Source organism: Deinococcus aquaticus (assembly GCF_028622095.1).
Classification (GTDB): Bacteria; Deinococcota; Deinococci; order Deinococcales; family Deinococcaceae; genus Deinococcus; species Deinococcus aquaticus.
The window spans coordinates 115,343-172,863 of record NZ_CP115166.1 but is presented as its reverse complement, the minus strand read 5'-3'; the positions used below and the strand labels follow the sequence as shown (position 1 = coordinate 172,863).

General features: G+C 70.5%; 45 protein-coding genes, 2 pseudogenes and 1 riboswitch (2 of these 48 running past the window's edge). Of the genes and pseudogenes, 14 read left to right on the top strand and 33 right to left on the bottom strand.

Going from position 1 to position 57,521, the window contains the following annotated elements:
• The 5 genes from M8445_RS15705 to M8445_RS15685 form a co-directional block, all read left to right on the top strand.
• On the top strand, positions 1 to 179 hold the final stretch of the coding sequence (locus M8445_RS15705) for an efflux RND transporter periplasmic adaptor subunit (RefSeq protein ID WP_273991230.1). 1,168 nt of this gene lie to the left of the window's left edge; the window shows 179 of its 1,347 coding nt (coding positions 1,169-1,347); the start codon falls outside the window, past its left edge; the stop codon is at positions 177 to 179.
• Complete coding sequence (locus M8445_RS15700) at positions 176 to 3,598, top strand: efflux RND transporter permease subunit (RefSeq protein ID WP_273991229.1); 3,423 nt, start codon at positions 176 to 178, stop codon at positions 3,596 to 3,598. Before M8445_RS15705 ends, M8445_RS15700 begins: the two co-directional genes overlap by 4 nt.
• Positions 3,599 to 3,852: 254 nt before the next feature.
• Positions 3,853 to 6,561, top strand: a complete 2,709-nt coding sequence (locus tag M8445_RS15695; RefSeq protein WP_273991228.1) for a diguanylate cyclase domain-containing protein — start codon at positions 3,853 to 3,855, stop codon at positions 6,559 to 6,561.
• Positions 6,562 to 6,563: 2 nt separating this feature from the next.
• Positions 6,564 to 7,610 carry a transposase gene (locus M8445_RS15690; protein WP_273988203.1) on the top strand — a complete coding sequence of 349 codons (1,047 nt, stop codon included), beginning with the start codon at positions 6,564 to 6,566 and terminating at the stop codon, positions 7,608 to 7,610.
• 32 nt (positions 7,611 to 7,642) lie between these two features.
• A complete protein-coding gene (locus M8445_RS15685) occupies positions 7,643 to 8,002 on the top strand; it encodes an EAL domain-containing protein (RefSeq protein WP_273991227.1) in 360 nt (119 codons plus the stop codon).
• Positions 8,003 to 8,023: 21 nt separating this feature from the next.
• Here M8445_RS15685 and M8445_RS15680 read toward each other — a convergent pair whose 3' ends face one another.
• The 3 genes from M8445_RS15680 to M8445_RS15670 all read right to left on the bottom strand — a co-directional run bounded on the left by M8445_RS15680 (position 8,024) and on the right by M8445_RS15670 (position 10,434).
• Positions 8,024 to 8,878: a tryptophan 2,3-dioxygenase gene (locus M8445_RS15680; RefSeq protein WP_273991226.1), complete on the bottom strand. Its 855-nt coding sequence runs from the start codon at positions 8,876 to 8,878 to the stop codon at positions 8,024 to 8,026.
• Complete coding sequence (kynU, locus tag M8445_RS15675; protein WP_273991225.1) at positions 8,875 to 10,191, bottom strand: kynureninase; 1,317 nt, start codon at positions 10,189 to 10,191, stop codon at positions 8,875 to 8,877. Before kynU ends, M8445_RS15680 begins: the two co-directional genes overlap by 4 nt.
• A gap of 96 nt (positions 10,192 to 10,287) precedes the next feature.
• The gene (locus M8445_RS15670; protein ID WP_273991224.1) at positions 10,288 to 10,434 is read right to left on the bottom strand and encodes a hypothetical protein; all 147 of its coding nucleotides are present in this window, start codon (positions 10,432 to 10,434) and stop codon (positions 10,288 to 10,290) included.
• A 51-nt stretch (positions 10,435 to 10,485) separates the two neighbouring features.
• Here M8445_RS15670 and trxA point away from each other — a divergent pair, with 51 nt between their 5' ends.
• A complete protein-coding gene (trxA, locus tag M8445_RS15665) occupies positions 10,486 to 10,914 on the top strand; it encodes a thioredoxin (protein WP_273991223.1) in 429 nt (142 codons plus the stop codon).
• Positions 10,915 to 10,942: 28 nt separating this feature from the next.
• On the opposite strand, the gene M8445_RS15660 is transcribed toward trxA, so the two are convergent.
• The 3 genes from M8445_RS15660 to M8445_RS15650 all read right to left on the bottom strand — a co-directional run bounded on the left by M8445_RS15660 (position 10,943) and on the right by M8445_RS15650 (position 13,181).
• Complete coding sequence (locus tag M8445_RS15660) at positions 10,943 to 12,055, bottom strand: RNA-guided endonuclease InsQ/TnpB family protein (protein ID WP_273991222.1); 1,113 nt, start codon at positions 12,053 to 12,055, stop codon at positions 10,943 to 10,945.
• A gap of 283 nt (positions 12,056 to 12,338) precedes the next feature.
• Positions 12,339 to 12,644: a metal-sensitive transcriptional regulator gene (locus tag M8445_RS15655; RefSeq protein ID WP_273991221.1), complete on the bottom strand. Its 306-nt coding sequence runs from the start codon at positions 12,642 to 12,644 to the stop codon at positions 12,339 to 12,341.
• A gap of 213 nt (positions 12,645 to 12,857) precedes the next feature.
• Positions 12,858 to 13,181 carry a GNAT family N-acetyltransferase gene (locus M8445_RS15650; RefSeq protein WP_273991220.1) on the bottom strand — a complete coding sequence of 108 codons (324 nt, stop codon included), beginning with the start codon at positions 13,179 to 13,181 and terminating at the stop codon, positions 12,858 to 12,860.
• 126 nt (positions 13,182 to 13,307) lie between these two features.
• Between M8445_RS15650 and M8445_RS15645 the strand changes: the two genes are divergently transcribed.
• The 5 genes from M8445_RS15645 (at position 13,308) to M8445_RS15625 (ending at position 19,393) form a co-directional block, all read left to right on the top strand.
• Entirely contained in the window at positions 13,308 to 14,075 is a 768-nt protein-coding gene (locus M8445_RS15645) for a type 1 glutamine amidotransferase domain-containing protein (RefSeq protein WP_273991219.1), read from the top strand.
• Positions 14,072 to 14,374 (top strand): putative quinol monooxygenase, encoded by a 303-nt coding sequence (locus M8445_RS15640; protein ID WP_273991218.1) that lies wholly within the window; start codon positions 14,072 to 14,074, stop codon positions 14,372 to 14,374. The genes M8445_RS15645 and M8445_RS15640 overlap by 4 nt, the downstream gene beginning before the upstream one ends.
• Positions 14,375 to 14,706: 332 nt before the next feature.
• Positions 14,707 to 16,014 carry a hemolysin family protein gene (locus tag M8445_RS15635; RefSeq protein WP_273991217.1) on the top strand — a complete coding sequence of 436 codons (1,308 nt, stop codon included), beginning with the start codon at positions 14,707 to 14,709 and terminating at the stop codon, positions 16,012 to 16,014.
• The gene (locus M8445_RS15630; protein ID WP_273991216.1) at positions 16,011 to 17,333 is read left to right on the top strand and encodes a hemolysin family protein; all 1,323 of its coding nucleotides are present in this window, start codon (positions 16,011 to 16,013) and stop codon (positions 17,331 to 17,333) included. Before M8445_RS15635 ends, M8445_RS15630 begins: the two co-directional genes overlap by 4 nt.
• Before the next feature lie 95 nt (positions 17,334 to 17,428).
• Complete coding sequence (locus M8445_RS15625; protein WP_189064554.1) at positions 17,429 to 19,393, top strand: APC family permease; 1,965 nt, start codon at positions 17,429 to 17,431, stop codon at positions 19,391 to 19,393.
• A 178-nt stretch (positions 19,394 to 19,571) separates the two neighbouring features.
• Here M8445_RS15625 and cobU read toward each other — a convergent pair whose 3' ends face one another.
• From cobU to M8445_RS15505, 24 genes and pseudogenes are all read right to left on the bottom strand, one after another.
• Positions 19,572 to 20,111, bottom strand: a complete 540-nt coding sequence (gene cobU, locus M8445_RS15620; protein WP_273991215.1) for a bifunctional adenosylcobinamide kinase/adenosylcobinamide-phosphate guanylyltransferase — start codon at positions 20,109 to 20,111, stop codon at positions 19,572 to 19,574.
• Positions 20,108 to 21,523 (bottom strand): cobyric acid synthase, encoded by a 1,416-nt coding sequence (locus M8445_RS15615; protein WP_273991214.1) that lies wholly within the window; start codon positions 21,521 to 21,523, stop codon positions 20,108 to 20,110. The genes cobU and M8445_RS15615 overlap by 4 nt, the downstream gene beginning before the upstream one ends.
• The gene (locus tag M8445_RS15610; protein WP_273991213.1) at positions 21,516 to 22,577 is read right to left on the bottom strand and encodes an aminotransferase class I/II-fold pyridoxal phosphate-dependent enzyme; all 1,062 of its coding nucleotides are present in this window, start codon (positions 22,575 to 22,577) and stop codon (positions 21,516 to 21,518) included. The genes M8445_RS15615 and M8445_RS15610 overlap by 8 nt, the downstream gene beginning before the upstream one ends.
• Positions 22,574 to 23,491 (bottom strand): CobD/CbiB family cobalamin biosynthesis protein, encoded by a 918-nt coding sequence (locus tag M8445_RS15605; protein ID WP_273991212.1) that lies wholly within the window; start codon positions 23,489 to 23,491, stop codon positions 22,574 to 22,576. The genes M8445_RS15610 and M8445_RS15605 overlap by 4 nt, the downstream gene beginning before the upstream one ends.
• The gene (locus M8445_RS15600) at positions 23,488 to 24,837 is read right to left on the bottom strand and encodes a cobyrinic acid a,c-diamide synthase CobB (protein ID WP_273991272.1); all 1,350 of its coding nucleotides are present in this window, start codon (positions 24,835 to 24,837) and stop codon (positions 23,488 to 23,490) included. The genes M8445_RS15605 and M8445_RS15600 overlap by 4 nt, the downstream gene beginning before the upstream one ends.
• A 44-nt stretch (positions 24,838 to 24,881) precedes the next feature.
• Entirely contained in the window at positions 24,882 to 26,750 is a 1,869-nt protein-coding gene (locus M8445_RS15595) for a VWA domain-containing protein (RefSeq protein ID WP_273991211.1), read from the bottom strand.
• A 49-nt stretch (positions 26,751 to 26,799) separates the two neighbouring features.
• Entirely contained in the window at positions 26,800 to 27,195 is a 396-nt protein-coding gene (locus M8445_RS15590; RefSeq protein ID WP_273991210.1) for a type II toxin-antitoxin system VapC family toxin, read from the bottom strand.
• Positions 27,192 to 27,434 (bottom strand): type II toxin-antitoxin system Phd/YefM family antitoxin, encoded by a 243-nt coding sequence (locus M8445_RS15585; RefSeq protein ID WP_078305285.1) that lies wholly within the window; start codon positions 27,432 to 27,434, stop codon positions 27,192 to 27,194. The genes M8445_RS15590 and M8445_RS15585 overlap by 4 nt, the downstream gene beginning before the upstream one ends.
• Before the next feature lie 43 nt (positions 27,435 to 27,477).
• Positions 27,478 to 29,043 (bottom strand): annotated as a pseudogene (locus M8445_RS15580) (cobaltochelatase subunit CobN); the annotation flags it as partial.
• A 253-nt stretch (positions 29,044 to 29,296) separates the two neighbouring features.
• Positions 29,297 to 30,208: a formate/nitrite transporter family protein gene (locus M8445_RS15575; protein ID WP_273991209.1), complete on the bottom strand. Its 912-nt coding sequence runs from the start codon at positions 30,206 to 30,208 to the stop codon at positions 29,297 to 29,299.
• A gap of 114 nt (positions 30,209 to 30,322) precedes the next feature.
• A pseudogene (locus tag M8445_RS15570) lies at positions 30,323 to 33,148 on the bottom strand (cobaltochelatase subunit CobN); the annotation flags it as partial.
• Complete coding sequence (bluB, locus tag M8445_RS15565; RefSeq protein WP_273991208.1) at positions 33,145 to 33,804, bottom strand: 5,6-dimethylbenzimidazole synthase; 660 nt, start codon at positions 33,802 to 33,804, stop codon at positions 33,145 to 33,147. The pseudogene M8445_RS15570 and the gene bluB, both read right to left, overlap by 4 nt.
• Positions 33,801 to 34,823: a HoxN/HupN/NixA family nickel/cobalt transporter gene (locus M8445_RS15560; protein WP_273991207.1), complete on the bottom strand. Its 1,023-nt coding sequence runs from the start codon at positions 34,821 to 34,823 to the stop codon at positions 33,801 to 33,803. Before M8445_RS15560 ends, bluB begins: the two co-directional genes overlap by 4 nt.
• Positions 34,823 to 35,944, bottom strand: a complete 1,122-nt coding sequence (locus tag M8445_RS15555) for a CobW family GTP-binding protein (protein WP_273991206.1) — start codon at positions 35,942 to 35,944, stop codon at positions 34,823 to 34,825. Before M8445_RS15555 ends, M8445_RS15560 begins: the two co-directional genes overlap by 1 nt.
• On the bottom strand, positions 35,941 to 37,644 hold the full coding sequence (gene cobJ, locus M8445_RS15550; RefSeq protein ID WP_273991205.1) for a precorrin-3B C(17)-methyltransferase: 1,704 nt from the start codon (positions 37,642 to 37,644) through the stop codon (positions 35,941 to 35,943). Before cobJ ends, M8445_RS15555 begins: the two co-directional genes overlap by 4 nt.
• On the bottom strand, positions 37,641 to 38,483 hold the full coding sequence (locus tag M8445_RS15545; protein WP_273991271.1) for a cobalamin biosynthesis protein: 843 nt from the start codon (positions 38,481 to 38,483) through the stop codon (positions 37,641 to 37,643). Before M8445_RS15545 ends, cobJ begins: the two co-directional genes overlap by 4 nt.
• Positions 38,484 to 38,497: 14 nt before the next feature.
• Positions 38,498 to 39,277: a precorrin-4 C(11)-methyltransferase gene (cobM, locus tag M8445_RS15540; protein WP_273991204.1), complete on the bottom strand. Its 780-nt coding sequence runs from the start codon at positions 39,275 to 39,277 to the stop codon at positions 38,498 to 38,500.
• The gene (gene cobI / locus M8445_RS15535; RefSeq protein ID WP_273991203.1) at positions 39,274 to 40,050 is read right to left on the bottom strand and encodes a precorrin-2 C(20)-methyltransferase; all 777 of its coding nucleotides are present in this window, start codon (positions 40,048 to 40,050) and stop codon (positions 39,274 to 39,276) included. The genes cobM and cobI overlap by 4 nt, the downstream gene beginning before the upstream one ends.
• The gene (gene cbiD, locus M8445_RS15530) at positions 40,047 to 41,270 is read right to left on the bottom strand and encodes a cobalt-precorrin-5B (C(1))-methyltransferase CbiD (RefSeq protein WP_420704111.1); all 1,224 of its coding nucleotides are present in this window, start codon (positions 41,268 to 41,270) and stop codon (positions 40,047 to 40,049) included. Before cbiD ends, cobI begins: the two co-directional genes overlap by 4 nt.
• A gap of 2 nt (positions 41,271 to 41,272) precedes the next feature.
• Positions 41,273 to 42,841 (bottom strand): precorrin-8X methylmutase, encoded by a 1,569-nt coding sequence (locus tag M8445_RS15525; protein ID WP_273991201.1) that lies wholly within the window; start codon positions 42,839 to 42,841, stop codon positions 41,273 to 41,275.
• Positions 42,838 to 43,521: a cobalt-precorrin-7 (C(5))-methyltransferase gene (locus tag M8445_RS15520; protein WP_273991200.1), complete on the bottom strand. Its 684-nt coding sequence runs from the start codon at positions 43,519 to 43,521 to the stop codon at positions 42,838 to 42,840. The genes M8445_RS15525 and M8445_RS15520 overlap by 4 nt, the downstream gene beginning before the upstream one ends.
• A gap of 58 nt (positions 43,522 to 43,579) precedes the next feature.
• The gene (cobO, locus tag M8445_RS15515; RefSeq protein WP_273991270.1) at positions 43,580 to 44,155 is read right to left on the bottom strand and encodes a cob(I)yrinic acid a,c-diamide adenosyltransferase; all 576 of its coding nucleotides are present in this window, start codon (positions 44,153 to 44,155) and stop codon (positions 43,580 to 43,582) included.
• 71 nt (positions 44,156 to 44,226) lie between these two features.
• Positions 44,227 to 45,069 (bottom strand): ABC transporter substrate-binding protein, encoded by an 843-nt coding sequence (locus M8445_RS15510; RefSeq protein WP_380091881.1) that lies wholly within the window; start codon positions 45,067 to 45,069, stop codon positions 44,227 to 44,229.
• 239 nt (positions 45,070 to 45,308) lie between these two features.
• Positions 45,309 to 45,439, bottom strand: a riboswitch (cobalamin riboswitch).
• A 70-nt stretch (positions 45,440 to 45,509) separates the two neighbouring features.
• Positions 45,510 to 46,940, bottom strand: coding sequence for a replication initiator protein A (locus tag M8445_RS15505; protein ID WP_273991198.1), 1,431 nt, complete (start codon positions 46,938 to 46,940; stop codon positions 45,510 to 45,512).
• A 799-nt stretch (positions 46,941 to 47,739) separates the two neighbouring features.
• On the opposite strand from M8445_RS15505, the gene M8445_RS15500 reads away from it, so the two are divergent.
• Together M8445_RS15500 and M8445_RS15495 are read left to right on the top strand one after the other, a co-directional pair.
• A complete protein-coding gene (locus M8445_RS15500) occupies positions 47,740 to 48,516 on the top strand; it encodes a ParA family protein (RefSeq protein ID WP_273991197.1) in 777 nt (258 codons plus the stop codon).
• Positions 48,513 to 49,400 (top strand): ParB/RepB/Spo0J family partition protein, encoded by an 888-nt coding sequence (locus M8445_RS15495; protein ID WP_273991196.1) that lies wholly within the window; start codon positions 48,513 to 48,515, stop codon positions 49,398 to 49,400. The genes M8445_RS15500 and M8445_RS15495 overlap by 4 nt, the downstream gene beginning before the upstream one ends.
• 66 nt (positions 49,401 to 49,466) lie before the next feature.
• Here the strand turns inward: M8445_RS15495 and M8445_RS15490 are convergent, their stop codons facing one another.
• Together M8445_RS15490 and M8445_RS15485 are read right to left on the bottom strand one after the other, a co-directional pair.
• Entirely contained in the window at positions 49,467 to 52,904 is a 3,438-nt protein-coding gene (locus M8445_RS15490) for a bifunctional diguanylate cyclase/phosphodiesterase (protein ID WP_273991195.1), read from the bottom strand.
• A gap of 290 nt (positions 52,905 to 53,194) precedes the next feature.
• Entirely contained in the window at positions 53,195 to 53,896 is a 702-nt protein-coding gene (locus M8445_RS15485; RefSeq protein WP_273991194.1) for an HAD family hydrolase, read from the bottom strand.
• Positions 53,897 to 54,165: 269 nt separating this feature from the next.
• On the opposite strand from M8445_RS15485, the gene M8445_RS15480 reads away from it, so the two are divergent.
• Entirely contained in the window at positions 54,166 to 57,363 is a 3,198-nt protein-coding gene (locus M8445_RS15480) for a diguanylate cyclase domain-containing protein (RefSeq protein ID WP_273991193.1), read from the top strand.
• Positions 57,364 to 57,466: 103 nt separating this feature from the next.
• Here the strand turns inward: M8445_RS15480 and M8445_RS15475 are convergent, their stop codons facing one another.
• Positions 57,467 to 57,521: the end of a putative bifunctional diguanylate cyclase/phosphodiesterase gene (locus M8445_RS15475; RefSeq protein ID WP_273991192.1), read on the bottom strand. It continues 2,372 nt past the right edge of the window; only the last 55 of its 2,427 coding nucleotides appear in the window; its start codon lies beyond the right edge, outside the window — the gene reads right to left on this strand; the stop codon is at positions 57,467 to 57,469.

Genomic DNA, 57,521 nt, shown 5'->3' with positions numbered 1-57,521 from the left:
TCGTGGCCGAAAGTGGCGGCCAGGTGGCGCTGCGCGGCGTGCAGGCCGGGCAGGAGGTCATCACGCCCGTGCCGGCCAGCCTGCAGGACGGCGCGAAGGTGAAGGTCAAGCGCGTGGCAGCTGACGCGGCCAGTACCGGGGCGACCGGGGCGGACGCGGAAGGCGGCACGCAGCCATGAGCACCCACGACTCCGACGACTTCCGGGATATTCCCGGCGCGACCCTGCCAGACGGCACGCCGGAACCCACCATTCACCCACTGATCCGCTTCAGCGTCAAGAATTACGTGTTCTCCATCGGCATCTTCGTGATGCTGGTGCTGGCCGGTCTGGTCACGACCTTCCGGCTGGGCGTGGAACTCCTGCCGAACTTCGAGGTGCCGATCCTGGCGGTCAGTACCGGGTACCCCGGCGCGAACCCCGATCAGGTGGACCGCGAGGTCAGCCGCAAGATTGAGGACGCCATCAGCACCCTGGCGGGTGTGACGGACATCAACACCACGTCGGTCAGTAATCAGTCGGCGGTCGTGATCACGTTCAGTGACGACACCGATATCGACGGGGCCGCGAACTCGGTGTCGCAGGCGGTCGCCGCGATCCGCGGGAGCCTGCCGGACGGCAGTAACGCCCCGGTCGTGCAGAAGTTCGACCCGAACGCCACGCCGATCCTGACGCTGGCGCTGCTGGGCGGCAGTAACCCGCCGGCGCAGGTCACCACCTACGCCGAGGACGTGCTCGTGCCTCGCCTGGAGCGCGTGGAGGGCGTCGCGGACGTCAGTGTGAGCGGCGGACCGGAACGCAAGGTGCAGGTGCTGCTGGACCCCGCCAAACTGCAGGCGTACAACCTGTCGCCCGCGCGGGTCACGCAGGCCATCGGCGCCAGCGCCCTGGACCTGCCGGCCGGCACGGTCGAGCGGGGCGGCGTGCAGACGCAGTTCTCGACCCGCAACACCCCGAAGAGCGCCGCCGACGTGGGCCGCATCACGGTGGACGCCCAGACGGGCCTGCAGGTGTCCGACGTGGCCAGCGTGCGCGACGGCGCCGTGACGGCCACCAGTCTGGCGCGCGTGAACGGTCAGCCGGCCGTGCTGCTCAGCGTCCGCAAGGGCAGCGGCACGAACTCGGTGGCCGTCGCGGACAACGTGCGCGCCGCCATGGAAGCGCAGCCGCTCCCGGCCGGGTACAGCCTGACGCTGGCGAGCGACACGACCACCGAGACGCGCGCGACCGTCAGTGACACCTTCAAGGAGTTCCTGATCGCCATTGCCGCCGTGGGCGTCATCTGCCTGCTGTTCCTGGGCCGCCTGAACACCGTGCTGGCCGTGATCCTGGCGATTCCCATCTCGATCAGTGCCGCGCCGCTGGTGTTCGGCCTGATGGGCTTCACGTTCAACATCATCTCGCTGCTGGCGATCATCGTGGCGATCGGGATCGTGGTGGACGACTCGATCGTGGTGGGCGAGAACGTGCAGCGCTACCGCGACCTGGGGTACTCGCAGCTGCGCAGCGTGCTGCTGGGCGGCAGTGAGGTCTTCAGCGCCGTGACCGCCGCGAGTTTCTCGCTACTGGCCGTGCTGATTCCGCTGAGCCTGATGCCGGGCATCCTGGGGCAGTTCTTCAGTCAGTTCGGGCTGGGCATCGCGGCGGCCATCGTGCTGTCGTGGCTGGAAAGCCTGCTGTTCCTGACGGTCCGCATGGCGTACACCCGCGACCCGGACCCCGTGACGTGGGCGCAGGTGCCGGCCGTACTGGGCCGCTTCCCGGCGCTGCTGATGGATTCGCTGCGGGGCGTGCGCACCTTCGGCGGGCTGCTGTGGCTGGCCGTGACCGGCGCGGCTGTGGCGTTCGCACTGTCCAGAACGGCGCTGGGCATGCCGGGCGCGGTGATCGTGGCGGCCGTGTTCGCGCCGCTGTTCCTGGCGGTCGCCCGGTACGTGCTGACCAGCCTCCTTGCGCTGCTTGAGGCGCTGACCGGCACCCTGCACGGCTTCACGAACCGCGCCGTGGACCGCGTGGCCCGCTCGTATGCGCGCGGCCTGGACCGCACCCTGAACCGCCCGTGGATCGTCATGCTGGTCGCGCTGGTGTTCCTGTTCACGGCCCCGCTGGCCCTCAGGGGCGTGGGCTTCGCGTTCACGCCCAAGACGGACAGCGGCGTGATGACCGTCACGCTGAGCCTGCCGACCGGCACGGACCTGACCACCACCAACCGCCTGACCCGGCAGATTGAGGACCGCCTGCTGGCCAGCCCTAACGTGCGCCTGCTGGAAACCAGTGTCGGTGCGGGCAGCGCCACGGGCGGCAACAACGCCAGCGAGAGCGCCCTGACCGTCACGCTGATCGAACGGGCCGAGCGGCCGGCCATTGAGGAACTCGTCACGCAGTTCAACCGGGAACTCGCGCCGGTCGCGGCGAGCGTCCCCGGCACGGAACTGACGGTCGGCACGCAGCAGAACGGCCCCGGCGGCACGGCCGACATGAGCCTCGCCCTGACGGCCCCCAACCAGACCCTGCTGGTCGAGAAGAACCGTGAGCTGGTGCGCCTGCTCGCGCAGGACCCGAACCTGCTGTCCGTGGACAGCAGCCTGAGCGCCGTGCGGCAGGAACGCACCTTCATTCCCGATACCACCCGCCTGTCCGGCACGGGCCTGAGCGCCAGCGACGTGGCGCAGGCCCTGCGCACCTACAACGACGGCAGCACCGCTGGCAGCGTCCGTGACGGTGACCGCAGCGTCGATATCGTGGTGCGTCTGGACCCGGCCCGCATTCAGGATGAGCAGAGCCTGCTGTCGCAGACGGTGTACTCCAGCGGCCTGAACGCCAACCTGCCGCTCTCGCAGCTGGGTGACTTCGAGGTCTCGCAGGCCCCGGCAACCCTCAGCCGCCTGAACAAGGCGTACACGGCCGGCATCGACATCAACCTGAAACCCGGCGGCCCGAACGCCTTCGCGTACCAGCGGGAAATCGTGGCGAACGCCGAGAAGGCCGGCATCCTGACGGACGGCGTGACGCTGGGGAACGCCAGTTCCTTCGGCAGCGCCGGACTGACCGGCGACCTGGTGTTCTACGGCCCGGTCCTGATGGTCGTGGCGATCCTGCTGACGTACCTGGTGCTGGGCAGTCAGTTCAACTCGTTCCGGTACCCCATCTACCTGCAGCTTCCGATTCCGCTGGCCATCGTGGGCGCGCTGTGGAGCCTGAACTTCTTCGGCGCGGACCTGGACGTGATCACGGTGCTGGGCATGGTGATCCTGCTGGGCCTGAGCACCAAGAACTCGATCCTGTACCTGGAGTTCGTGACGGAACGCGCCCGCAGCCTGCCGCTGCGTGAGGCGCTGGTCGAGGCGGCCGAACTGCGCTTCCGTCCGATCCTGATGACCACCCTGACCGTCCTGGTGATCAGCATTCCGCTGGTGCTGGGCCAGGGTGACGGCGCGGAATTCCGCCGGGGCCTGGGAATCGTGATTCTGGGCGGCGTGGTGACCAGCACCCTGCTGACCTTCTTCGTGGTGCCCAGCGTGTTCTGGCAGTTCGAGCGCCGCCACCAGAAACCCATCGCGCCCGCCGCGCCGGAAGGGACGCTGGCCGCCGGGGACTGAACACTCCCGACTGAACCCTGCCGGATCGACACAGCCCGATCAATACAGCCGGATCAATACAGCGCCCCCCACCAGACAGGTGCAGGGGGCGCCGTTGTTGATCCGGACAGCTGATCGGGGGGCCTGATCCGGGAGCCTCGCCGCAGGCTGCTCGCAGGTGGGCGTGCAGAGCGGCCGGCCTGTCCCGGCATCACGCGCGTAAAGGGTGCGGTGAAGTGACGCGCGTGTGAGGTTTCATGGTGAATGATGGGAACATGACGGAGCACCCGCGCCCCACCTCCCTGCCTGCCGCGCACAGCCCCGCGCCGCGCGCGCTGCGGGTTCTGATTGTCGAGGACAGCGAGGAGGACGCCTGGACGTACCAGCATCTGCTGCGGCGCGCGGCCCCGCAGGTGCAGTGCACGGTCGTGAGCGTGGGGGCCGACGCGGTGGACTTCCTGCAGCGTGAAACGCCGGACTGCGTGCTGCTGGATTTCAACCTGCCGGACATGACGGGCCTGGAGGTGCTGGAAGAGGCGCGGCCTGCCTGCGCGGTCGTGATGCTGACCGGCGTGGGCGACGAGCAGGTGGCGGTGCAGGCCATGAACGCCGGCGCGCAGGACTATGTGGTGAAATCCACCCTGAGCGGGCCGGGGCTGCTGCGAGACCTGGAACGCGCCGTCGAGAAGTACCGCCTGCAACGCGAACTGACCGTGTCGCGCGAGCGGATGCAGGCGGCGCTGGGCAGCGTGGACGACAGCCTGCTGAGCCTGGATCACGACCTGAATCTGCTGTACCTGAACCCGGCCGCGCAGCGCCTGCTGAATCTGCCAGCAGGGACCCTGAGCGGCGCGGAACTGGCCGGGCACGCCGCGTGGATGTTCGCCGGCCCATTCCTGAAGGTGATGCGCGGCGCGCTGGATTCGGGTGAGCGGCAGGGCGCGGAACTGAAAGCGCCGCAGGGGCAGTGGCTGGACGCGCGGGTGTACCCCAGTCCCGGCGGCCTGACCGTGACGCTGCGGGACGTGACGCAGCGCCGCAGCGAGGAGGAGCGGCTGCGGCTGCTTGAAAGCGTGACCGTGAACGCCCGCGAGGCGGTGGTGATCTCGGAAGCCGAACCGGTGACCGGGGAGGGGCCGCGCGTGGTGTACGTGAACGAGGCCTTCACGCGCATGACCGGGTACACGCCGGAGGAGATCATCGGGCGCACGCCACGCATCCTTCAGGGACCGGACTCCGACCGAGTGACCCTGGACCGCATCCGCGCGAACCTGCTGTCCTGGACACCGGTAGACGAGATCATCCGGAACTACCACAAGGACGGCACGCCCATCTGGGTGCACCTGAGCATCGTGCCGGTCGCCAACGCCCGTGGCTGGTTCACGCACTGGGTCAGCGTGCAGCGCGACGTGACCGGGGAGGTGCAGCGCGAACGCCGGGACCGCATGCGGCGCGAACTGCTGGAAATGGCCGCCGCGGGCCGTCCCGTCGAGGACCTGCTGAATGGCCTGTGCCGCCTGATCCGCCTGGATCTGGGCGACCTGATCGTCGCCGGCTGGCTGCGTGAGGACCACCTGCTCACCCTGCGGGCCAGCGTGAATTCCGACACGGACGCCCTGAGAACCTCAGCTCAGGAAGGAGTCGCGCAGGTGGACCTGCGCCGCGACGAGGGCGTGTGCGCGACTGTGGTCCGCACCGGGCAACCCGTGATCGTGAACGACATCCGCCGCGAGAACGTGGTCTTGCACCGGGGCGCGCGCGAAACGCTGCTGGCCCGCGGCCTGCACGCCATGTGGGGCCTGCCGGTCCTGTCCAGCCGCGCAGACGAGGCGCCACTGGGTGTGTTCACGGTGTTCAGCGACACGCCGCGCACGCCCACACCGGCGGAACTGGCGGCCCTGCAGGACCTGACCGGACTGGCCTCGCTGCTGCTGGAACGCGCACTGGCGCAGACCGAGATGCAGCGGCTGGCCATGTACGACGGCCTGACGGGCCTGCCGAACCGGGCGCTGTACCTGGAGTACCTGACCCAGGCCCTGAGCCGCAGCGGCCACACCGGCGAGCGGCTGGCAGTGGGCCTGCTGGACCTCGACCGCTTCAAGGTCATCAACGACACGCTGGGGCACAGCGCCGGGGACGAACTGCTGGCGCAGGTGGCGCAGCGCCTGCGCAGCACCTTCCGCCCGTCCGACGTGGTCGCCCGCATGGGCGGGGACGAGTTCACGCTGATCCTCCCGTTCGGCAGTGACCAGAGCGTGTTCCGTAGCGGCATTCAGAAACTGCTCAAGACCTGTTTCCAGACGCCGTTCCGGGTCAAGGGTCAGGAACTGTTCGTCGCGGCGAGCCTGGGGCTGGCCTTCGCGCCTGAACACGGCGCCGACGGCGAGACGCTGCTGAGCGCCGCTGACCTCGCCATGTACCGCGCCAAACGCACCGGCGGCGGCGTGGCCGTGTTCGACCCGGCCGCCGGCGCGCTGCAACCCGGCAAGGTCAGCCTGGAAACCGACCTGTACCGCGCGCTGGAACGCAACGAACTCGAGCTGCACTACCAGCCGCTGTTCCGCGCCGGATCGCGCGAACTGGTCGGCGCCGAAGCCCTGTGCCGCTGGCGGCACCCGCGCCTGGGCATGATCTCGCCGGGCGAGTTCATTCCGCTGGCCGAGAACACCGGGCTGATCCTGCCGATCGGCGCGTGGGTGCTGAACGAGGCGTGCCGTCAACTCGCGCAGTGGCGCGCGCAGCACCCGCACCTGCAGGTGGGCGTGAACCTCAGCCCCCGGCAATTCTGGAATCCGCAACTGGTGGAATCCGTTCAGGACGCCCTGAACACCCACGGCCTGCCGGGTTCCTCACTGGTGCTGGAAATCACGGAAAGCGTCCTGATGAACAAGAGTTTCCACAGGCGAGGGAATAGCGACCAGCACGAAGGCCCAGGAGGCAGGGGCTTGAAATTCCCCGGTCTCATGGGCCTTTATGCGAAGTGACTATGCCTCGCATCCCCAGCCTACCGCACAGCATCATCACCGCTCAGCTGAACCGGGTCACCAGCCTCAGTGGCCTCATCCCCTACAGCACCCTGTGTAAAAGTGCCATCTCCAAAGAGATGGCGCGGGACTCCTTCGCCTCCACGGAGGACTTCAAGCGTCGAGCCAGGAACGCGCCGGAGGGCGCGTTCCTGGCCATTGATTTCGTCATGGTGCCCCACGCCGGACGGACGATGGAAGGCGTGAACTACCACTACAGCGGTCAGGCCCAGACCCGTCTGGGCCATCAGTTCACCTCCGCGGCCCTGGTCAGGTTCGGTGAAGATCCAGTTCCGTTGCTGGAGCGCTTCAAGGTTTCCCAGGCCCTGCATACAGAGCGCTATCCTTACCGTACAGCGACTCAGGAAATGATCCACGTCGTCCAGGATTGCCTCGCGGCGGGCGTCCCCATGGCGGGTCTCCTCCTGGATGGGGAGTTCGGGCGGGACGCGGCTGTGACCTTCAGTCGCGAGCATCAGATTCCGGTATTGATCCGTGCCAAAGCCAATATGACCGTGCAGTTCGAGGGTGAGGGACTCACCCTCGGTGCGCTGAGTCGGCAGTTCCCTCCAGAACGCTGCCACCTGTACGCGGAGTTCGGGTGGCGTGTCCGTCGATTGTCGGTCACCCGTGAGGTCGGTGGGTTCGATGTCCTGATCGTGTGGCGCAAGGTGCACGGGGAGTGGACACGGTTTTTCCTGTTCAGCACGTTTGGTGGTGACGTCACGGTTCGCTCACTGCTGCGGGCCTGGAAGGCCCGCTGGGGAATTGAGGTGATTCACCGGTTCTTCAAGCAGAACCTGGGACTGGGACGCTGTCATTGCCGGACGATCCAGGCGCAGGAGAACTGGGTGTGGTGCGTGGTGGAGGCCTTTCACGCGGTGTTACGGGTGCGTAGGGAAGTACCGGGAATGACGTGGCGGGCCGCACAACGGCAGGCAGCTCAGAATGCCGAAAAGTACGTCCTGACCGGGATGGAGCAGGACGGCCCCCTGCTTGACGCCGCGTGACACGACATCAGCAGGGAAGTGGAAACTCTTGGATGAACGTCCCGGACGCCGAGGCGACCCTGCACCGCCTGCGCGCCCTGGGCATCCGCCTGTCCCTGGACGACTTCGGCACCGGGTACAGCAGCCTCAGTTACCTCAACCGCTTTCCCCTGACCGCCCTGAAAATCGACCGGTCGTTCCTGCAAGGCGTGACCGGCGACCCGCACGGCACCTCCGAGAAGATCATCGAGGCCGTCATGCTGCTCTCGCACGCCCTGAACCTGCAGGTCACCACCGAGGGCATCGAAACGCCCGAGCAGGCCGCGTTCATCGAATCGGTCGGCGGGGACATCCTGCAGGGCTTCCTGCTGGGCCGGCCCGTCCCGGCCGATCAGCTCCGGCTGCCGGACTGACCGGGGCGGTCGGACCTTCCACTACAGGCGGGTGCGGACCTCCCACAGTTCCGGGAACAGCACGGTCTCCAGGGCGCGGCGCAGGTACCCGGCGCCGCTGGTCCCGCCGGACCCGCGTTTGAAGCCGATGGTGCGTTCCACGGTGGTCAGGTGATTGAAACGCCAGCGGCGGAAGTTGTCCTCGACGTCCAGCAGCTTCTCGGCCAGTTCGTACAGGTCCCAGTAGGTGTCGGGCTGGCGGTACACCGTGATCCAGGCGTTCAGCACGTCCTCGTTCAGGGTGGGCGGCAGGGTGAGGTCGCGGCCCAGGACCTCGGCCGGGACGCTCAGGCCCCGCGCGGCCAGCAGGCGCAGCGTCAGGTCGTACACGCTGGGGCCTTCCAGCGCCGCGCGCAGCGGGCCGTGCAGGTCCGGGCGGTGCTCGTGTGGGCGCAGCAGGACCGCGTGCCGGTTCCCGAGCAGGAATTCCACCATGCGGTACGAGGAACTCTGAAAGCCGGACGCCTGCCCGAACGCGTCCCGGAAGGACAGGTAATCGGCGGGGGTCATGGTCTTCAGGACCTCCCACGCGTTCGTGAGCTGCTCCTGCGCGCGCACCACGCGGGTCAGGCCCTTCAGGGGCGCGTCGGTGATGCCGCGTGAGAGCTGCTCCATCGCGGCGCGCAACTCGCGGATGATCAGGTCCAGCCAGACCTCCGAAACGTGATGCACGGCGATGAACAGGTGCTCGTCGTGGGCGTCCGTGACGGGCCGGTGCGCGCTTTTCAGGGTGTCGAGTTGCAGGTAATCACCGTAACTGAGGCTGCGGGTGAAATCCGTGTACGCCTGCTCGGGCGCGTCCCGGTCCGGCGCTCCGGGCCGGTCAGTCGCACTCACGCGCGGGCCTCCAGCGCGGCCTGCACGCCCGCCACGGCACGCGCCACGTCCGCGTGCGAGTGGTACAGCGGCGTGAACCCGAAGCGCAGGATGTCCGGCGTGCGGTAATCGCCGATCACGCCGCCCCCGATCAGGTCCGCCATGACCTCACGCGCCTGCGGGTGCCGGTAACTGACCTGCGAGCCGCGCCGCGCGTGCTCCTGCGGCGTGACCAGCGTCAGCGGGAACCGGGCGCACAGCGGCTCCATCAGCCGGATAAAGGTGTCGGTCAGCGACAGGCTCTTGGCGCGCAGCGCATGCAGGTCCACGCCCGCGAACACGTCCAGGGCGCTGTCCAGGGCGCTGAGGCTCAGGACCATCGGCGTGCCCGGCACGAAGCGGCGCGCGCCGGGCGCGGGCGTGAACGCACGGTCCATCTCGAACGGATCGGCGTGCCCCATCCACCCGCTGATCGCCACGGGGGCCGCGTTCACGGCGCCCAGGTGCCGCTCGGAGGCGAACAGGAAGGACGGCGCGCCGGGGCCTCCGTTCAGGAACTTGTACCCGCAGCCCACCGCGAAATCCGCGCCCGCGCCGCGCAGGTCCACCGGGAACGCCCCGGCCGAGTGCGCCAGGTCCCACACGGTCAGGACGCCCGCCGCGCGCGCCTGCGCCGTGATGGCCGCCATGTCCAGGCGGCGGCCCGTGCGGTAATCCACCTCGGTCAGCAGCAGGGCGGCCACGTCCGCCGTCAGGTGCTCGGACAGCGCGTCGGGGTTCACGCGCCGCAGTTCGTACTCCCCGCCCAGCAGGTCCAGCAGGCCCTGCGCGATGTACAGGTCGGTGGGGAAGTTCTCGGCGTCCGTCAGGATCACGCGGCGGCCCGCCGTGGCCAGTTTCAGCGCGGCGGCCAGCACCTTGAAGGTGTTCACACCCGTGGTGTCCGTCACCGCCACCTCGTGAGGGAGCGCACCGATCAGCGGGGCAATCTTCGCGGCCACCCGGTCCGGCAGATTCATCCAGTCGCGCCCCTCTCCGGCCCCGGCCCCCCACGAGCGGATCAGGGCGTCACCCCACTCCTGCGCCGCGACCTGCTGCAACCGCTCCGGCACGGCGCACGGGAGCGCCCCCAGGCTGTTGCCGTCCAGGTACACCACGCCGCCCGGCAGCGTGAACTCCTCACGCTTACGGGCCAGCGGGTCGCGGGCATCCAGGTCCAGCAGGTCGGCGGGAATGGCGGCCCCGGTCAGCGCCGCATTGATCCGCGCGTGCAGGGAGGAAGCTTGAGGTTGGGCGGTCTGGGCATCAGTGTTCGTCGCATCAATATTCGTCATGGCAACTCCTGGAAGGAACCGGGCGGCCGTACCGTCAGCGCCGCACGCAGGGCGCGGGCGACAGGACCAGCCGTCAGAATGTAGGGCAGAGGTGGATCAGAGCAGGTTCAGAGCGGCGTTCAGGGCCGCGTGCCGGGTGCGGCGCATCGGGCGGCCCAGGTTCGCGCACCACCAGTCGTGCAGCGCCCGCGCGATGTCATTCGCGCCGGGACGGACCTGCCAGCAGTGACGGGACGACCTCATCAAGCGGCAGTATGCCACGCACGCCCCCGCCCCTGCCGTACCCTGAAAGGCATGAGCGACATTCTGACCTGCGCCCACTGCGGCGCCAGAAACCGCGTACAGACCGTCCCGGACGCACAGGTGCCCGTGTGCGCCCGCTGCGGCCAGCCGCTCCCGTGGCTGGTCACCGGGACCGACGCGACCTTCACGCAGGACATCCGGGCGTCCGTGCCGGTCATCGTGGACTTCTGGGCCCCCTGGTGCGGCCCGTGCCGCGTGATCGCCCCCGCCCTGGAAGCACTTGCGCAGGAACGCGCCGGAACCCTCAAGATCGTGAAGGTGAACGTCGACGACCACCCGCAGGCCCCCGGCCTTCACGCCGTACAGGGCATTCCCACCCTGCTGGTCTTCCAGAACGGCGAGGTCGCCGGGCGTCAGGTCGGAGCCGTGGGCCTGCCCGAACTGCGGGCGTGGCTGGACCGCAGCGTGCCCGCGAATTGACTCTCCCACAGTTTCAACCATGGGATTCTCAGTGAACGCTTGCGCTGTGCACTACGTTGACCACTGATGGGCAAGCCCTGCCCAGGATGTTCAGAGCGGCGTTCAGGTCGGCATTCGCCGTATGGCCGCAACTCTGACACACAAACCGCGATTGACTGACCCGATTCTCCCGACAGGTGTGACCGCACTGGTTGCACCGCTGGGACGTGTATTTCGGGTCTACGCGGATCACTTGCCGTCCGGCGCTCACAGCCTTGATAGCAAGGAGAGAAAAGAACTGACCCCAACCGACATCGTGGATAGACCGGGCGAGATTGCCCCTGCCCATCCCCGACACGTTCAGGTCTTCGTGCGCGACCAAGTCGTTCTCTCGGATGAGCTTGGTCGCTGTCTTGTGGTGGAAGTCGAGCCGTTGCCGCGCCACTTTGCGGTGCAGTTTAGCAACCGCAGCTTTGGCCTTCTTCCGGCGAGTGGAGCCGCGTTGCTTGCGGCTGAGTGAGCGTTGCTTGACCCGCAGCTTCTTCATGGCGGCCTGAAAGTGCTTGGGGTTCTCCACGAACTCCCCATCGGAGGTGATGCAGAAGTATGTGATGCCCACGTCCACGCCTACCTGACTGCTCGTGGCGGGAAGCGGCTGAGCTTCCACCTCGCAGACGTAGGACACGTACCATTCGCCGCAGTCGCGGGTGATGGTGGCCGTCTTGATCTTGCCTTCCAGCGGGCGACTCAGACGCAGTCGGATGTTGCCAATCTTGCTGAAATAGGCCACGTTCCCCGACACGCTGAAACCAGATTGGGGATAGCAGATGGAGTCGTACCAGCCCGCCCCCTTGAACCTGGGATAACCGGGGGTCTGTCCCGCCTTCACGCGCCGGAAGAACGCCTTGAACGCCTTCTCCAACCGCTTGAGAACGTCCTGAAGCACCTGTGAATAGACGCTCTTGTATTCGGGTAGCGCCTCTTTGATCTCGCTGAGGTACTTCATCTGATCGTAGGCCGTGATCTTCTTGCCTGCCTTCCGGTAGGCGTCCCGGCGCTCCTGAAGAGCCGCGTTGTACAGGTTGCGGCAAAGCCTCAGTTGCTCCAGCAGCGCGGCCTCCTGAGCCCTGGTGGGGCGCAGACGGTAGCGGAACGCTTTCATGTGCGTGGTACTTTGTATGGGCGTCACCTCCTTTGAAGGTGTCTGCCACGCTCCCGGCTGCTCGAACAGCGCGGGGGCATTGCTGTTCCAGCATAGCACGCGGCGGCGCTTTCGCTTCAGACATAAGCATTAGCCCGGCCTCCCTTGCGGGAGGCGTGGGTTCTACATCCCACGGTTTTAACCGTGGGCTTTCCACCCACATCCTTTTCTGTAAAAGCGGCACTCCGCGACGGGCAGATAGACCCGGAGGTCTACCCCTGAGTGCTGACGCGAAAATCCTTCCCTAACGGCGGAGCAGTTTCACGGCGCGGACGACGTCCTGCGGCGTGATGGTCTCGCCGGGGCGGGCGCGGCAGCCGCCGGCGTACTGTTCGAGGATCTGCTCTCCGGCGGCGTCCAGGGCGCTGCGTACGCCGCTGAGTTGGGTGAGGATGTCGTGGCAGTCGCGGCCTTCCTCGATCATGCGTTGCAGGCCGCGCACCTGTCCTTCGATGCGGCGCAGGCGCAGCAGCACGCGGGTGTCGGTTTCGGTCAGTGGGGGCGCGGCGGCCGGTGGGGTCTGGGGGTTGGGGGTCGTGTCGGTGGTCATGGTGCGGGGGCGCTCCTGTGCAGCGTGAACGGTGGGTCGGCCCGGGTGGGCGTCGTGCGCTCAGCATACCCCCGGGGGCATATGCGGCGCACCCGGCCGCCGCCTGCGCGGCAGGTCTGCGCCACGTGAGCGACGCCCGGCGCCGCGCAGGGGCGGAATCGGGCGTCAGTACGGGCAGTGAGGATGATCAGGGGGCGCGGGTGTGGGCGTAGTTCAGAGGTTGAACACGCCGCGCTGTTCGGGCTGCACGAGGTCCAGGTACTCGCGGTGTTCGCGGATGTACGAGGCGATGAAGGGGCACATGGGGACGGCGTGTTTGCCCTGGGCGCGAATGTCGTCGAGGGCGGCGCGGGCCAGCAGGCTGCCCAGGCCTTCGCCTTCGTGACCCTCGTTGACTTCGGTGTGCGGGAGCATGACGGCGTGCTCACCGGCCGGGCGGAATTCCGCGAAGCCCAGCAGGGTGCCGCCCGCGTCGGTCAGTTCGTAGCGGTGGGTGTCGTCGTTGCGGCGGACGGTGGGGGCGTGGTCGTGGGTCATAGGGTCAGTATGGCCGGGCGGGTGGGCGGCGCTGCATGAGGATCCGTTCATGAGCCGTAGCTGCTTTGCTTAGCAAAGTGATTCGCATGACAGAGCTCTCATGAAACCTGACATAGGGTGCCTCACATGACCAAGCAGATTCTCGTCGTGATGTCCAGCGAAAGCCAACTGCCCATGCAGGAAGGCAAAACCCACGCCACCGGCTTCTACCTCAACGAGTTCGGCGTTCCCGCCCACAAACTCGTGCAGGAAGGCTACGCGCTGACCATCGCCACGCCCAGAGGCAACCGTCCGCCCCTGGACGCCGGCAGCGACACCAAGGACCTCTTCAAGAACGAGGAAGAGTACGAGCAGATCAAGGCCTTCGTGAACGAGACCCTGAGCGGCAAGATCGAGAAACTCGCGGACGTGACCGGCAACCTCGACCAGTTCGACGCCGTGTTCCTGCCCGGCGGGCACGCCCCCATGATCGAACTGATGCGCGACGCCGACCTCGGCACCGTGCTGCGCCACTTCCATGAGAAGGCCCAGCCCACCGCGCTGATCTGCCACGCGCCCGTGGCACTCCTGGCCGCGCAGCAGGACGCGCCCGCCTACCAGAAAGCTCTGCAGGAGGGCCAGACGCCCACCGCCAGCGGCTTCATCTACAGCGGCTACAAGGCCACCGTGTTCAGCACGCCCGAGGAGAAGGACGCCGAGCAGGGCTTCGAGGCTCCCATGCAGTACTACCCCGAAGACGCCCTGACGGCCGCCGGCATGACCATGGACAACGGTGCCAAGTGGACCAGCAACGTCGTCCGTGACCGCGAACTGATCACCGGCCAGAACCCCATGAGCGACGACGAGTTCGTGACTGTCCTGCTGGGCGCCCTGAACGAGAAGGCCAGCGCATGAGCGTCATCGCCGTTCACGCCATCATCGTGCCCAAACCCGAGTTCGCGGACGTGGTCGAGAAGGAAATGCTGATCATGGTGCAGGCCAGCCGCCAGGAAGAAGGCAACCTGCGCTACGACCTGCTGAAGGAAGTCAAGGACGGCGTCGCCCGCTACCACGTGCAGGAACGCTACCGCGATCAGGCCGCCGCGCAGGCCCACCGCGACAGCGCCCACTACCAGGCGTACCGCGCCAAGGCCGGCGAGTGGTTCGCGCAGGCCCCGGAAGTGGTCGTCCTGACCGAGATCGACGTCGCCTGACCTGACCACCTCGGGTAGTCCCGGAACGTCCGCCATGTGCGGGCCGCAGCGCCGCTCACCGAATCCCGTTACGGGGTCCGGGGGCGGCGTTCCCCATGCCCGGCCTGACTCCCGCCCCGGCCGGGCACGGGGGCCGCGTGGGTTCAGCAGACGTTCATGTCACCTGTCCGCGTGACCTGCGCCGCTGACCGCCGGACGCCGCAACTGCTAGTGTGACCATGTATGACGTTGCCCTGTTGTGACAGCGCCGAACCTCCCAGTTCGCGTCCCCTGACGCCCCACCGGTCTTCCCCCAGCCGACCCGGCCTCCCCAGTACCCCGTGGGGGCCGCAGTGAACGCCGCGCTGCCCCTGCTGGTCATTCTGGTGATGGTCGCCGTGAACGCCCTGTACGTCGCGGCGGAGTTCGCGGCCGTCGGCGCGCGCCGCTCACGGGTTCAGGAGAGCGCCGAGAGCGGCAACCGCGCGGCAGTCACGCTGCTGGGCATCCTGCGGGACCCGCAGCGGCTGGACACGTACGTCGCCGCCTGCCAGATCGGCATCACGCTCAGCAGCCTCGTGGCCGGCGCGTACGGGCAGTCGCAGCTGACCCCGCTCCTGACGCCCAGCCTGGGCCCGGTGGGCGGCGAGGTGGCCGCCACGGTGGTCGTCCTGATTCTGGTCACGGCGCTTCAGGTCGTGCTGGGCGAACTGCTGCCCAAGACCGTGGCGCTGCGCTACCCCGAGCGGCTCGCGCTGGCCACCCTGAGGCCCATGCAGTTCAGCCTGCTGCTGTTCCGGCCACTGATCGCGCTGTTCAACGGCGCGGCCTTCGCGCTGCTGCGCGCCGCGAAGATGGACGTGCAGCACAGCCACGCGCACGTGCACTCGCCCGAGGAGTTGCAGGACCTGTACCGTGAAAGCGCCGACGGCGGCCTGATCGACGCGAATGAACGCGAGATGCTGTCCGGCGTGCTGAACGTCGAGGGCCGCGTGGTCCGCGAGATCATGACGCCCCGCACCCGCACCCTGACCGTCCCCGCCGACCTGAGCGTCCGCGAGGCCCTGACCCGGCTCGCGCCGAGCGCCTACTCGCGGTTTCCCGTGACGGCCGCCACCAGCGAGATGGGCAGCGAGGAAGTCGTGGGCGTGGTGCACCTGCGCAGCCTGTACCTCAGCGCCGAACGCAGCCCGGACGGCGCCGTGCGCAGCGTCATGCGCGAACCCCTGGTCGTGGCGGAAGTCATGGGCGTGCCGGACCTGTGGCGCCGCCTGCGGGACTCCGGCCGGCACAGCGCGCTCGTCGTGAACGAGTACGGCAGCGTCTCGGGTTTCGTGACCCTCGAAGACGCCCTGGAAGAAATCTTCGGTGAGTTGCAGGACGAATTCGATCAGGAAGAAGAACCCATCAGCGTGCAGGGCGGCCGGATCCTGGTGCGCGGCGACGTGCTGATCGACGTGCTGAACAGCCGCTTCGACCTTGACCTGCCCACCGACGAGGTCGACACCGTCAGCGGCCTGATCTGGCAGGAACTCGGCCGCCTGCCGCAACCCGGCGACGAGGTGAGCGTCACGTCCGGCGACCTGATCTTCCGCGTGGAAGCCATGGAACGCCGGGCCGTGAAACGCGCCAGCTTCGCCGCCACCGGAGAGCGCGCATGACCTACCTGACTCCTATTCTGGTGATTCTGCTGCTGGTTACCCTGAACGGCCTGTTCGTCGCGGCTGAATTCTCCCTGATCGCCGCGCGCCGCTCCCGGCTGGACAGCATGGCCGAGCAGGGTAGCGCCAGCGCCCGCACCCTGACCCGCCTGATCGACCAGCCGACCGGTAAGGACGGGTACATCGCCATCGCGCAGCTGGGCATCACGCTGGCCAGCATCGGGCTGGGCATGTACGGCGAGCCCCAGGTGGCCGGGTGGCTGTACGGCCCATTCGAGAACTGGGGCCTGTCGTACGCGGCCGCGCACACCGCCGGATTCGTGATCGCCCTGAGCTTCATCACGTTCATGCACGTGGTGTTCGGCGAGATGATCCCCAAGGCCCTGGCCCTCCAGACGCCCGAAGCGGTCAGCGTGGGCGTGCATCCGCTGATGCGGGTGTTCGGCCTGATCTTCCGGCCGTTCGTGTGGGTGCTGGGCGGGCTCGCCCTGGGCCTGATGCGCCTGCTGCGCGTCCGCGAACCCGGCCGGGGCGCCCTGCTGTACACCAGCCGCGAACTGAGCATCATCACCGACGAGAGCGCCCAGAGCGGCCAGATCGGTGACGTGCAGCGTGACCTGATCCGCAACATCTTCGCGCTGGAGGAACGCACCGCCGAGGAACTCATGACCTCCCGCGCCCGCATGGACGTACTAAACGTGAACGCCAGACCCGAGGAGATCGCCGCGCGCATCGCGCAGTCCACCCGCAGCCGCTACCCCGTCTACGAGGACAACCTCGACAGCATCGTGGGCGTGCTACACGTCAAGGACTTCATCCGGGCGCGCGTGTCGGGCCGGAACCTGCACCTGGGCCGGCTGGTACGCCCCCTGCCCAGCGTGGTCGCCGCCGCCACCGCCGAGGACCTGCTGAGCCTGTTCAAACGTGAGCGCGCCCACTCGGCACTCGTCGTGGACGAGTTCGGCGGCACGCTGGGCTTCGTCACCATGGACGACCTGATCGAGGACGTCATGGACGAGGAAGACGCCCACGCCAGCGAATGGGTGAAAGTCAACGAGGACGGCTCGTACACCGTGGACGGCGAGGTCACGCTCCAGGAACTGCGCGACGATCACGGCCTGAACCTGCGCCACGACGACGTGCTGACCATCGCCGGCCTGATGCTCGCCGAGACCGGCACGCCCCCCCGCACCGGCGACACCCTGCACGTCCAGCAGCACGACCTGACCGCCGAGGACGTGCAGGGCCTCAAGATCACTCGCGTGCGCCTGCGGCCACTGGGGAAAGAACATGCACCTGCGCGCAGGGGACAGCCCTGACCACCTGAACAAAGGCTGAACGCGAGCCCAGGCATGGCTTCCCGGGTGGACTGACCCCGGGAAGCCTGTGGGTTTTGTCGTTCATAGTGACGTTCATGGATTCCTCAAACGCCCCATCGTGGCGATCCGGTTTGAAGTCGTGGTTACTGCAGGGTAAGCAAGATGAACAGGAAGGCTTTTACGAAGAGCCGCCACACGCCCAGTCCCACACGCAACCCTGGTGGAAGGTCATGTGCCTCACCGGCGTCGATTACTTCAGCACCCTGGGCTACCAGCCGGGCATCGCGGCCCTGGCGGCCATCTCCGCTGGCTCGCTCGCTCTGTCACCCATCGCCACGCTGGTGCTGGTACTGGTCACCCTGTTCGGGGCTTTGCCGATGTACCGCCGCGTGGCGCAGGAAAGTCCGCACGGAGACGGCAGCATCAGCATGCTGGAGCGTCTTCTGCCGCGCTGGCAGAGCAAGATCCTGGTCCTGATCCTGCTCGGGTTCGTCGCGACCGGTTTTTTCATCACCATCACCCTCTCCGCGGCCGACGCGACCGCCCACATCGTGGAAAACCCTTTTCTGACCCACTACACCGAAGGGTGGAACGTCCCCATCACCCTTGTGCTGATCCTGCTGCTGGGCGCGGTCTTCCTCAAGGGGTTTGGCGAGGCCATCGGCATTGCGGTCGGGCTGGTAGTCCTGTTCCTCGGTCTGAACGTGGTGGTGCTGGTCGACGCGTTCCGGCAGGTCCTGGCCACCCCGGTCCTCTGGTCGAACTGGACCCAGGCGCTCGGGAGCAGTTACGGCAGCCCGCTGGCCCTGATCGGCGCCGCGCTGCTGGTCTTCCCGCGTCTGGCGCTGGGGCTGTCCGGCTTCGAGACGGGTGTGGTCGTGATGCCACTCGTGAAGGGGGACGCGAGTGACACGGAAGCCAATCCCGCCGGCCGGATTCGCAACGCCCGGAAGTTGTTGACCGCGGCGGCGCTGATCATGAGCGTGATGCTGATCGGGTCCTCCTTCGCCACGACCCTCCTGATTCCCCCACAGGCGTTTCAGGATGGCGGTGAGGCGTCCGGCAGGGCGCTGGCGTACCTGGCGCACGAGCGGCTGGGTGAGGTGTTCGGCACGGTGTACGACATCAGCACGATCCTGATCCTGTGGTTCGCGGGAGCCAGCGCGATGGCCGGCCTGCTGAACATCGTGCCCCGCTACCTGCCCCGCTACGGCATGGCCCCGGCCTGGGCGCGCATGAACCGCCCACTGGTCCTGATCTTCACGGCAGTCAGCGTCCTGCTGACCGTGATCTTCCGGGCAGACGTGAACGCGCAGGCCGCCGCTTACGCGACGGGCGTACTCGTCCTGATCGGCAGCGCCTCCGTCGCGGTGACCCTCTCGGCCGTCCGGCGCCGCGCCACCGCGCAGATCATCGGGTTCGGGCTGGTCAGCCTGATCTTCGGTTACACCCTGGCCGTGACGTTCATCGACGACCTGAGCGGCCTCCGCCTCGGTGGACTGTTCATCCTGGCGATCATGGTCGTCTCGCTGATCTCCCGGGTCAGTCGCGCGACGGAACTGCGTACGGAACGAGTCGAACTCGACGCGGGCGCCCGCGCCATTCTGGACGGGGCGGCCCGCTCGCAGGACCTGCGGTTCATTGCCAATGAACGGAACGAGGGAGACGCGGCGGAATACATCGAGAAGGAGCGCGAGGTCCGGACAGAGACGCACCTGGCCCAGGGGCACCCTGTGCTATTCCTGGAAGTCACCGTGGCGGACCCCAGTGAGTTCAGTGACGTGGTGGAAGTTCGTGGCGTGGAGATCGGGGGGCATCAGGTGCTGCGCCTGGAATCCAGCGCCGTCCCGAACGCCATTGCGGCCTTCCTGCTCTATGTCCGCGATACGTACGGTCAGCGACCACACGTGTACTTCGAGTGGATCGAGGACAGCCCGGTGGAAGCAGCGGGGCGGTTCCTGCTGTTCGGGGAAGGGGACGTGCCGCCGCTCACGCGGGAAATTCTGCGCCGGGCCGAACCGAACCGGGAGCGGCGACCCGTGGTTCACGTCGGCGGTTGAGCCTGGAACGCCGGGCCGGCACCCGCGCTGTTTCGCTCCCAACGCCACGCCCGGAATCCGCGCTTCTCCCACTCGTATCCACCCGGGTGGAACGGTCTGAACCGTTCCACCCGGGTCCGTGTTGACAAGGTGTTCAGGTGGTCAGGGGGCGGCCACCCCGGCCTCCCACAGCCCGGCGCTACTTCAGCCGTAGAGGCAGACCGCTGACGATCAGGTGCGCCTCGTCGCTGGCGGCGGCGGCCCGCTGGTTCACCCAGCCGAGCAGGTCGCGGTAACGGCGGGCCAGAGCGTTATCGGGCACGATGCCGAAGCCCACCTCGTTGGTCACGAGGACCGTCACGCCGCCTCGTTCGCGGGCGGCGCGCAGCAGGTCGTCGGCGGCGTCCAGCACCGCGTCGTCGGTGTGCCCGGCCAGCATCAGGTTACTGACCCACAGGCTCAGGCAGTCCAGCAACGCGGCGGGTGTGGTCACGGCGCGCAGCGCGGCGGGCACGGCCAGCGGTTCCTCGTGCGTGACCCACCCGGCGGGCCGGTCGGCGCGGTGACGGGCGATGCGGTCCGTCATCTCGTCGTCGAAGGCCTGCGCCGTGGCGAGGTACGTGACGCCCCCTCCGTCCGGCGCGGCCTCCTGCGCGGCGCGGCGTTCCGCGAACGTGCTCTTGCCGCTGCGCGCCCCGCCGGTCACGAACACGATCCGGCCCGCCTCTGACCGCGTCACAGCATTCCTTCAATGACCGACCAGTCCAGCCCGGCCCGCACCTGCGCCGCGATTGCGTCCAGACGGGCGTCCAGCGAATCCAGGCCCGGCGGGAGCGGCAGGCCCGCCCAGCCCAGGAAGCGTTCCAGGTACGCGGGGTTCTCCAGCAGGCCGTGCAGGTACGTGCCGCGCACGTTGCCCTGCCGCCACAGCAGGCCCGGCGCGAGGGTCTGCACGCCGCCGCCCGCGCGGGTCTGCCCGTGGTGAATCTCGTACCCGGTCAGGGCGAAACCGGTCTCGGGGTCCGTGAAGGTGGTCTGCACGGTCGTCTTGTCCGGCATGAACTCGGTGTGCAGGTCCAGCAGGCCCAGACCGGGGACCCCGGCGCCCGGCACGCGGCCCTCGATGCCGTGCGGGTCGCGGATGGACTGCCCGAGCATCTGAAGGCCGCCGCACACGCCCAGCACCGGCACGCCCGCCCCGGCCAGCCGCGTGATTCCGGCGGCCAGTCCGGTCTGCCGCAGCCAGTTCAGGTCGGCGGCCGTGCTCTTGCTCCCGGGAATGATCACGGCCCGCGCGCCCGCCAGCTCATCCGGGCGGGACACCCAGCGGGCCAGCGGCCCCAGCGGCGCGAACTCGTCGAGGTTACTCACGCGCGGCAGACGCGCGATGGCCACGAAGCCCGCGTCCGCGTCCGTCGCGGCTGCACGTGAATCCAGCCACACGCCGTCCTCCTCGGGCAGCGTCACGTCCAGCATGGGAATCACGCCCACCGTCGGCACGCCCGTCTGCTCCTGCAACCACTCCGGGGCAGGCGACAGCAGCCGCGCGTCCCCCCGGAAACGGTTGAGGATGAAGCCGCGCAGCAACCCGCGTTCTTCGGGCGTCAGGCAGTGCCAGGTGCCCAGCAGGTGCGCGAACGCCCCGCCCCGGTCGATGTCGGCGGCCAGCAGCACGCCCGCCTGCGCCTCCAGCGCCACGCGCATGTTCACGATGTCGCTGCCGCGCAGGTTCACCTCGGCCGGACTGCCCGCCCCCTCGATGACCACCACGTCGAATTCGGCCAGCAGGCTGTGCAGGGCCACCTGCACGTGCGGCCACAGGTGCGCCTTGCGCTCCCGCCACGGCAACTCCGTGATCTCGCGGCTGACCTGCCCCAGCAGCACCACCTGCGAGCGGGTATCCGCCTCGGGCTTCAGCAACACCGGGTTCATGCGCACGTCCGGCGTGACCCGCGCCGCGCGCGCCTGCACGAGTTGCGCGCGGCCCATCTCCAGCCCGGCCGGCGTGACCCCGGCGTTGTTGCTCATGTTCTGCGCCTTGAACGGCGCGACCCGCAGGCCCTCGTTCGCCAGCGCGCGGCACAGCGCGGCCGTCAGGTAACTCTTGCCCGCGCTGCTCGTGCAGCCCTGCACCATGATCGCCTTACCCATGTCGGCCTCCGCGGCCCAGGCGGGCGGTCAGGGCGCGCAGCAGGGCGGCGTTCTCGCCGGGCAGGCGCGTGCTGACGCGGATGCAGTCCGGCAGGCCGTAGCTGGCGCAGTCCCGCACGCGGATGCCGCCTTCGCGCAGGTCGGCGGTGACGGCGGCGGCGTCCCCGACGCGCAGGGTCATGAACGGCGTGCCCGCGTGCTCGGTGCGGCCCAGGCGGCCCAGGTCGGCGGCCAGTTCGGAGGCGTGCGCGGCGACGCGCGGCAGCGTCTCGGCCAGGAAGCGCGCACCGTGCGGCAGGGCCGCCAGGACGGCAGCGGTGGCGGCCGTGACGTGCCACGCGGGGGCGAGGTTGTCGAGCGCCGCGACGACCGGCGGCGCGGCCAGGGCGTAGGCGGGGCGCGCGCCGACCATGCCGTGCGCCTTGCCGGGCGAGAGGACCCTCACCAGCGCCGGGTGCCGCGGCGGGACCGGCAGGGCCGTGAACGGCGCGTACGCCTCGTCGACGATCAGCAGCGCCCCGGCGGCAGCGCAGGTGTCGGCGGCAGCCAGCAGCTCGCCCAGTGTGGGGGCATGCCCGGTGGGGTTGTGCGGGTACCCGACGTACACCAGGCGCGTGCGGGCCGGGAGCGTGGTGGGCAGCGCGGGGACGACCTGCACGGACGCGCGTTGCAGCGCGGCCGCGCGGGCCAGTTCCCCGAACGGCGCGTACAGGCTCAGCAGGGTGTCGCCGCTCCCCAGGTAGGCGCGGGCCAGGCGGTGTAGCAGGTCGGACGCGCCGGTCGCGAGGGCCACGCCGCCGGGTTCGGTGGCGTGCCACGCGGCCAGCCGCTCGCGCACACGGGCGTACGTGGGGTCCGGGTAGTGGGCGTGATCGGCGTCGCGCACCGCCTGGATCAGGCGGGGGTTCGGGCCGTACGGGTTGGTGTTCACGCTGAAATCCAGGCCCGTGAACGCCTGCGCGTCCGGCCCGCCGTGCGCGGCGCGGGGCAGTACGGGCGGCAGGCTGGAGTGGTCGGTGGGTGGCAGGTCCGTGACCGGGAGGTCGGTGGTCATGGGCGGGCCCGGCGGGCAGGGCAGGCGGGTGGGCGGGGCAGCATCAGGCACAGCGTAGCGAGGATCAGGGTCAGGTGCGCCAGACGCCGCGCCGCGCGCAGGTCAGAGGCACCCGGCGCGCGCCCCTCGGGATTCAGGACGTACACGCCGCGCTTGTCGAGCCGCACGCCCAGCGCCCCCGCGAACACGCTCATCGGGTGCCCGGCGTTCGGGCTGGTCGTGACACGGCGGCCTGAGCGCCATGCGCGCCACGCGGCGCGGCCATCCAGTCCCAGGAGCGGCGCGGCCAGCAGGGCGCACGCGGCGCTCAGGCGGGCCGGGGCGAGGTTCAGCAGGTCGTCGGCGCGCGCGGCGACCTTGCCCGGCCACTCCAGGTCCGGCGTGCGGTAGCCCCACAGGGCGTCGGCGGTGTTCGTGTAGCGGTACAGGGCCGCCAGCGGCAGTCCGCCCGCGCGGTACGCCAGCAGCGGCGCGACCACGCTGTCCGACAGGTTCTCCGCGAGGCTCTCGGCGGCGGCCCCGGCGACCTCGGCGGCGCTCAGGTGGGTGGTGTCGCGGCTCACGAGGTGCCACGCCAGCAGGCGGCGCGCTTCCGGCAGGTTGCCCACGTGCAGGGCCGCCTCGACCTCACCCACTGCCGACAGCAGGGCCCGGCGGGCCAGCAGGGGCTTCAGGAAGACTCCCTGCGCGGGCCACGGCAGCCGCGCCGCCGCCCCGCCCGCCAGCGCGGCCAGCGTGGCCCCGCCCGCCCAGCCCAGGCCCCCCTCCAGCAGTTGCGCGGCGGGCGTGGTGGCCTGCCAGCGGCCCCGCGCGGCGTTCAGGTACGAGCCCATCCACACGACCGGATGCCAGCGGGCGGGCGGCTCACCCAGCGCGTCCAGGGCCAGGGCCAGCAGCAGGGCGCGGCGGCTCATGGGCTTCCGGGCGTGCGGCACTGGTCCACGAACCGGCGGGCCAGCGCGGGGTCCGCGCCCAGGTGCAGGTGCAGGTAACTGGCGAGCACGTTCCCGTGCGCGTAGCCCTCGTGGACGGTCGTGCCGTCCGGGGCCTGCCAGCGGTAGGCCGGGTGGGTGGGTTCGTGCGTCAGGACCGAGTGGTGGAATTCGTGGCCGCGCAGCGCCGCGCCCGCCGGGGACAGGGGCGTGCCGGTCAGGGCGCGGGCGTCGCGGTAGCCCAGGGTCAGGCGGGGGGCCATGCGGGTGCGGTCCGGCGTGACGCCGCACATCTCGAAGGTGCGCTCCGGCGTTTCCAGCGAGTGGCCCAGGTACATCAGGCCGCCGCACTCGCCGATCACGGGCCGCCCGGACGCCGCAAAGGCCCGGACGGCGGCGCGCATGGCGGCGTTCGCTTCCAGTTCGGCGGCGTGCGCCTCGGGGTACCCGCCGGGCAGTAGCAGCCCGCCCAGTCCCGGCGGCAGTCCGGCGTCCCGCAGGGGACTGAACGGCACGAGCTCCGCGCCCTGCGCCCGCAGTTCGTCCAGTGCGTCCGGGTACGAGAAGTGAAAGGCCTCGTCGTGCGCCACGCCGATCCGCACCCGCTCGCCCGCCGGAACGGGCGTGGGGGGCGGGAGAGGCAGCGCGGGGGCCTGCGCGGCGGCCAGCAGCGCGTCCAGCCGCAGGAAGCGCGCGGCGTGCAGGGCGTCTGCCGCGTCCCAGGAGGCCTGCTCGGCGCTCAGCAGGCCCAGGTGCCGCGCCGGGAGGTGCAGCCGCTCGTCGCGGGGCACGAAGCCCAGGACCGGCAGGCCCACCTGCGCCAGCGCCGCCTCGCACAGTTCCGCGTGACGTTCGCCGCCCACGCGGTTCAGGATCACGCCCGCCACCCGCACAGGCGGGACCGTCAGCGGCGCGAAATCCCGCAGCCCGGCGGCCACGGCGGCGGCGGTGCGGGCCATGCCGCCCGCGTCGATCACCAGGACCACCGGGGCGCCCAGCAGGCCCGCCAGATCGGCGGTGGAATGCTCGTCGCTCAGGGAGTCGCGGCCGTCGTACAGGCCCATCACGCCCTCCAGGACGCTCACGTCGGCCTGCGCGGCGGCGCGGGCGAACAGGGCGCGCAGTCGCTCACGCGGCAGCAGGAACGAGTCGAGGTTCCGCGCGTCCCGCCCGGCCGCGCGGGTCAGGTGCGTGGGGTCCAGGTAATCCGGCCCCAGCTTGAACGGCTGCACGCGCAGCCCACGGGCGCTCAGGGCGAGGCACAGCAGCGAGGCGACGGTCGTCTTGCCGCTGCCGGAGTGCGCGGCGGCAATCACCAGCCGGGGCATGACGGGGACCGGTGAAGGGGCGTTCAGGTCAGGGTCGGGGGGGGTCATGGGGTCTCCAGGGATGAGGGATTCAGGGAAGGGTCAGGGTGATGTTCAGGCAGGTGCAGGGGCGCGAGGTCGGCGCCCATCGCGCGGGCCAGTTGCGCGGCCCGGCCCAGGCGCACCCGGCCCGCCTCGGTATCCACGACCAGTGCGGGCACACCGTGCAGGGCGCGGGCGGCGCCTAATGCCTCGGCCCAGGGGTCCGCGCCGGGCTGCGTGGGGACGTTCGCGCGGCCGTCCGTGAACAGCACCAGCTGCGCGCCGCGCTCCGCGTCCAGGGTCACGCGGGCCAGCCGCAGCGCCTGCGTGAGCGGCGTGCGGCCCCCCGTAGGCGCGGCCTCCACGGCCCGCGCGGCCGCGTGGGCGTCGGCGGTCCAGTCGAGCAGCAGCGCGGCCCCCACGCCCCGGAAGGTGATCAGGGCCATGCGGTCGGCGTGACCCTGCCCGCCCAGGGCGTCCAGCAGCGCGCCCTTGACGGCGCCCATCCGTCCGGACGCGCCGACGCTGCCGCTGGCGTCCGCGACGAACAGCACCCGGCGGCCCTCCTGCGGGGCCAGGATGGGGGCGCGCAGGTCCGCGCGGGTCAGGCCGGACCTGTCCGGGCCAGCCTCGCCGCTCAGGCCCGCGCGGGTCAGGGCGGCGCGCAGCGAGTCCGGCAGCGCCAGCGAGGCCGGATTCGCGTCCGGGCGACTGCCGGTCACGCGGGGGCGCCCGGCGTCGCCCGCGCCGCGCGCCCCGCCGGGAAGTGGCAGGAAAACGTGCGCGGGAGCGGGAGCGAACACCTCGCCCGGCGGGTCGCCAGCGGGCGGCAGGTGGTCTCCCCCGTCCGGAGCATCTGGTGTGTGCGGCGGCTCGTTCCCGGCTTCCGGGAGGGGCTCACCGTCCGGGGCGTCGCCCGGCGGTCCGGCCGGTGGCTCCGGGGGCGGTTCGTTGGGAGGAGGGGGCGGGGGCGGCAGGTCCGGCGCGTGCGGTACCCGGCGGTGCGTGAGGACCAGCGGCGCGGCGCGGTCCACGTCGGCCGCCGTGACCGACAGGCGGCCCTCCAGCGCGGCCAGGGCGCAGGCGGCGCGGTACAGCACCAGATCCGCACGCAGGCTGCGCACACCAGCCGCCGCCGCGTGATCGGCAATGCGGATCAGCAGCACGTCCGGGACGGTCACGTGCGCCAGTCGCCCGCGCGCCGCGTCCAGCCGGGCGTGCAGGGCCGCCTCCGCCCCCGCCCAGGCCCGCACGAACACGGCGGGGTCGGCGTCGAAGGCGAGGCGGCGGCGCACGATCTCGGCCCGCTCGCCCGGCGCGGTGGGGGCCTGCACGTCCACGCACAGTCCGAAGCGGTCCAGGAACTGCGGGCGCAGGCTGCCCTCCTCGGGGTTCATACTGCCCACCAGCGCGAACCGGGCGGGCGCGGTCACGCTCAGGCCGTCGCGTTCCACGCGGTGCACGCCCATCGCGGCGGCGTCCAGCAGCACGTCCACCAGATGGTCCGGTAGCAGGTTCACCTCGTCGATGTACAGCACGCCTCCGTGCGCCTGCGCGATCAGGCCCGGTTTCAGGCGCGCCTCGCCCCGCAGGGCCGCGTCGAGGTCCAGCGTGCCCACCACACGCTCCTCGCCCGCCCCGAGCGGCAGGTTCACGAACGGGGCCGCGCCGTCCCCGTCGGCTGGAAGCCCCTCCGCGTGCGCTGGAAGCAGCGCCGCCAGCGCCCGTGCGGACGTGCTTTTCGCCGCGCCCCGGTCGCCCCGGATCAGCAGGCCGCCCAGCGCGGGCGACACGGCCAGCAGGCTCAGCGCCAGCGTCAGGTCCGGCTGGTGCGCCACCGCCGACAGTGGAAACAGCGGCGCGGCGTCCGGAAGGGGTCCGGAGGGGGTCACGCAGCCTCCGTGAAGCGGCTCAGGGGGCAGCAGCTCAGAGGGCCGTGGCTCAGGGAGGCGGCAGGACCGGGGCGTGGGCGTAGGCCGTGATGCTGGCATCCACCGTCATCAGCGTGAGCCCGTGCTCGATGGCCTGCGCGACCAGCAGGCGGTCGAAGGGGTCGCGGTGATCCCAGTCGAGCGCTCCGGCGCGCACCGCGTGGGCCGGGGAGATGTCGATCACCTCGGCTCCGAGTCGTGCGGTGACCGCGTGGAAATCCAGCAGCAGCGGGGCGGCTTCCGGGAGGCGGCCGCTGCGGTGTTTGATCGAGAGTTCCCAGGCGGTCGCGGCGCTCAGGATCAACCGGTTGCGGGAATCGAGCAGCGTGGTCTGCCACGCGCCCGGCAGCAGCGCCGGCTGAAGGGTCGCCCACAGCAGAATGTGGGTGTCGAGCAGCAGGTTCACTCCCAGTCCGCCTGTTCCTCGGCGGACAGTGGGCGCAGGGATTCGTGCGCGAAGGCCGCGCCGACCTGGACGGTTCCGGCCAGGAATCCGAGTTCACGCGCAGCGGCGGGCGCCAGTGGCACCAGCCGGGCGTAGGGTTTTCCGGCCTTGGCGAGAATGATCTCCTCGCCGGCGTGGGCGCGGTCCACGAGGCGGGACAGTTGCGTCTTGGCAGCGTGGATGTTGACTGTCTCCGGCATGGACTAAGCTTAGTCCATACAGGGCGGTTCAGGGTGACGCGGCTCACGCGCCGCCTCCGCCAGGGCGGGCCGTCTCGCCGCGTTCCTCCAGCAGGCCCTCGCTCTCGACCAGCAGGTTCTGCAGGGCGTGCAGGGTCTCCGGCTGCGGCGTCCACAGGCCCCGGCCCTGCGCCTCCAGCAGGCGAGTGGTGATGGCCTGGAGTGCCCAGGGATTCGAGCGGCGCAGGAACGCCTGATTCTCCGGGTCCAGCGCGTAGGCCTGCGCCACACCCTCGTACATGAAGTCGTGCGCGACCTGCGCGGTGGCGTCCAGGCCGAACAGGTAGTCCACGGTGGCCGTCTGCTCCAGGCCGCCCTTGTACCCGTGCGCGCGGATGCCGCTCAGCCACTTGGGGTTCACGACCCGCGAGCGGTACACGCGCAGGGTCTCCTCGCCCAGGTCGCGCACGCGGGCCCGTTCGGGGTTGGAGGTATCCCCGAAGTACCGCAGGGGTTGCGTGCCGCTCAGGTGCCGCACCGAGGCGATCATGCCGCCGAAGAACTGCAGGTAGTCGTCACTGTCGAGAATGTCGTGCTCGCGGTTGTCCTGGTTGTGCAGCACGAGTTGCGTGCCGCCCAGCCGGGCGCGGAAGTCGTCGCGGGCGTCCGTGCCCTGCTCGGCGGCGGTGTAGGCGTACCCGCCCCAGTTCACGAAGGTGCGGGTGAAGTCGCCGTCACCGGCCCAGTTGCCCTCGTTGATCAGGTCGAGAATCCCGGCGCCGTACGTGCCGGGCGCGCTGCCGAACACGCGGTACGCGGCGCGGGCGGCGGCCTCGTCGGGCGGCAGGTCCGCCAGTCGCCCGGCGAGGTCCGCGAGGTACTGGCGGCGCAGCGGGTTCTGGTCCTCCGGTTCGTCGGCGTGCATGGCGGCCTGCACGGCGTCGTCGATCAGGGTGATCACGTGCGGGAAGGCGTCCCGGAAGAACCCGCTGATGCGCACGGTCACGTCCACGCGGGGCCGCCCGAGTTCCGCCAGCGGGATCAGGTCCACGCCCTCCACGCGGCGGCTCTGGGCGTGCCAGCGGGGCCGCACGCCGATCAGGGCCAGAATCTGCGCGATGTCGTCCCCCTGGGTGCGCATGTTGCTCGTCCCCCACACGCTGATCGCCACGCGCTGCGGAGGGGCGCCGGTCTCCTGCTCGTGCCGGGCGAGGACCTCGCGGGCCAGCCCACTGCCGACCGTCCACGCGGCGGGGGACGGCACGGCACGCGGGTCCACGGCGTAGAAATTCCGTCCGGTGGGCAGAATGTGCGCCTGCCCGCGTGACGGCGCACCGCTCGGCCCGGCCGGCACGTACCGCCCGGCAAGGCCCGCGAGCAGGTGCCGGGTCTCGTCGGTGGTGGCTTCCAGGTTCGGGCGCAATTCCCGGCAAGCGTAGTCCAGGGTGGCGGTCAGCGGGCCGTGGTCGCCGACACTCCCGAGCGTGAGGGCCAGCACCTCAGGAATGCTGGCCGGGTCGAAGTCACGCTCGGCCAGCAGCTGGTACAGGTGCAGGGCCAGTTCGTCGAGCAGTTCCAGCGCGTCCCCGTTCGTCTGAATGGGACGGCCCGCCAGCGCATTCAAGTCGGGGGCAGTCAGGTCAGGAGCGGTCATGGGGTCTCCGTGGGTGTGGTCATACGGACTCCGGTTGAAAGGGTTGCAAAAGCTTTCAACCCGAGCGAAGCGAGTAGGAGAGAAACGGGTTCCGGGCGTGGAGTTGGCAACCCGGCATTCTTCCGGGTTATTAACGAAACAGACGGAATCCGTATCGTTCCCAGGCACGGCAAGGCGGCGCGCGGCCCTGATGGTGCAGGCCGCGCGCCGACATGAGGGCGGGTGAGGGTCAGCGATGCGTGGACGGCTCCGGGGCCCGGTCGGCTGGGCTGTCCGGGTAGGCCGCGTGGTAGGCCAGCGCCACGAACACGGCCCCGCCCACGATGTTGCCCAGCGTGACGACCGCCACGGTGCTCACCACGTGCGGCAGGTCCAGCCGCGCAATGTCCGCGAGGTCGGCGCCGTGGTCGCGCAGCATCAGGCCCAGCGGCAGCAGGTACATGTCCGCCACCGAGTGCTCGAAGCCCGCCGCAACGAAGGCCGTGACCGGCAGCAGCACTGCCAGGACCTTGTCGGCCAGGGTCTTGCCCGCAAGGGCCATCCACACCGCCAGGCACACCAGGACGTTGCACAGCACGCCGCTGAAGAACAGTTGCGCGGCCGTCTTGCCGACCTTGCCGGTCGCCACGCGCACCGCCTCGTGCGCCACGCCCCCGCCGTTCAGGGACGGGTGCCCGGACGCGACGACCAGCGCGGCCAGCAGCACGCCGCCCACCAGGTTGCCCAGAAACACAAGTCCCCAGTTGCGCGCCACCTGCGCCCAGGTGATCTGCCGGCGCACTACCCCGAGGACCAGCAGCACGTTCCCGGTCAGCAGTTCCGCCCCGGCGACCAGGACCAGCACCAGGCCCACGCAGAAGCCCAGGCCGCCCAGCACCTGCTTGAACGCGAAGTCGATTCCGCCCGATTCGATCAGGGTGTAGAACATGCCGCCCAGCCCGATGTACATGCCGGCCAGAACCGACAGAACGAAGGTGGGCCATGCGGCGCGGCCGGCCTTCTCGGCGTCTTTCTTCAGGACGGCGTGCATCAGGGCCGCGCCGCTCAGGACGGTCGGGTCGGGCACGCCCGGCACAGGCTGGACCGGGGGCTGGGGCGCGGTGCTGGGGGGCGTGTCGCTGGGGCGCTGGACGGAAGTCATGCCCAACCATAGGCCCCCTCACAGCCGCTGTCCTTCAGCACTTGCTGAGGATTGAGCAGCGTCCGCGCCGGCGCCCAGCAGGGTACGGGGCAGGCTGTGAGGCGGCGAACCCAGGCGCGCGCCGGGGCGGTCGAGCAGGTCTTCGAGGTTCAGGCCGAGCGCGCCGGCCAGTCCGGCGTGCAGGCCCGGCACGCCCGCGTTCGGCAGGCGGGTCAGGGCGACCAGCATCTCGGGCAGCGCCTCGCCGCGCGGCGGCTGGCCCAGGACGTGCAGGCCGCCCCGGATCTGCGCGCGGCCCAGTTCGCACAGGTACCCGTCGATGTCCTCGAGCAGGTGCGCGACGTCCGGGCCGTTCATCTCGCTGAGGGTGACGGGCACGCCGTCCTCGGTGAATTCGTCGTCCCATTCGTGCACGTGGTCGCCGTGGTCGCGGCGCAGCAGGGTACCCAGATCGGTGCCCAGGTCGCTGCGCTGCACGAGGTCCCAGATCTGCCCCTGCAGCAGCGGCAGCTTGGACGGGTCGAGGAGTTCCAGCTGGTAGTACTCGTCGACCAGCGCGGCCAGTTCGGCCAGCGGGCCGTAGGTGTCCGCGCGGGTCAGGGGGGGCGGCAGGTGGTCGAGGATGGTGGCGTGCGCGCGCCGTTTGGCCTGCGTGCCCTCGCCCGGGTCGTTGATGACGAAGGGGTAGAACAGCGGCAGGTCGCCCAGCAGGCTGTCGGGGAAGCACGCGGCGCTCAGGCCGACGCCCTTGCCGGGCAGCCATTCCAGCGTGCCGTGCTTGCCGACATGCACCAGTGCGTGCGCGCCGAAGCCCCCGGCGGCGGGGGGCTCGCGCAGCCAGCGGTACAGCGCGTGGTAGTGGTGGGTGGGCGGCAGGTCCGGCGTGTGGTAGATGGCGTCCGGGTCCATGCCGTACCCGCGTGGGGGTTGCAGCGCCACGAACATCTTCCCGAAGTGCAGGCCCGCCAGGGCCAGCGAGCTTCCGCTTAGGTACGCCTGTCCGGGCGGGTCGCCCCACTGCTGGCGCATGCGGCGCTGCTGCGCGTCCGGCAGGTCCGCGAACCACGCGGCGTACCGCTCGCGGGGCACCAGGACCGCGCGTTCCAGTTGCGCGGGGGTCAGCAGGGTGGTGTCGTAGGTGGCGCGGTCCAGCAGGGCGTGCATCAGTTCGTCGGAGGTCGCGGGCAGGGTGCCCACGTCGTACCCGTCGTCCCGCAGGGCGCGCAGTACGCCCAGCAGCGACGCGGCCGAGTCGAGGCCCACGGCGTTCCCCACCTGCGAGGCCTTCGCCGTGGAGTTGGTGAACACGAACGCCACGCGTTTCTCGCCGTTCGGGACGTGCCGCAGCCGCGCGAGCCGCACGGCGACGCCCGCCACGCGCTCGGCGCGTTCCGGGTCCGCGACCAGCCGGGCCGCCGCCTCGTCCGCGCCGTCACCGGCGACGCGTTCCTTGAAGGCGAAGGGCACGCTGATCAGCCGCCCGTCGAATTCCGGCAGGGCCACGTTCATGGCGGTGTCCAGCGGGTTCAGGCCGCGCGCACTGGTCGCCCAGGGACCGCGCGGCCCGCCGGTCGTGAGGCCCTGCACGACCGGCACGCCCAGCCGCGCGAAGGCGCCCACGGCCTCCCCGGCGGGCGTGACGGCTCCGCCCTGCACCTCGGTCATGGCGAAACTCAGGGTGCTGATCACGGCGTCCACGCGCGGGCCGTCCTCGCCGCGCAGCAGCGCCAGGGCGTGCGGGTCGCCGCGTTCGTCGGTGTCGCGCAGGCTGGTCGTGAAGATCGGCAGGGCGTCCGCCCCGGCGTCGTCGAGCGCCGTGACGAGCGCGTCGATGAAGTCCGTGTTGCCGCTCAGGGCGTGCGCGCGGTACAGCAGGATGCCCACCGCCGGGCGGCGCGGGGCGGCCGCGCCGCGCCGGCGTTCCCACTCGGCCAGCGCCTGCGGGGCGTCCAGGCCTTCCGGGAGGTCCGGGTGGGACACGCCGTGCAGCGCCAGCGCCTGCGGGGGCTGCGCGCCGTACGCGGTCAGGCGCAGCGAATCCGAGACGCTCAGCAGCAGTTCCCGCAGGTTCGGCCAGCCGCTCGCGGCGAGGTACGCGCGGGCGGTGTCCAGCACCGGCAGCGGCGCGAGGCTCAGGGCCGCGAGTTCCGGGTCGGGTTCGTTCGTGCCGCTGATCAGCAGCAGCCGCTGCCCGCGCGTCCGGGCGTGCGCGAGCAGCCGCGCCGCGCCGGGCACCGCCTCGAAGCGCCCGTGAACGCGCACCAGCACGACCTGCGCCTCGCCGACCGCGCCTGAGAGCAGTGATTGCATCTGCTCCTCGCCGCGCACGCTGCCGAGCGCCACGCCGGTCACCGGGCCGAAATCGGCCGGGAGGGTGTCGCGCGCGGCGCGCAGGTTCAGCAGGTCGGTGTCCGCGTGCGTCAGGAACGCCACGCCGCTCAGGGGAGTCGCGTCGGATGGAGCGTCCGGGGTCTCCCCTGCCGCTCCCAGTCCCGCATTCATGTCCGGGTGCAGCGGGAGGGCCTGCGCGGCGTCCCAGGTGTAGTAGTTGAAGGCGTACTCGATCAGCTCCGGCGGCAACGGCAGGAAGCGGTCGGCGCGGACCATCGCCTCGATGTGGTCGAAGATCGCGCGGACCAGCCACGCGTCGTTCACCGAGTGGAACCACAGGTCGTGCCCGTCGAACACCAGGTGCGCCACGTTCGCCAGCGAGCACGGCCCCAGGCAGCCACTCTTGGTCAGGTGCAGCGTGTTGCGCAGGCGGCGGCGCACCCACTCGTCCTTGTACACGTGGGCGGGCGCGGCCGGGTAGCCCTTGTCGGTGCGGCCGCAGCAGCAGCCGTGAAAGCAGTAACTCAGGTGACCGCGCCGCCGGGCGACGTTGATGGTGCGGCCGTCGGCGCGGGTCACGCGTTCGCGGGTCGCGGCGCGGCGGGTCACGGTGTCACGTCCGTGTCGTTCACGCGCAGCGGCGTGCGGCGCGCCCAGCCGGTCGTTTCCAGCAGCGGGGCGTCCAGGGTCAGGGCCGGCCAGCCCAGGCACAGGTACGCCAGCGGGCGCGTGCCGGGCGGCAGGTCCAGCCGCTCACCCAGGTCCCCGCCGTCCACGAGGCTCAGCCAGCCCAGGCCCAGGCCCTCGGCGGTGGCGGCCAGCCACGCCAGCGTGACCGCGCACAGCACGCTGGCCTCCAGCATGCCGCCCAGGCCACCCGTGCCCAGGGTCGGCCCGTCCGGCGGGTCGAGGCTGACCAGCAGGCCCAGCGGGGCGTCCAGAATGCCTTCGAGTTTCAGGGTGTCGTACAGGTCCCGGCGCTCGCCGCTGAAGCTCAGGCGTTCCTGGGCACGCACCTGCACGAAACTGGCGTGCACCTGCGCCCGGCGGGCCGGGTCGCGGATCACCGTGACCTGCCACGGCTGGCTCAGGCCCACGCTGGGGGCCACGCGGAAGGCGTCCAGCACGCGCGCCAGCATCTCGGGCGGGACCGGGTCGGGCCGGAAGTGCCGGTGGTCGCGGCGGGCCTCCATGACCCGCCACAGGGCCGCGCGGTCCTGCGCGCTGACCGGCGCAGGCGCGGGCATGGCAGCAGGGACCGTCACGCCGCGCCCGTCAGTCGGCGGCGCAGGACGGCCACCAGGAACAGCAGGCCCGCCGCGCCGGTCAGGCCGAAGCCCAGCGGCGCGAGGTCCAGCGCCTCCAGGCTCCGCAGGCCAGACAGGGCCGGGAAGTGTTCGGCCGCCCAGGCGCCCAGCGTGACCACGCCCACGACCAGCGCCACCAGACCCGACAGGCCGGTGACCAGCAGGTTGTAGGTGCGCCGCGCGCCGGGCCGGTCGAGTGCCCAGCCGTACGCGTGGGTCATGAACGCGCCGTTCAGGGTATCAAACAGCGTCATGCCCGCCCCGAACAGCAGCGGCAGGGACAGGATGCCCGCCCAGCCGAGCGACTGTTGCCCGGCCTGCCCGGCCAGGGCCAGCAGCGCGATCTCGCTGGCCGTGTCGAAACCCAGGCCCATCAGGAAGCCCAGCGGCATGACCTGCCACGGGCGGGTGATCAGGCGGGTCAGGGGCGCGATCAGCCGCGCCAGCAGACCGCCGTGATGGTGCCCGTCATGATCCCCGTGCCCTTCGGGTGCGCCGCGCAGCATCCGGGCGACGGCACTCAGGTTCAGGGTCGCCACGACCAGCAGGTACGCGCCGGCCACGAACGGCCCCACCCACCCGCCGACCGTGCCGATCTGATCCTGCGCGCCCAGCAGCGCCCCTCCGATCAGGGCGGCGGCCACGGCCATCAGCAGCACCACGCCCGAGTGCCCCAGGCTGAAGTACAGGCCCACACCGTACGCGGGGCGGCCCAGCGTCAGCAGCCGCCGGACGGTGTTGTCGATCACGGCGATGTGATCGGCGTCCCAGGCGTGCCGCACGCCGAACAGGTACGCGCTCAGGCCCAGGCCCCACAGCAGCGGCTGCCCCGGCGCGGACAGCGCCAGCAGGCACAGGCCGGCCGCGTGCAGGGCCAGCACGGCCAGCAGGAATGGCGCGGAGCGGCGCGCGCTGTGCCGGGCGCTCAGGCCGCCGGGCACGCCGGGCAGCGGCGCCGGGACGTGCGGGGCGTCCATCACTCCCACCGCTGCGGCACGGCCCGGCCCAGCGCTTCCGTGACCTTCTTGCGGCTCACGTGGTACCCGATGAACACCAGTTCGTTCGGCGCGTCCGGCCGGGTCGGGGCGGGCGTCAGGTCCACCCGCGAGCGCACCGCCTGTAGTGCGTGCCGCTGCCCGTCCACGTCGGTCACGAAGCCCTTGACGCGCAGCACCGGGAACACCCGCGCCACGTTCCGCACCGCGGTCGCCAGCGCCTGCGGGTCCTGCGCGCCCGCGCCGGTCAACCGGAACGACTGCCAGCCCGGATCGTGCTCATGAAAGTGCTGGTGGGTGCCCAGGCTGTGCACGTGCGCGTCCAGGTCGCCGTGCGAGTGCCCGTCCAGGCCGGTGTGGTCGTGCAGCGGGCCGCTCAGGTCGCCGGGCGCGCCGCTGACCGGCGCGTGGTGCGCGGCGCGCCGGGCGCCGTGCAGGTTCAGGCCCAGTGTGAGTTGCGTGTCCAGCCGCGCGTCGTGCGCCAGTTCCAGGAAGCGCACGCGCGGCGCGCGGTGACGCACGTCCGCCTCGGCCTGCAACAACTGCGCGTCGCTCAGGCCGCCGATCTTGTTCAGGATCGCCACGTCCGCGAATTCCAGTTGCGCGTCGAACACCTGCGCGGCGCTGCGGGCCAGCGAATTGGGAACAGCCGGGTTCGGGCCGTCCGGGTCGAAGGCTCCCTCCAGCAGCAGGGGCGTGTCCACGACGACCAGTGTGGCGTCCAGCGTGAAGGCGCCGGCGAAGGCCGGGTCCTGCAGGGCGACCATCACGGCGGTCGGGGCGGCCAGTCCGCTCGTCTCGATCAGCACGTGATCGAAGGTGTGCCGCCGGTCCAGCAGGGCGCGCAGCGTGCGGCGGAAGGCGTCGTCGTCGCCGCCGTAGGCGAGCAGGCCGCCGCTCACGTCGAACAGTTCCACGCCGTCCTCGCGGCTGCGCAGCAGGGCCCCGTCGATGCTGACCTCCCCGAATTCGTTCACGATCACGGCCAGGGTGCGGTCGTGCGTCTGGCGCAGCAGGTTGTTCAGCAGGGTGGTCTTGCCGCTGCCCAGGAAACCGGACATCAGCGTGACGGGCGTGCGGAAGGTGGTGTCAGGGAGGTTCATGCGGTCTCCAGGGGGGCCGGGCCGGACTGTACCGGCAGGCCAGGAATGACTGGAAGGTCGAGCAGGGCGCGGCGCAGCGCCTGCGGGTCAGAAAAGGCGCCGGGCACGGGCGCGGGACGTCGCAGGACGATCAGCCCCGCGTCCAGGGCGCGCGCGGCGAGGCGTTTAGCGTCGAAGCCGCCCTCGTCGCCGCCGTCGCGGGTGATGACGGTCCGGACGCCCTGCGCGCGCCACTGCGCCTCGTTGAACTCGCGGCTGAACGGGCCGATCAGGGCGCTCACGTTGCGGGCAGGCACGCCCAGCGCCAGCGCGCGGGCCAGCACGTCGGGCTGCGGGGTCAGGCGCACGAACACCTGCCCGCCCTGGCCTCCCGCCGCCAGAAACGCGGTCCAGAAGGCTTCCAGGTCGCGGCTGCCGGTCGCCAGGAACACCGGCCCGCCCCGCGCGGCGGCCTGCGCAGCGGCCGCGTTCAGGTCGTCCACGACGCTCAGGTCGTCCAGGCCCGCCGGGTCCGGGTCCAGGCTGGACGGGCGTTCCAGCCGCAGGTACGGCACACCCAGTTCCGCGCACAGCTCGCGCAGCTGCGCGGTGATCACCTGCGCGTACGGGTGCGTGGCGTCCACGACGGCGCGCGCGCCGCGCAGGGCCAGCCGCCGCGCCTGCACGCCCGCCGGGCCGCCGTACAGCTGCACGCCCGGATGCTGCGGGGCGACGCTGGCTCCCAGGGACGTGGCGACACTCAGCGTGACCGGCAGGCCGTCCCCGGCGATGGCCTGCGCCAGGGCGCTGCCGTCCGAGGTGCCCGCGAACACCCACACGCGGCCCACGTGCTCCGGCGGGGCTTCGGCCGGGGCCGGGAGTTCCGGGGCTGGCGTGCCTGTGGCGGGCGCGTCCCGCCCGGCCTCCCAGGCGTTGTAGCCGCGTGGCGTGAACATCCACGGGCCGCGCCGCTGCGTGAACCGGTTCCCGATCACGATGGTGGTCAGCATGTCGAAGCGGTCGTCCAGCAGCGCCTCCAGGGTCGTGACGCGCACCTCCTGATCCTCGCGATAGGCGTTGCGGACCACGCCGCACACGGTGTCCGGGCGTTTGTGCGCCAGCATCAGGCGCAGCACGCGGTACACGCCCTCCTGCCGGGCGCGGCTCTGCACGTTGTACAGCACGCATGACAGGTCCGCCTGCGCGATGTGCGAGGCGCGGTGCTCGATCCACTCCCAGGGGCACAGCAGGTCCGAGAGGCTCAGGGTGGCGAAATCGTGCGTGAGCGGCGACCCGAGCAGGCTGGCGCAGGCGGTGGCGCTCGTGATGCCGGGAATGACCTCCACCGTGAACGGCGCGGGGTCCGGCAGGTCCTCGAAGACCAGTCCGGCCATGGCGTAGATGCCGATGTCGCCGCTGCTGACCAGCGCCGTGCGCTGCCCGGCGGCGGCCCGCTCGATGGCGACCTCGGCGCGGCGTTTCTCCTGCGTCAGGGGCAGCGTGACGATCTCCTGCCGGGCCTGGTCGAGCAGCGGCGCGACCCAGCGCAGGTACAGGTCGTACGCGACGATCACGTCGGCGCGCATCAGGGCCTCGCGGGCGCGCTGCGGCACGAGGTTCAGGTCGCCCGGCCCGACCGACACCAGACTCAGGTGCCCGCCCGTGAGCGGGGGGCGGGTGGATTCAGAGTAGTCGGGTTCAGGGTGGGTGGATGGGGTCATGCGGTGGCCTCCGGGGGTCGGGAAGAGGACGGGGCGGGAGGGGCGTCCGGGCAGGCGTGCGGCGGCCGGTCGCGGACGACGGCCACGGTCACGCCGCTTAGCGCGAGGCGGGGGAACAGCAGTTCGCCGCGTGGACTGGCGATCAGGGCGCAGGGTTCGCTGACGCCGGACAGGCCCACGCTGCGCTGCACCCACTCGCTGGGGCGGGTCACGAAGGGCCGCGCCTGCACGTCGGCGTGCGCGATGATCCGCAGCGGCAGCGCGTGCCGGTCGCAGAAGGCGTTCAGGCCCGGCTCGTCCGCTTTCAGGTCCACGGTGGCGACCTCGCGCACGTCGCCGAGCGCGTACCCGGCCAGCGTCAGGGCCTGCGTCACGGCGGCGGCAATTCGGTCCTCGGGCACGTCACGGCGGCAGCCGACACCCAGGGTCAGGGGCCGGGCGGCCTCGCTGGCGGTCGTGATGACCGGCGCGGCCCCACAGGCCCGCGCGACCGCGTACGCCAGGACGTTCCCGCCGCCCTCGTGCCCGCCCAGGATGGGGATGACGTGCCGGGCGGCGTCATCCAGCACCAGCACGGCCGGGTCGCGGGTCTTGTCGCGCGGCAGGCCCGACAGGAACCGCACGGCGATGCCGGCCGCGCCGATCAGCACCCAGGCCCGCGCGCCGGGGTAGGCGGCGCGGAAGGCCTCCATCTGGCGGCCCAGCGTCCAGGGACGGTACACGGTCACGCGGCGGCCCGCCCCGGTCAGCGCGCGTTCCAGCGTGCCGGCCAGCGCCCACGCGCCCGCCTGCACCGGCCAGATGCCCACGTCCGGGGGGCCGCTGTCCGGCAGACCCATGTCCAGCGGGGCGGTCAAGAGTCCGTGCCGTCCGCCGCGCGGCGGAAGCGGTGCGCGTAGGCGGGGTCGTACAGGCGGCTCGGTTCGGTCAGCTCGCCGGGGTCGCCCAGCGCCGGGCTGACCAGCAGCATGGTCGTCAACGCCCAGTCACTCAGGGTCAGGTCCGTCAGCAGGGTGCCCAGCGTCGCCTCGTGCCGCCGCTCGCCCGGTTGCGAGGCCCGCTGCACCAGCGCGGCCGGCGTGTGCGGCGGGTAGGCTTCCAGCAGCTCGGTCACGATCTGCGGCAGTTGCCGCCCGCCCAGGAACACGCACAGGCTGGCGCGGTGCGCCGCGAGGCCGCGCAGGTTCTCGGCGTCCGGCACCGGACTGGCCCGGCCCGACGCGCGGGTCAGGATCACGGTCTGCGTGACGCCCGGCCGGGTCAGTTCGGCGCCCAGCACCGCCGCGCTGGCCGTGAAGGAACTCACGCCCGGCACGACCTCGTACTCGATGCCCAGGGACCGCAGGGCGCGCATCTGCTCGGCAGTCGCGCCGTAGATGGCCGGGTCGCCGCTGTGTACGCGCGCCACGTCCAGTCCCTGGGCCTGCGCGCGGCGGTAGATCGCCACCTGCTCGTCCAGGTTCAGCGGAGCGGTGTTCACGCACTCGGCGTCCGGGTGGGCGTGCTCCAGCACCGCCTCGGGCACCAGCGACCCGGCGTACATGACCAGCGGGCACTCGCCCAGCCGCCGCGCGCCGCGCAGCGTGATCAGGTCCGGCGCGCCGGGCCCCGCCCCGATGAAGTACACCTTCACGCGAACCTCCCCGGGCGCACGCCCCGGATCAGCAGCACGCTCAGGTACCCCAGCCGCGCCGCGTCCGGGCCATCCGGCAGGGTGTCGCTGCGCAGCGATTCCAGGCTGGGCAGGATCACCTCGCCGTCCAGGCCCAGGCGGTGCGCCAGCGCGCAGTGTTCCAGCAGGCCCAGTTCCGAGAGCAGGTCCAGCACGACCGGCAGGCGACGCCCGACCTTCATCAGGACGACCACGTCGTGCGAGGCGATATCGGCCCGCAACTCCGCGAGTTCGTCCGGGCAGGGCAGGATCAGCACCCGCTCGCGGCCCTCCCCCAGCGGAAAGCCGGTCAGGGCGGCGGCGGCGGCGTAACTGGTGACGCCCGGCAGCACGCGGCGCGGCAGGTCCGGCGCGGCGCGGCGCAGGGCGCTCACCAGGTAGCCCAGCGTGGAGTACGTCATGGCGTCCCCGATGGTCAGGTACGCGACGTTCAGCCCCTGACGCTGCTGACCGGCGATCTGCTCGGCCAGCGCGGCGTAGTGCCCGCCGATGCGGGCGTCGTCGCCGTCCATCAGGAACTCAATCTCCTGCACGCGTCCGGCCGGGAAGTCCAGGTCGCGCAGGGCCGCCAGCGCCACGGACGCCTGCGACACCCGCGAGCGCGGCGCGTAGATGACGTCCGCGCCGCGCAGCACGTCCAGCGACGCGACCGGCAGCAGGCCCGGCTGGCCCGGCCCGACGCCCAGCCCGGCGAACCAGCCGGGAGTGGTCTGTGAAGTGATCTGTGTGGTCATGGGGTTCCTCCGTCTGAATGCGGGTCGGAAAGAGTGTCGGGAGGGAAGGCGGCAGGTGTGGACTCGTCGGCCAGCGGGCGGCCGTCCAGCGCGAACAGCGCCACGCGCACGCCCGGCAGCAGCGGCGCGCGCCCATGCAGGCAGGCGGCCACGTCGCGGGCCACGGCGGCCCAGACAGCGCGGCCCTGATCTGCTCCGCCCTGATCTGGCCCGGCCAGCAGGTCCACGCAGGCGTCCACGGTGTTCGCCGCGTGCAGGGCGCCGACCAGCGCGCCGGGCAGGCCCAGGCGGGCCGCGACGCGGGCGACGGCGTTCATGGCCATGCCGCTGTGGGCGCTGTGGGTGTTCCAGTCGCCGTTCAGTACCTTGGCCAGCTTCCCCGGATGCCCGGCGACCAGCAGCGGCGGCGCGGACACCTGCGACCCGTCCACGCGCGCCTGCTCTCCCAGGGCGTCCTGCAGCGCTTCCTGCAACGCGTCCAGCGCAGCGCCCACGAAGTTGCCCATCTGCACCACGGCCAGCGGCGGCACGCCCAGCGTGTCCCGCGCGAAATCACGGCCCAGTTTGCCCGGCGTGAACACCAGCGCGTCCGGGCGGGCGTGCACGGCCACGCGCACGTACACCTCCACCGACGCCATGTACGCCTCCAGGCTCATGGGTTCCACCACGCCGGTCGTGCCCAGGATGCTGATGCCGCCCACGATGCCCAGGCGCGGATTGAAGGTCCGGCGCGCGATCTGCTCGCCGTCCACGCAGCCCACCGTGACCGCGAAGGCCTCGTGCCCCGCGACCTCGTGCGCCGCCGCGCGCAGCATGCCGCGCGGACCGGGATTGATGGCCGCCTCGCCCACCGGCACGCGGATGCCGGGCGCGGTGACGGTCCCCACGCCCTCCCCGGCGTGAAAGGACATGACCGGCGAGTCCTGCGGCGTCACGCGCACCCAGATCACCGCGCCGTGCGTGGCGTCCGGGTCGTCCCCGCCGTCCTTCACGACCTCCGCGTACGCCCCGGCGTCGGTGCGGCGCACGCCCCGGACCTCCACGCCCAGCAGTTCCCCGCCGGGCAGCGTGATGTCCACCACGTGCGCCGTCCGGCCGCGCAGGCACAGCAGCGCCGCCTTCAGGGCCGCCGTGGCCGCGCTGCCGGTCGTGAAGCCGCGCCGCAGCCCGTTGTCGGCGGGTACGCTCAGGTCCAGTCTGGCGGGCGGCGTCACGCTCAGGCTCACGCGTCCCGCACCGGGGAGGCAGGCGCACTGGCCTGCGCCAGCCGGTTCTGGGCCTGGATCATCAGGGCGTTCACCACGCTGCTGGCCCAGGGGCTCCCGCCGCGCGTCCCGGCGTTCGTGATGCGCGGCACGCTCAGGCAGGCGCGCAGGGCCGCCTTGCTCTCGCGGGTGCCCACGAAGCCCACGGGCAGGCCGATCACCAGCGCGGGCCGCCAGTGCCGCTCGCGGATCAGGCGGTTGGCTTCGAAGATCGCGGTAGGCGCGTCCCCGATCGCCAGGATGCAGTCGTTCCCGAAGCGCTCGAAGGCCCGCCGCACACCCGCCGCCGAACGGGTGATGCCCGCCTCGCGCGACAGCAGGTGCGTTTCCGGGTCGTGCACGCCGCACCAGACCGGCACGCCCAGCGTCTTCAGGACCTCGCGTTTGAGGCCGCTGCTGACCATGGTCACGTCCGTCACGACCGTCAGGCCGCGCAGCACCGCGCGGATCCCGGCCTCGCACGCGCCGGGCGAGAAGAACAGCTCGTCCACGACCGCCGGGTCGCCCGCCGTGTGCACCAGCCGCTGCGCCGCGTAGCGGTCGGCGTCCGGCACCGCCGACCAGTCGCGCAGCTCCTCGATAATCCGGAAGGACTCCGCCTCGATCGGGTGCGGCACGTACGCGGGCATCTCGCGGGGCGCGGCGGGCACGTCCGCGCGGGCGTCCAGGCCACGCGCCGCGCCGTGATGCCCGACCTGCACCTCGCCCACCTGATGCTCGTACCCCACGACCTGCACGCGGTACTTGCACAGCGAGCAGTTCATGTGCCCCTGCCCCTGCACACCCTCACGGGCGCGTTCCAGGAACACCTGCGCGACCTTCGGGTGCGCGCCCAGCGGCCGGGTCGTCAGGAACTCCACGTCCGGGTACCGCTGCCGGGCCGCCGCGACCGCCTCCTCCACCCGGCGGGCCAGCACGCCCCCGAACAGCAGGTACGGCATGACGATCACGCGCGAGAAGCCCAGGCGGGCGGCGCGGGCCAGTCCGGTCTTCAGGTCCGGCTGCGCCGTGCCGCTGAAGCACACGCCGCTCGCCCCGTACCCCAGGCCCTCTTCCAGGAAGCGGGCGAGTTTGTGCACGTCGCCGTTCGCGTCCGGGTCGGTGGTGCCGCGCCCCACGACCAGCAGCAGGGTCCGTTCGCGGCGCACCTCGCCGCCCGTCTGCTCGGCCTGCACCAGCCGCTCGCGGCACACGTCCAGCAGCGCCGGGTGCAGGTCCATCGCCGCGCCGTAGTGGAAGGTCACGTCCGGGAATTCCAGGCGCAGGGCCTGCACCTCGGCCGGCAGGTCGTTCTTGGCGTGCGTGGCGGCCAGCAGCACGCCCGGCACCAGCACCACCTCGCGCGCCCCGGCCTGCACGGCCTCGCGGGCCGCCTCGTCCAGCGTGGGCGAATTGAATTCCAGGTACCCGTGCGTGATGACCCGCCCCGGATCCAGGGACCGCACCAGGGCCGCGAGCTGCTCGAACTGCGCGCTGCTGGCCGGGTCGCGGCTGCCGTGCGCGGCCAGGACGACGGCGTAGGTCATATCTCGCCCTCCAGGCCGGTCGGCATGGGCCGCAGCGCGCGGATCAGCAGGATGCTCATGTCGCTGAAGGTCCGGCCCTCCAGTTCGCCCAGCGTGCCGGTCCAGGTGGCCTCGGCGCGGGTCAGGTTCTCCCAGACTTCCGTGCGGTGGGCGCTGCTCACGCCGCGTCCCAGCAGGAACGCCGCCACGTCGCCCGGCATGAAATCCCACGGGCGGGGAATCACGATGGCGTTGCGCCCGGCGGCCAGCACGTCCCGCAGGTGCGCCTTGAAGGGGGCCATGTCGCCCCGGCGGTGGAAGGTCAGGAAGGTCGTCTCGTCGAAGCACACGCGCGTGCGGCTGGCGAGCACCTGCGCGGAACTGATGCCCGGCAGGGTCTGGACCGGGTGACCGCAGGCCGTCTCGACCCGTTCCAGGAACTGAAAGCCGCTGAAGTGAACGTCGCCCATGAACACGACCACGCAGCGTTTCCCGGCGTGGTGCAGCGCCGCCACGCCCGCCAGTTTCTCGACCTGATCGCGGTACCCCATGGTGATGACCGTCTGTGTGGTCAGCAGCGGCCGGACCACGTCCACGACCGCGTCGAAGCCCGCGACGACGTCCGCGCCGGCGATCAGGTCCGCGCCGCCGCGCGTCAGGTAATCCAGGTGGCCGGGTCCGGCCCCGATGCAGATGATCACAGCACACCTCCAGGACGCCCCGCGGGCTCCAGGGCCGGGGGCAAGGAAACGGAACGCATCAGTACTCGATTCCGGTCTGCGCGCCGATGCCCGCCTCGTAGGCGTGCTTGACGGGCTGGATCTCGCTGACCGTGTCGGCCAGGGCGATCAGTTCCGGCAGGGCGTCCCGCCCGGTGACGACCACGTGCAGCCGGGGGTCACGCGCCCGCAGGACCGCCTCGACCTCCGGCCAGGGCACCCAGCCGTACTTCAGGGCGTACGTGAACTCGTCCAGCACGATCAGGTCGTGCTCGCCGCTCTCGATGGCGGCGCGGGCCAGCGACCAGCCGTGCGCGGCCATCGCGGCGCTGTTCTCCAGGTCCTTGGAGCGCCACGTGAACCCGTCGCCCAGCCCCTCGTACGGCAGGCCCAGCACGTCCAGCGTGCGGTGCTCGCCGAACTTGGCGCTCTCGTGCTTCAGGAACTGGAACATCCGTACGCGCAGGCCCCGCCCGTGGGCGCGCAGCATCAGGCCCAGCGCGGCGGTGGTCTTGCCCTTGCCGTTCCCGGTGTTCACGATCAGTAGGCCCCGGCGCCCCCGGCTGACGCCCCCGGCCTTGCGGTGAGCGTCACGGGCCGCCGCGAGTTCCTCCATGGCCTTTTCGCGGCGCTCGCGGGTCGCGGGATCGAGTTCGGATGTGGCGTCACCGGTCACTGCGTCACCAGTCACTTCAGGGCCTCCGGGTGAATGAAGCGGATCAGGGCGCGCAGCGCGTCCGGCAGGCGCGGCCCCGGACGGCTCAGGGCGTCGCGTTCCTCGGGCGTGGGGGCAAAGACCCGCCCCGCCTTCACGGCCTGCAGTCCGGCCCAGCCGGGACGCCGACGGGCGTCATCCAGGCTCAGGCCGATCATCACCTGCGGGTTGCGCTGCACGATCAGCTCCGGGTCGAGTTTCGGGAAGTCGCCCAGCGCGGCTGGCACGATGGTCTGCCCGCCCGCCCTGGCGATCAGCGTCCCGATGAACGAGTCTGGCCCGACCGAGTACGGGCTGGGGTCAATCTCGTAGTAGGTGCTGACCTTCGGAAGGCGCAGCACGCTGGCCTGCAGGGTGTTCAGCTCGGCGCGCATGGACGTGGTCAGCCGCGTGGCTCCGGCCTCGTGGTTGGTCAGTTTGCCGATCACGGCGATCTTCTCGAACACCTCATTGAAGGTCTGTCCGGTGCCGCCGTACACGGTCAGGCCCGCCTGCGCGAGCTTCTCGGTCAGGCGCGACCCGCTGGACTCGTCGGCCAGCACCAGATCGGGTTTCAGGGCCAGGATCGCCTCGAGGTTCGGCTGGTAGGCGCTGCCGACCTTCGGAAGCCTGTCCACGGCGGCTTTCGGGTAGTTGCTGAAGCGGTCAACCGCGATCAGTTGCGCGCCCGCGCCGATGGCGATCAGCGTTTCAGTGTGGCTGGGCAGCATGGACACGACGCGGCGCGGCGCGGCGTTCAGCGTGACGCGGCGGCCCAGGTCGTCGGTGACGGTCAGCGGGTAGGTGGTGGCCGAGGCGCCCTGCGTGGCACCCATGACGGCAGCGACCAGCAGGGCGGCGCAGGGGCGCCGCAGACGGAAAGGCAGATGGGACATGGCGGGGAACTCCAGTGCGTACTGGGACGGCAGCCGGGAGCGGGCGCACAGCATGAAAAACCCGCTCCAGCCGGGGGCCAGAGCGGGAACACACGTGGGCAGGCCCACGGCTGGGTTCAGGATCACTCATGTCACGGCCCTCTGACGGCGAGAGGTGCCACGGACGCGCCGGCAATCGGCGTGAACGGGCGTCCCTGAGAGGCATTCGGGCTCACCATGATCGAGTTCTGCTGAACTGACTGGCATACCGCTGCGCGACAGCGCCGGATTCTCACCGGACTTCCCCTACCTCAGGTGCGGCCAGCCTAGCAGACACGGGCCTGCTGCGTGTGGGGCGCGCCGCCGGGTCCCCTGACCCGCCCGGAGTCAACGGCCGGGGGTCAACGGCCAGAAGTCAACGGCTGGTCCCTGAGGGCCTGTAACTTGACCCCGAGACGGGTCCGCAGGTCACGCACGACGGTGCTTTTCTGGCCGCCGCTGATGCCCTTGATGGCCCAGGCCTTGATTTCCAGCGGATCTTCGAGCCCCTCGTCGAGTGCCAGACGCAGCGTATCGAGTTCCTGAAGTTTCAGGTCGTTGCGCAGCAGGAAGGTCAGGGTGCGCATGACTTCCTCGACCTGTTTCTCGCGCGGCTGAGCCCGTAACAGGGCGTCCGCATCCACTTCCTCCTCAGAAGGCCGTAAAGGTGCCTCGAACAGGCTGGGTTGACCCGATCCCCGCGCCTTGCCCTGCTGTCCCTTGGCGGTGGCTTTCCGCGCCTCGGAGACCCCTTCGGGCAACTGGTACTTGCCGGGATTCTTCAAAACGTCCACGAAGAAAGCCGGTTTCGAGCGCGGCTTGTACCCGGCGGCCAGGATCGCCTTGCAGCGCACCACCGCGTCGTCCACGGTCTGCTCACCGTGTTCGCGGACCAGCTGCAGCGCGCGGGTCTGGGTGACACCCAGGTCCGCGAGTTCCTGCAGCAGCGCCGGATCCGGCGGGATGAACGCCTCGCCGAAGGTGTACTGGAGCATCTTTTTCTTGCCGCGACCCAGGTACTCGACGTTCTTCAGGAAGCCTTTCTCGATCAGTTCCTCGTGCGCGGCGTCCAGCGTTCGCTGCGCCATGCTGGGACGGTCCGTCACGATCTTGCAGGCCTCGGCCCACTCCATCAGGCCCACCTGGTACGCCATGGCCACCGCGTCCGGGTTCTCCGGATCCCGGCGCTGCGCGTCAAGCAGGCGGTACAGCGCCCGGGTGGGGGGCCGTTTGAGGGTCTGCATGAACGACAGATCCAGTGATTTGATGTATCCGGCGCGCACGCTGCGCGAGATTTCCTGCGGCAACGTGATCCGCAGCACGCTGGACGCGTCGAGCTTTTCCGCCTCGCCGGAAGTGAACTCAATGCGGTCGATGTACCGGAAATTCACGTTCGTCCAGCGGCCGCGTGGGTGGTCACGCCACCCTTCCGAGATGAAATAAGTCGTGGTGGTCAGGCGTTTGAGGCTTTCATCCAGCGAGGTGTAGTACCGACCGCTGGTGTCCAGCCCGGCCATCTGCAGCAGCTGGTACGGCGTGCAGGTCACGGCTCCATCAGCCGGGGAACCCTGGTCGATGTACAGGTTGACCAGCGCAGCGCTGATATCGGTGTCGATCCCGTGCGGAACACCGTATTCGGGCAGGGCCTGGCAGGTGACCCGGTAGCGGCGGTCCCCGTCTTCGAGTTCGACGCTCCAGTCGCGGTAGTTCGCAGGGATTCGTTCCTGCACGCTGATCAGACTCAACCGGGCGATGTTGAGTTCGTCAAAGCGTTTGATTCCCTTGTCGGCCACGGCCCTGCCCCCCTGTGTGTTTGTTGTTTTTCTTTTTGTTTTAAATCTCTTAAAAGAAAGAATATATGTTGTCAACAACAAGCGCCCAACCCAGATGCGTGTCACACGGCGTTTTCGGGGTCAAACGGCGCAAGTTGTCCGATAGTTTGGCGCAAGTTGTCCGATAGTTTTGCCCCCTTTTCGGCGCAAGTTGTCCGATAGTCAGGGCCGAACGGCGCAAGTTGTCCGATACTTTCGGCGCAAGTTGTCCGATACCTCCTGAGGGCAAACGGCGCAAGTTGTCCGATACCTGTGGATAAAAACGGCGCAAGTTGTCCGATAGTTCGGGCCCAAACGGCGCAAGTTGTCCGATAGTTGTCTCTGCAGGGTTTTTCGGTCCAGAAACGACGGCTTGGACGCTGTCTTTTTTGAAACGGCGCAAGTTGTCCGATAGTGGGCGGCAAAGAAACGGCGCAAGTTGTCCGATAGTCAGAAATACGCCTGGGGAGAAATAGAAAGCAAATATTCATCTGCTTGCGTAAAATTTAAGCTTTTCTGGCTGTGAACGCTCCTGTGACGAGCTTGACGGGTTGGGAACGGGTCGGGCTGGTTGCTGGGACTTCGCCTTCAGGCAGTAGGAGTTGGAGAGACAGGATGATTTCATGGTGACCGTCAGTTCAATTACTCGTCGTCGGTGCCAGTCTTTTTGAAAACGGCGCAAGTTGTCCGATAGTCCCCGGTCCTCCTCACTCGTCATGTGACGAGCACCGGCGTCCTGTCACGCGACAACGGCTGCCCTGGCGCGCTAGTCTGCGCAGTAATGCGCACCCTGACGCTCTTCAACCACGCCGGTGGGGTCATGAAATCCAGCCTGACCCGCGATGTCGGCTACACACTCGCTGAAGCCGGGCAGCGTGTCCTGCTGGTCGATCTGGACCCCCAGGCCAACCTGACCGACTGGCTGGGCGTGACCGGCGTCACGCGTGACCAGACCGTCTACAACACCGCCACACGCGGCGATCCCCTCCCCTCCCCCATTCACGTTCACGGGCTGGACCTGATTCCCAGTGACGTCTCGCTGGCCCTGGCTGAGGGCCAGATGATGGGTGTGGTCGGCGCGCACCTGCACCTGCGGCAGGCCCTCTCCGAGTGGAAGGAGCGCTACGACGCCGTGTTGATCGACAGCCCACCCAGCCTGGGGCAACTGTCCATCCTGGGAGCCCTGGCGGCCGATCACCTGATCGTGCCGGTTCCCACCCGTCAGAAAGGCATGAACGCCCTGGCAGGACTGGGCGAGGCGATGGCCACCTACCGCAAGCTCCGCCCGGACCTGACGGTCGCGCTGTACGTGCCGACCCTGTACGACGCGCGCCGCTCGCACGACCGCGAAGCCTACGCGGCCCTCAAGGAACTCCTGAACCCGCTGGCCAGTCCCATCGCGGACCGGGGCGCCGTCTGGAACGACAGCGCCAGTGCCGGGCAGCCCGTCGGCGTGTACGCCCCCGGGTCTCCCGTGCACCGGGACGTGCTGCGGGCCACTGCCGAGATCGCGCAGGCCGCCGGACTGAAGGTGCAGATCGCGGGAGCGCAGGCATGACCCGCAAGGCGCGGCCGGTCGTCGGCTCACGCCTGAGCGGACTGGTGGCCGGCATAGACACCCTGGCGCAACCGGCCACCACCAGCCTCAGCACCGCCCTGCTGGACCCGGGTGAATTTCAGCCGCGCTACTACTTCAACCCCGACGCGCTGGACGACCTGACCCGCAGCGTCCGCGAGCAGGGCGTGCTGCAACCCCTGCTGGTGCGTCCCACACCCGGCGGACGCTACGAGATCGTGGCCGGGGAACGCCGGTGGCGGGCCGCGCGGCAGGCCGGCCTGAGCGAGGTGCCGGTCCTGATCCGCACCCTCACGGACAGTGAAGCGCGACTGGCCGCGGCGGTCGAGAACCTGCAACGCGAGGACCTGAACGTCATGGAAGAAGTCCGCGCGAAACTGCAGGTGGCCGCCGTGACCCTGGGCATCCGCGAGGACGCCGCCGTGGCACGAATGTTCGCGCTGGACCGGCACGCGGGGAGCGAACCGGCACTGGTTGAGAAACTCGACGCGGCGTTCGGGGCGCTCGGGCGGGAATCGTGGCGCAGTTTCATCCGTAACCGCGCGGCCCTGCTGAACCTCCCCGAGGACCTTCAGGAAGCGGTGAGGACCGGCCTGGATTACCGCAAGGCGCTGGTGATCGGCCGCGCCGCCACTGCCGACCTGCGGGCGCAGCTGCTCGACGCTGCTGCCAGTGGCGCCACGGTCGCGCAGTTGCGTCAATTGCTGAACGGGCCGTCGCTGCCGGCTCCGGACGTGTTCGATACCGTGGCCCGCCAGTTACGTGACCGCAAGGGACTGGCCAGGCTGGAACCCCGGCAGCGTGCCAGGGCCGAGAAGCTGCTGCAGCAACTCAGCGACCTGCTGTCCGGCCAGCCCGAGGACTGAACTGACCCTGGTGTGATCTTCCACCTTCGGCCCTGGCTGCGGCGCCCGGTCAGGGCCTGATGGGCTTCAGGACTCCGGTGGGGTCAGGATCAGCCCGCTGCGGTCTGCCGCTACCTGAAAGCGCGCGGCTTCGCGCGGGCGGCACAGCAGGTAGCCCTGCATGAATTCCACGCCCAGCCGGTCCAGGACGCTGTGTTCGTTCTGCGTTTCGACCCCCTCGACCACCAGTTCCGTTTCCAGCTCGGTGGTCATTTTCAGGATGGCTCCCAGCAGGGCCTGCCGGCGCTGCGTGACGTCGATGTTCCGCACGAATGAGCGGTCGATCTTGATGGAATCCACGGGCAGTTGTTCCAGTACGGACAGACTGGAGTGCCCGGTCCCGAAGTCGTCCAGGGCAATCCGGACTCCCATGGTGCGCAGGGCGTTCAGCTGCCGGATGACGGGTGGGGTCGCCACGACCGCCTCGGATTCCGTGAGTTCCACCACCAGCTGGGAGGGAACGCAGCCGGTTTCCTGGAGGGCCGCCCCGACCTGCGCCGGCAGGTCCCCGGCCTGAAGTTGCCCGGCGCTGACGTTCACGTGCATGGTCACGCGTTGGCGTGTCTGCTGGCTCCACACGGCCGCCTGCCGCAGCGCCCGCTTCATGATCTGGCGGCCCAGTTCGCTGATCAGACCGGAGGTCTCGGCGACGGGAATGAATTCAGCCGGGGACACGGAGCCCAGTTGCGGGTCGTGCCAGCGGGCCAGCGCCTCGAACCGCTGCCAGCAGGTCTGACCGGCCCTCGCGACCGGCTGGTAGTGCACCTGCAGGGAGCGGGTGTCCAGCGCGGTCCGCAGGCGCTCCTCGATGGCGGCCAGCCTCGCGTGCCGCTGCGCGAGGTCCGGTGTGTACGGACACCAGCGGGCGCGGCCCTGCCGTTTGGCTTCGTGGAGTGCCAGATCGACCTCCTTGAACCACTCGCTGACGCTGCCGCCCGCGTTTTCGTGCACGCTCAGGCCCAGCGAAATGCGGGGGTACAGGTGGACACCGTTCAGGACGACAGGTTGCTGCAGCGCGTTCAGCAGGGCGTCGGCCAGCGCGGCGGCCTGGGTGCCGGTGTAACCGGTCAGGACCACCCCGAATTCGTCTCCGGCGAGGCGCGTGACCACCTGCGGCGGGGGGATCAGGGTCCGCAGTCTTCCGGCTGTGACGTTCAGCAGGGCGTCGCCCGTGTGGTGCCCGTGCGTGTCGTTCACGTGCTTGAATCGGTCGATATCCAGCAGCATGATTCCTCCGCCCTGCCCGGCCTGGGTCAGCTGCTGGAGCGCCTGATTGAAGGCGCGGCGGTTGCCCAGTCCGGTCAACTCGTCCTGCTGCGCCTGCTGTTCCAGCGCCAGCCGCAGCTGGTGGCCTTCAGTGATGTCGCGCGTGGTCACGATCACGCCGCGCAGATCGCCGTTCTCGGACCACGGCACGGCGTTCATGATCACAACGCGCTGTTCTCCGTTTGCGAGGCGGTAGGTGGCCTGCGCGTTCCGGATGGTCTGACCGGTCTGCGCCGCCTGTGAAATGGGGTACTCACGGACGTCCAGCAGCTCCCCGGACATCGACCGTAGCGCCCAGATGGGATCGGTCAGGCTGGGCAGCCCGGTCAGGTCCGTCAGCCCGACCGATTCGAGGGTGGTGCGGTTGGCCTGCAGGGGCGTGCCGTCCGGGAGGCACAACACCAACGCCTCTTCCACCGCTTCGAGGATGGCGCGGCTCTGCTCCTCACGGCGTTGCAGGGTCTGCAGGAGCAGTGCCCGCTGCGCGGCCTGCCCCAGATGCGGCTGAATCCAGCGCAGGTGATCGAGCTGATCGGGCGTCAGGTCACGGTCACGCTGATCCAGTGCCAGGACTGCCCGGAAACTCCCGTCGGCCCGCAGGGGGATCAGCAGGACGGCCGGCTGGTCCCCCTGCGGGCCGTGGGGTCCGGGGGGCGTGGGTGCCGGTTCCCTTAACCAGACGGGTCCGGTCTGCTGGAGCGTCCACTCCCATTCGCTGTCGTTCAGGTGCGTCAGCAGCTGCGGATTCAGTTCAGGGAAGGGCCACTGGGCGCTGCTGACCACGGCGGCCGCTTCGTTGTCGTAGCGGGCCACCAGCACCCCGCTGCGGCCGTCGGTGGCGGCCATGGCGGCCCGCAGCACCACGTCGTACGTCTGGGCGGGTTGAGAGGCGCTGCCCAGCTGCTGCAGGACCTGCTGCGTGATGGACTGCCGCCTGAGCAGGAGGCGCTCTGCGGTCACGTCGTTCATGGTTCCCACCCAGCTCAGGACGTTGCCGTCGTCATTCAGGATGGGCGCGGCCTGCACCAGACACTGCACCACCTCTCCGGCGGCGGTGCGCGCCGCCAGCTCGAAACGCAGCGGCTGCCGGTCGTGCCTGGCCTGCTCGCACACACGCAGGTACCGTTCACGGGAGTCTGGCGGGAGTGCCTGCAGGTACCCCATACCCCGGTACTCCGCGAACGTCTGACCCGAGAAGGCCTCCCAGTCGGGCAGGTGCGTATGGACCCGGAAGTCCGCGTCGGTTTCCCACACCAGCGAGTGACTGGCTTCCACCAGCGTGCGGTACTGCTGCTCGGCGCGCCGTACCTCGCTGAACAGCTGCGCGCGTTCGGCGGCGGCCGCGCAGTGCTGCGCCAGCAGGTGCAGGTACGTGATCACGCCGGGTTCCAGCACCCGTGCGTGCCGCAGGCTGAGCATCATCACGCCTACCCGGCGCGTGGCGGTGTGCAGGGGGAGCATCACGATCCGCTGCGTCAGCGGCGCGAGTTGCAGGCCCGGGTACCGCCGGCATTCCTCGCGGGTCAGGGTCATGACCTGCCCGCTGCGGAACACCTCGGCGGCGGGCAGGTCGGATGTGACCGGCACCCGCGCGTACGGCGTCAGGGTGGCGGGGTCGAAGTTCACGCGGTAGCGCAGCACCAGGGTGTCGTCCTGCGGGTCGTGCAGGGACATCAGGATGCCGTACACGTCTTCTTGCAGTGTGGATAGCACCGTTTCCAGCGCGCTGTCCATGTCGGGCGCGGCGTACATGCGCAGCAGCAGGTCCGGCAGCCGCCCGGGCAGGCGTGACAGACCGGCGTGGCGGACGCTGAACCACCGCAGGTTCCCGTCGCCGGGAGCGTCGGCCGGCAGGTCACCGGGAGCGGGAGGCGGCACGCTGTCCACCTGAACGGTGCCCCGGCCCGGCAGTGGCAGGTCATGAACGCCCGCCACTGTTCCGGCCAGCAGCGCGCCGGTCGCCTGCTGCCAGGCCGCGTTTCCCGGAAAAACGCTGGCCAGGGAAGTGCCGGTCGTCAGGTCGACTTCCAGAATCTGCTGTGCGCCGGCCTCCACGTACCGCAGTGTTCCGGCCGGGTCCACTGCCAGCCGGGCCGCCTCCGGATGGCTGAGGCCCGCCAGCGTGGCCAGCCGGGAGGGCGGGCCGCCCGCTGAATTCGGGGCACTCAGCGGGTCGCCCCTGAGGGCGGAGCCGCGCACCCGGTAAAGAGGCCATGCAACATACCCGCAGTCTAACGGGCCACGGACGAACCGACACATGAAAACGCCCAGGACCTGACCGGGCCACCCAGACTGGTGGTGATCTGCCGACAGCCGGCACGGCCTCCCGGTCTCATGCGGACTCCGTCCGTTTCGTTCTCAACTCGCCAATGCACCGGGTTGCCAACTCCACTCCCGAAGTCCGTTCTGCTCCTCCTCTGCGGGGCAGCTCTATGAGTCGCGTCCGCTCGGACCCAGCGGCTTTGCAAGCCGTTCAAGCCGAGTCCGTCTCAGTCTAGGTCGTCGTCCTCTGCGGCGTTCACTACCTGTTCCAGCAGCTGACTCTCGCCGGGCAGCAGGGCGTAGTCGCACAGCGCCAGGAAGGCGCGGTCCGAGGTCTCGGCGCTGACGCCCACGGTCAGCGACACGCCGTTCAGGTGGCCTAGGACGTAGTTCACGGCCCCCTCGACCCGGATGTCGCGCGGCAGGACTGTCACCGTGTCGGGCGTGACTTCCAGCGTCAGGGCGCTGCTGAAGGGCCCGTCGCTGAGCCACTCGCGCAGGCCGGTGGCCGCCTGCCGCAGCGCCAGTTCCAGCCCGTGCGGGTGCGTGATCCTTACCAGCAGGGGCGCGCCGCTGCGCCCGACCAGGGTGACATCCAGCCCCAGTTGGCCCAGCTGCTCGATGTGGCCGGCAGCCTGGTAGGCGAGCGTGACGGCCTGCTCGGAGCTGCGCTGCGCTTCGAGGCTCAGGCGTCTCCAGGCCTCGTCCTCCAGGCCATCGGGCCCTATGACCACCGCGCCGCGCAGCAGCACCTGCCAGGAGGTGAAGGCCGCCGGGACGCCCAGCAGTCCCTCCTCGTCCAGATCCGTGACGGGGATCAGTTCGGCCTCCTGAAGCAGGGCGCTCAGGCCGTTCGAGCGGCGGTCAGTCTCGTGGGTTTCGGCGGTGTGAAGCAGGGTGGAGCGGGGGTTGACGAAGGCGACGATCATAGCTGCATGCTAGGGCCTGCGCGGTCCTGCGACCGGGTGCCTAGTTGCTGCTCGTCACGTGACGAGCAAACCGGGTTGTCCCGCAGGAACACGGCCCTGCTGGCTGGCCCGGCGCCCCGTCACTGGACGCCGCAGTGGGAATATGGACTCCGGATCCCTGCTGCTCGTCACGTGACGAGCACTCCGGCGGGGCCGGTCATCTGCACGCGGCGGGCACTTCCCGCGCGGCCTGCTGTTCACACCTGCGGCCGAGCCGGTAGTGTATGAGAGTGACCCTCTCCCAGTCCCTGCGTGACGAACTGACCAGTCTGCACCTGCGGGCCCAGTTTCAACGGGACCTGAATATCCTCGTGGCGGCAGGTCACTGCACCCTGCTGCTGTGTGACCTTGATCACCTCAAAACCCTGAACGACACCTTCGGACACGCCGCGGGCGATGAGGCGCTGCGTGCCGTGGGCCTGACCCTGCGGGCGTACCTGCCGCAGGGCTGGGAAGCGTACCGGCTGGGCGGTGACGAGTTCGCGGTTCTGGCCAGCGCCGGCGGCGACGTCGTGGCCCGCTGGTCGCTGGACCTGCTGGGCACCCTCCGGCAACGGCCGCGCAGCCTGCGGCTGAGTATGGGACTGGCCACCCTGGGTGAGAAAGGCGTGCAGACCGCCGACAGTCTGCGTGAACGCGCCGACGCCCGGATGTACAGCGCCAAACGCCTGGGCCGCGCTCAACTGGTCACCAGCGACATCCGCCACCCTTTTGCGCTGCAGGACCACCGGCTTCTGGACCGTGACAACGAACTGCAGGCCGTCACGGCCTTCCTGCGCAGCGCCTTCCTGAAAGGCGGGCGGCTGCGGGTACACGCCCCGGCCGGCTGCGGCCTGACCCGGTTCCTGGGGCACGCGGACGTGGTCGGGCGGCACCTGGGCTACCGCACCCTGAGCGTGAGCGGATCGCCGGCCAGTGCGCAGCGTGAACTGGGCGCGTGGGCCAGCGCCGGCCTGGACGGTTCACCCACCGACGCCGGACCGGTTGAACTGGCCGCCGCCCTGAAACAGGAGCGCGGCCGTCCGCTGCTGCTGATCCTGGACCGCCCTGAACACTTCGATCCGGCCACCACGCTGCAACTGCAGCCCCTGCTGGAAGAAGCCCGGACAGTCATCACCGGCTTCAACGAGGACGCCGGAAAGGTGCAGCTCGGCGAGACCCTGAACCTGCCGCCGCTGAGCACCGAGACCCTCAAGGCCGTGGCGGCCAGCCTCTCGCCCGAACCGCTGCCTGAGAGCGTGCTGGCGTGGCTGGGACAGCAGGCCCAGGGTTGCCCGGGCGACCTGCAGCGCTGGCTGGACGCCCTGCTGCTCGAGGCGCAGCTGCGCCTGCTCAGTCCGGCGGAACTGCTGGCCCAGGACGACGGCCCGCAGGCCGTCACGGCGCTGCTGCCGCGACTGTATCTGCCCAGCCTGCCACCGATGACCGGGCGGCAGGATGTCATGCGTGAAGCGGTGCGGGCGCTGCACTCCTGGCCGGTCCTGACCCTGACCGGTCCGCCCGGACGGGGCCGCACCCGACTGGCCCGGCAACTGCTGATGGAACTTCAGGGCCGCCTGCCCGGCGGTGTGGCCGCGCTGTCCCTGCAGGGCACGCACAGTCCTGGCGCGGCGCTGGCCCGCCTGGGTGAGGCGCTGTCAGGTGAGGTCGTCCCGAACGCCGACGAGCAACTGGTGGGCCGCCTGCTGGCCCGCCGCCCCATCCTGCTGCTGATCGATGACGTGACCCCGGACATCCTGGGCGCGCCGCAACTGGCCCGGCTGATCGCCCTGGCCCCCATGAGCCGCCTGATCCTGACCGGCGACGCCCCCCTGAACATTCCGCAGGAGCGTCACCTGCCCCTGGCCCCGCTGACCGGTTCGCAGGTGCGGGGCGCGCTGCTCAGCGCCGCCGGCCTGCCGGCGACCGCCGACCACCCGCCCCTGGACGCGCTGTGCGCCTGGGTACAGGGCGAACCCGAACAGCTGACGGCCGCGCAGGCCACCCTGCGGACCCTGGGCTGGCCGGCCGGCGCGGAGTACCTGCTCAGGCAGTCGGTGCAGGCCGGGCACCGCTGGGCGCAGTTCGGAACCCATGAACGCCGGATCCTGACGGCCCTGGGAGGCTGCGGCGCGCCGTTCAGTCTGAGTCTGGCCCGGCAACTGACGGGCGCCTCTCCGTTCATGCTGCGCGCGCTCGTCGATCAGCACGTCCTGCTGCCTGTCAGCACGGGACTGTACGCCCTGAGCGCCGGACTTCAGACGCACGCGCAGCGTGCCGTGCGCCGTGCGCCCGCCCGGCACCGTGAACTGACCGGCGCGACCCTGTCGTACGCCGCGGCGCTCGTGGGAGACGCCCCGCCGGGCAGCGTGACGTGGTTTCAGCAGCTGGACAGCTCCTGGCCGGAACTGCGGCCCCTGCTCGGCGGTCTGCTGGGTTCCGGCCGGGCCGATGCCCACCGACTGGCCCGGTTACTGGTGACGGTCACGCCGTACCGCGCGGCGCGCGGGCAACTGCACGACGCGCGGGACGAACTGAGCCGCGCGCTGCAACTGTCAGTCGGCGATGGGCGTGCCGAACTGCACGTGGCGCTGGCCGGCGTGCTGCAACACCTGGGCGCCCACGCTGAAGCCGAGGCGCATGCCGACCGGGCGCGGCGGCAGGCCCGCACGGACCGTCTGCCCGAGGTCGCGGTGCGGGCCGGGCTGATCCGCGCCCGGATCCTACACCGCCGCAGTCAGTACGTGCAGAGCCGCCAGCTGTTCCAGAGACTTCAGGCGCAGGTCGGCGGACACCCGCCGGAACTGCGGGTCATGGCGCTGGACGGTGTGGCCCGCAGCAGCGTCTTCCTGGGTGACCTGGAAGTCGCCGCCGCGCACGCCCAGGCCGCCCGGACGCTCGCCGCGCCGCTGTCACTGCCGCTCCTGCTGGCCGACACGCTGAACACCTCGGCCCTGATCGCCTCGGAAACGCGCGACCTGGGACAGGCCGAGACCCTGTTCACGCAGGCCCTGGACCTGCACGGGCAGGTTCACCACCATCACGGCATCACCCTGAACCTCACGGGACTGGCCTGGAACGCACTGCTGGCGGGTGAATTCGCCCGCTGCGCTGCCCTGAGCCGCCGGGTGCTGCGCCGCGCCGAGGATTCAGCGCAGCGCTGGGAGATCGGGAACGCGCTGCTGAACCTGGGGCACGCGCAACTGGCGGGCGACCTGCCGGGCAACCCGCAGGACCTGTTCAGGCAGGCGCGCGAGATTGCCCGGCAGTGCGACGCGCCGTCCCTGGAAGCCGAAGCGATCGGGGGAGAGGCCGCGTACCTCGCCCGCCACGGGCAGCGGGCGCAGGCGCAGGCGCGGCTGCACGAGGCGCTGGCGCATCCCGGCATGAGCGCAGAGGCCCGCGCGTTCTTCGCGCCGCTGATCGAGGACCTGACCGCGGCCGGCTGAACTGAACCCCGGACCCCGGCACAGCGGGCCCGCGCAGCCCGGAGGACGCCCGGCGCCCGGCGGCCCGCTTCCCCTGTCAGGGCTACCGGGGCCGGTCACATGGTTACCGCCGGGGCGGTAGGAGGGCGTTCGGCCCGGCGGGCACGGCCGTCCACCCG

What these genes read in the sequence shown, in the direction of transcription:
- M8445_RS15525 (WP_273991201.1), bottom strand. Translation starts at nt 42,841, where the DNA reads ATGACCTACGCCGTCGTCCTGGCCGCGCACGGCAGCCGCGACCCGGCC.
- M8445_RS15660 (WP_273991222.1), bottom strand. Translation starts at nt 12,055, where the DNA reads ATGAAAGCGTTCCGCTACCGTCTGCGCCCCACCAGGGCTCAGGAGGCC.
- cobI (WP_273991203.1), bottom strand. Translation starts at nt 40,050, where the DNA reads ATGACCACACAGATCACTTCACAGACCACTCCCGGCTGGTTCGCCGGG.
- cobO (WP_273991270.1), bottom strand. Translation starts at nt 44,155, where the DNA reads ATGGAGGAACTCGCGGCGGCCCGTGACGCTCACCGCAAGGCCGGGGGC.
- M8445_RS15610 (WP_273991213.1), bottom strand. Translation starts at nt 22,577, where the DNA reads ATGACCACCGACCTCCCGGTCACGGACCTGCCACCCACCGACCACTCC.
- M8445_RS15615 (WP_273991214.1), bottom strand. Translation starts at nt 21,523, where the DNA reads ATGGGTAAGGCGATCATGGTGCAGGGCTGCACGAGCAGCGCGGGCAAG.
- M8445_RS15495 (WP_273991196.1), top strand. Translation starts at nt 48,513, where the DNA reads ATGACCCGCAAGGCGCGGCCGGTCGTCGGCTCACGCCTGAGCGGACTG.
- M8445_RS15485 (WP_273991194.1), bottom strand. Translation starts at nt 53,896, where the DNA reads ATGATCGTCGCCTTCGTCAACCCCCGCTCCACCCTGCTTCACACCGCC.
- M8445_RS15695 (WP_273991228.1), top strand. Translation starts at nt 3,853, where the DNA reads ATGACGGAGCACCCGCGCCCCACCTCCCTGCCTGCCGCGCACAGCCCC.
- M8445_RS15510 (WP_380091881.1), bottom strand. Translation starts at nt 45,069, where the DNA reads ATGGGTGCCACGCAGGGCGCCTCGGCCACCACCTACCCGCTGACCGTC.
- M8445_RS15585 (WP_078305285.1), bottom strand. Translation starts at nt 27,434, where the DNA reads ATGCCGGAGACAGTCAACATCCACGCTGCCAAGACGCAACTGTCCCGC.
- M8445_RS15670 (WP_273991224.1), bottom strand. Translation starts at nt 10,434, where the DNA reads ATGAGGTCGTCCCGTCACTGCTGGCAGGTCCGTCCCGGCGCGAATGAC.
- M8445_RS15690 (WP_273988203.1), top strand. Translation starts at nt 6,564, where the DNA reads ATGCCTCGCATCCCCAGCCTACCGCACAGCATCATCACCGCTCAGCTG.
- M8445_RS15600 (WP_273991272.1), bottom strand. Translation starts at nt 24,837, where the DNA reads ATGCCCCGGCTGGTGATTGCCGCCGCGCACTCCGGCAGCGGCAAGACG.
- M8445_RS15655 (WP_273991221.1), bottom strand. Translation starts at nt 12,644, where the DNA reads ATGACCACCGACACGACCCCCAACCCCCAGACCCCACCGGCCGCCGCG.
- M8445_RS15575 (WP_273991209.1), bottom strand. Translation starts at nt 30,208, where the DNA reads ATGACTTCCGTCCAGCGCCCCAGCGACACGCCCCCCAGCACCGCGCCC.
- kynU (WP_273991225.1), bottom strand. Translation starts at nt 10,191, where the DNA reads ATGACGAATATTGATGCGACGAACACTGATGCCCAGACCGCCCAACCT.
- M8445_RS15645 (WP_273991219.1), top strand. Translation starts at nt 13,308, where the DNA reads ATGACCAAGCAGATTCTCGTCGTGATGTCCAGCGAAAGCCAACTGCCC.
- M8445_RS15630 (WP_273991216.1), top strand. Translation starts at nt 16,011, where the DNA reads ATGACCTACCTGACTCCTATTCTGGTGATTCTGCTGCTGGTTACCCTG.
- M8445_RS15700 (WP_273991229.1), top strand. Translation starts at nt 176, where the DNA reads ATGAGCACCCACGACTCCGACGACTTCCGGGATATTCCCGGCGCGACC.
- M8445_RS15545 (WP_273991271.1), bottom strand. Translation starts at nt 38,483, where the DNA reads ATGGGTCTGCCGGACAGCGGCCCCCCGGACGTGGGCATCTGGCCGGTG.
- M8445_RS15650 (WP_273991220.1), bottom strand. Translation starts at nt 13,181, where the DNA reads ATGACCCACGACCACGCCCCCACCGTCCGCCGCAACGACGACACCCAC.
- M8445_RS15560 (WP_273991207.1), bottom strand. Translation starts at nt 34,823, where the DNA reads ATGGACGCCCCGCACGTCCCGGCGCCGCTGCCCGGCGTGCCCGGCGGC.
- M8445_RS15605 (WP_273991212.1), bottom strand. Translation starts at nt 23,491, where the DNA reads ATGAGCCGCCGCGCCCTGCTGCTGGCCCTGGCCCTGGACGCGCTGGGT.
- trxA (WP_273991223.1), top strand. Translation starts at nt 10,486, where the DNA reads ATGAGCGACATTCTGACCTGCGCCCACTGCGGCGCCAGAAACCGCGTA.
- M8445_RS15625 (WP_189064554.1), top strand. Translation starts at nt 17,429, where the DNA reads ATGGATTCCTCAAACGCCCCATCGTGGCGATCCGGTTTGAAGTCGTGG.
- M8445_RS15640 (WP_273991218.1), top strand. Translation starts at nt 14,072, where the DNA reads ATGAGCGTCATCGCCGTTCACGCCATCATCGTGCCCAAACCCGAGTTC.
- M8445_RS15555 (WP_273991206.1), bottom strand. Translation starts at nt 35,944, where the DNA reads ATGAACCTCCCTGACACCACCTTCCGCACGCCCGTCACGCTGATGTCC.
- M8445_RS15685 (WP_273991227.1), top strand. Translation starts at nt 7,643, where the DNA reads ATGAACGTCCCGGACGCCGAGGCGACCCTGCACCGCCTGCGCGCCCTG.
- M8445_RS15500 (WP_273991197.1), top strand. Translation starts at nt 47,740, where the DNA reads ATGCGCACCCTGACGCTCTTCAACCACGCCGGTGGGGTCATGAAATCC.
- cobJ (WP_273991205.1), bottom strand. Translation starts at nt 37,644, where the DNA reads ATGACCCCATCCACCCACCCTGAACCCGACTACTCTGAATCCACCCGC.